General features: G+C 62.7%; 50 protein-coding genes (2 of these 50 running past the window's edge). 21 read left to right on the top strand and 29 right to left on the bottom strand.

Going from position 1 to position 57,487, the window contains the following annotated elements; translation table 11 throughout:
• Positions 1-705 carry the 3' portion of a phenylacetate--CoA ligase PaaK gene (gene paaK, locus WLQ66_RS16080; protein ID WP_340547347.1) on the top strand. It extends 606 nt beyond the left edge of the window, so only the last 705 of its 1,311 coding nucleotides appear in the window; its start codon lies beyond the left edge, outside the window; it ends in the stop codon at positions 703-705.
• A 6-nt stretch (positions 706-711) separates the two neighbouring features.
• Positions 712-1,308, top strand: a complete 597-nt coding sequence (locus WLQ66_RS16075; RefSeq protein WP_340547346.1) for a TetR/AcrR family transcriptional regulator — start codon at positions 712-714, stop codon at positions 1,306-1,308.
• Positions 1,309-1,501: 193 nt separating this feature from the next.
• Here WLQ66_RS16075 and WLQ66_RS16070 read toward each other — a convergent pair whose 3' ends face one another.
• A complete protein-coding gene (locus WLQ66_RS16070) occupies positions 1,502-1,708 on the bottom strand; it encodes a cold-shock protein (RefSeq protein ID WP_014875579.1) in 207 nt (68 codons plus the stop codon).
• Positions 1,709-1,762: 54 nt separating this feature from the next.
• The gene (gene trpS / locus WLQ66_RS16065) at positions 1,763-2,791 is read right to left on the bottom strand and encodes a tryptophan--tRNA ligase (RefSeq protein WP_340547345.1); all 1,029 of its coding nucleotides are present in this window, start codon (positions 2,789-2,791) and stop codon (positions 1,763-1,765) included.
• A 128-nt stretch (positions 2,792-2,919) separates the two neighbouring features.
• Here trpS and WLQ66_RS16060 point away from each other — a divergent pair, with 128 nt between their 5' ends.
• Positions 2,920-3,606: a rhomboid family intramembrane serine protease gene (locus WLQ66_RS16060; RefSeq protein ID WP_340547344.1), complete on the top strand. Its 687-nt coding sequence runs from the start codon at positions 2,920-2,922 to the stop codon at positions 3,604-3,606.
• 96 nt (positions 3,607-3,702) lie between these two features.
• Here the strand turns inward: WLQ66_RS16060 and WLQ66_RS16055 are convergent, their stop codons facing one another.
• From WLQ66_RS16055 to bhcA, 6 genes are all read right to left on the bottom strand, one after another.
• Positions 3,703-5,769: a TRAP transporter large permease subunit gene (locus WLQ66_RS16055; protein ID WP_340547343.1), complete on the bottom strand. Its 2,067-nt coding sequence runs from the start codon at positions 5,767-5,769 to the stop codon at positions 3,703-3,705.
• A 78-nt stretch (positions 5,770-5,847) separates the two neighbouring features.
• Positions 5,848-6,894 carry a TRAP transporter substrate-binding protein gene (locus WLQ66_RS16050; RefSeq protein ID WP_340547342.1) on the bottom strand — a complete coding sequence of 349 codons (1,047 nt, stop codon included), beginning with the start codon at positions 6,892-6,894 and terminating at the stop codon, positions 5,848-5,850.
• A 352-nt stretch (positions 6,895-7,246) separates the two neighbouring features.
• Positions 7,247-8,239 (bottom strand): iminosuccinate reductase BhcD, encoded by a 993-nt coding sequence (gene bhcD, locus WLQ66_RS16045; protein ID WP_340547341.1) that lies wholly within the window; start codon positions 8,237-8,239, stop codon positions 7,247-7,249.
• 86 nt (positions 8,240-8,325) lie between these two features.
• Positions 8,326-9,489, bottom strand: coding sequence for a 3-hydroxy-D-aspartate aldolase BhcC (gene bhcC / locus WLQ66_RS16040; protein WP_340547340.1), 1,164 nt, complete (start codon positions 9,487-9,489; stop codon positions 8,326-8,328).
• 41 nt (positions 9,490-9,530) lie between these two features.
• Positions 9,531-10,505, bottom strand: coding sequence for a beta-hydroxyaspartate dehydratase BhcB (gene bhcB, locus WLQ66_RS16035; RefSeq protein ID WP_340547339.1), 975 nt, complete (start codon positions 10,503-10,505; stop codon positions 9,531-9,533).
• The gene (gene bhcA / locus WLQ66_RS16030; RefSeq protein WP_340547338.1) at positions 10,505-11,695 is read right to left on the bottom strand and encodes an L-aspartate--glyoxylate aminotransferase BhcA; all 1,191 of its coding nucleotides are present in this window, start codon (positions 11,693-11,695) and stop codon (positions 10,505-10,507) included. Before bhcA ends, bhcB begins: the two co-directional genes overlap by 1 nt.
• 204 nt (positions 11,696-11,899) lie before the next feature.
• Here bhcA and bhcR point away from each other — a divergent pair, with 204 nt between their 5' ends.
• Positions 11,900-12,730: an HTH-type transcriptional regulator BhcR gene (gene bhcR, locus WLQ66_RS16025; protein WP_340547337.1), complete on the top strand. Its 831-nt coding sequence runs from the start codon at positions 11,900-11,902 to the stop codon at positions 12,728-12,730.
• 155 nt (positions 12,731-12,885) lie between these two features.
• On the opposite strand, the gene murJ is transcribed toward bhcR, so the two are convergent.
• The 3 genes from murJ to WLQ66_RS16010 are packed head-to-tail and all read right to left on the bottom strand — an operon-like array spanning position 12,886 to position 18,396.
• The gene (murJ, locus tag WLQ66_RS16020; RefSeq protein ID WP_340547336.1) at positions 12,886-14,439 is read right to left on the bottom strand and encodes a murein biosynthesis integral membrane protein MurJ; all 1,554 of its coding nucleotides are present in this window, start codon (positions 14,437-14,439) and stop codon (positions 12,886-12,888) included.
• Positions 14,436-17,264 carry a [protein-PII] uridylyltransferase gene (locus tag WLQ66_RS16015; protein WP_340547335.1) on the bottom strand — a complete coding sequence of 943 codons (2,829 nt, stop codon included), beginning with the start codon at positions 17,262-17,264 and terminating at the stop codon, positions 14,436-14,438. The genes murJ and WLQ66_RS16015 overlap by 4 nt, the downstream gene beginning before the upstream one ends.
• Positions 17,224-18,396, bottom strand: a complete 1,173-nt coding sequence (locus tag WLQ66_RS16010; RefSeq protein ID WP_340547334.1) for a penicillin-binding protein activator — start codon at positions 18,394-18,396, stop codon at positions 17,224-17,226. The genes WLQ66_RS16015 and WLQ66_RS16010 overlap by 41 nt, the downstream gene beginning before the upstream one ends.
• A gap of 84 nt (positions 18,397-18,480) precedes the next feature.
• Here WLQ66_RS16010 and rsmI point away from each other — a divergent pair, with 84 nt between their 5' ends.
• The 3 genes from rsmI (at position 18,481) to gshB (ending at position 20,778) form a co-directional block, all read left to right on the top strand.
• Complete coding sequence (gene rsmI / locus WLQ66_RS16005; protein WP_340547333.1) at positions 18,481-19,341, top strand: 16S rRNA (cytidine(1402)-2'-O)-methyltransferase; 861 nt, start codon at positions 18,481-18,483, stop codon at positions 19,339-19,341.
• Between the two features lie 50 nt (positions 19,342-19,391).
• Positions 19,392-19,748 carry a YraN family protein gene (locus WLQ66_RS16000; RefSeq protein ID WP_340547531.1) on the top strand — a complete coding sequence of 119 codons (357 nt, stop codon included), beginning with the start codon at positions 19,392-19,394 and terminating at the stop codon, positions 19,746-19,748.
• A 97-nt stretch (positions 19,749-19,845) separates the two neighbouring features.
• Positions 19,846-20,778: a glutathione synthase gene (gene gshB, locus WLQ66_RS15995; RefSeq protein WP_340547332.1), complete on the top strand. Its 933-nt coding sequence runs from the start codon at positions 19,846-19,848 to the stop codon at positions 20,776-20,778.
• Positions 20,779-20,799: 21 nt separating this feature from the next.
• Here the strand turns inward: gshB and WLQ66_RS15990 are convergent, their stop codons facing one another.
• From WLQ66_RS15990 to cobU, 4 genes are all read right to left on the bottom strand, one after another.
• Positions 20,800-22,302, bottom strand: a complete 1,503-nt coding sequence (locus WLQ66_RS15990; protein ID WP_340547331.1) for a YifB family Mg chelatase-like AAA ATPase — start codon at positions 22,300-22,302, stop codon at positions 20,800-20,802.
• A gap of 144 nt (positions 22,303-22,446) precedes the next feature.
• Entirely contained in the window at positions 22,447-23,130 is a 684-nt protein-coding gene (locus WLQ66_RS15985; RefSeq protein WP_340547330.1) for a glutathione S-transferase, read from the bottom strand.
• Between the two features lie 58 nt (positions 23,131-23,188).
• The gene (locus WLQ66_RS15980) at positions 23,189-23,794 is read right to left on the bottom strand and encodes a histidine phosphatase family protein (protein ID WP_340547329.1); all 606 of its coding nucleotides are present in this window, start codon (positions 23,792-23,794) and stop codon (positions 23,189-23,191) included.
• Positions 23,791-24,309, bottom strand: coding sequence for a bifunctional adenosylcobinamide kinase/adenosylcobinamide-phosphate guanylyltransferase (cobU, locus tag WLQ66_RS15975; RefSeq protein WP_340547328.1), 519 nt, complete (start codon positions 24,307-24,309; stop codon positions 23,791-23,793). The genes WLQ66_RS15980 and cobU overlap by 4 nt, the downstream gene beginning before the upstream one ends.
• A 292-nt stretch (positions 24,310-24,601) precedes the next feature.
• Here cobU and WLQ66_RS15970 point away from each other — a divergent pair, with 292 nt between their 5' ends.
• The 8 genes from WLQ66_RS15970 (at position 24,602) to WLQ66_RS15935 (ending at position 33,216) form a co-directional block, all read left to right on the top strand.
• Positions 24,602-25,480, top strand: a complete 879-nt coding sequence (locus WLQ66_RS15970; protein ID WP_340547327.1) for an RNA polymerase factor sigma-32 — start codon at positions 24,602-24,604, stop codon at positions 25,478-25,480.
• Complete coding sequence (locus tag WLQ66_RS15965; RefSeq protein ID WP_340547326.1) at positions 25,477-26,436, top strand: ChaN family lipoprotein; 960 nt, start codon at positions 25,477-25,479, stop codon at positions 26,434-26,436. Before WLQ66_RS15970 ends, WLQ66_RS15965 begins: the two co-directional genes overlap by 4 nt.
• A 100-nt stretch (positions 26,437-26,536) precedes the next feature.
• Positions 26,537-27,739, top strand: coding sequence for a bifunctional phosphopantothenoylcysteine decarboxylase/phosphopantothenate--cysteine ligase CoaBC (gene coaBC, locus WLQ66_RS15960; protein WP_340547325.1), 1,203 nt, complete (start codon positions 26,537-26,539; stop codon positions 27,737-27,739).
• 42 nt (positions 27,740-27,781) lie between these two features.
• Positions 27,782-28,237 (top strand): dUTP diphosphatase, encoded by a 456-nt coding sequence (gene dut / locus WLQ66_RS15955; RefSeq protein ID WP_340547324.1) that lies wholly within the window; start codon positions 27,782-27,784, stop codon positions 28,235-28,237.
• Positions 28,237-29,343 (top strand): HesA/MoeB/ThiF family protein, encoded by a 1,107-nt coding sequence (locus WLQ66_RS15950; protein WP_340547323.1) that lies wholly within the window; start codon positions 28,237-28,239, stop codon positions 29,341-29,343. Before dut ends, WLQ66_RS15950 begins: the two co-directional genes overlap by 1 nt.
• A 49-nt stretch (positions 29,344-29,392) precedes the next feature.
• On the top strand, positions 29,393-30,205 hold the full coding sequence (locus tag WLQ66_RS15945; RefSeq protein ID WP_340547322.1) for a transporter substrate-binding domain-containing protein: 813 nt from the start codon (positions 29,393-29,395) through the stop codon (positions 30,203-30,205).
• A gap of 65 nt (positions 30,206-30,270) precedes the next feature.
• Entirely contained in the window at positions 30,271-31,104 is an 834-nt protein-coding gene (locus WLQ66_RS15940; protein ID WP_340547321.1) for an amino acid ABC transporter permease, read from the top strand.
• Between the two features lie 96 nt (positions 31,105-31,200).
• Positions 31,201-33,216: a M3 family metallopeptidase gene (locus tag WLQ66_RS15935; protein WP_340547320.1), complete on the top strand. Its 2,016-nt coding sequence runs from the start codon at positions 31,201-31,203 to the stop codon at positions 33,214-33,216.
• Between the two features lie 110 nt (positions 33,217-33,326).
• Here the strand turns inward: WLQ66_RS15935 and WLQ66_RS15930 are convergent, their stop codons facing one another.
• The 3 genes from WLQ66_RS15930 to WLQ66_RS15920 all read right to left on the bottom strand — a co-directional run bounded on the left by WLQ66_RS15930 (position 33,327) and on the right by WLQ66_RS15920 (position 36,927).
• Positions 33,327-35,012 carry a tryptophan halogenase family protein gene (locus WLQ66_RS15930; protein WP_340547319.1) on the bottom strand — a complete coding sequence of 562 codons (1,686 nt, stop codon included), beginning with the start codon at positions 35,010-35,012 and terminating at the stop codon, positions 33,327-33,329.
• 581 nt (positions 35,013-35,593) lie between these two features.
• The gene (locus WLQ66_RS15925) at positions 35,594-36,520 is read right to left on the bottom strand and encodes a 2-hydroxyacid dehydrogenase (protein ID WP_340547318.1); all 927 of its coding nucleotides are present in this window, start codon (positions 36,518-36,520) and stop codon (positions 35,594-35,596) included.
• Positions 36,517-36,927 carry a VOC family protein gene (locus tag WLQ66_RS15920; RefSeq protein WP_340547317.1) on the bottom strand — a complete coding sequence of 137 codons (411 nt, stop codon included), beginning with the start codon at positions 36,925-36,927 and terminating at the stop codon, positions 36,517-36,519. Before WLQ66_RS15920 ends, WLQ66_RS15925 begins: the two co-directional genes overlap by 4 nt.
• Positions 36,928-37,019: 92 nt before the next feature.
• On the opposite strand from WLQ66_RS15920, the gene WLQ66_RS15915 reads away from it, so the two are divergent.
• Positions 37,020-37,844 (top strand): LysR family transcriptional regulator, encoded by an 825-nt coding sequence (locus tag WLQ66_RS15915; protein ID WP_340547316.1) that lies wholly within the window; start codon positions 37,020-37,022, stop codon positions 37,842-37,844.
• A 7-nt stretch (positions 37,845-37,851) separates the two neighbouring features.
• Here WLQ66_RS15915 and rodA read toward each other — a convergent pair whose 3' ends face one another.
• Genes rodA through WLQ66_RS15890 form a run of 5 tightly spaced genes read right to left on the bottom strand, consistent with a single transcriptional unit; the run spans position 37,852 to position 43,546 of the window.
• The gene (rodA, locus tag WLQ66_RS15910) at positions 37,852-38,991 is read right to left on the bottom strand and encodes a rod shape-determining protein RodA (RefSeq protein ID WP_340547315.1); all 1,140 of its coding nucleotides are present in this window, start codon (positions 38,989-38,991) and stop codon (positions 37,852-37,854) included.
• 45 nt (positions 38,992-39,036) lie between these two features.
• Positions 39,037-40,986, bottom strand: a complete 1,950-nt coding sequence (gene mrdA / locus WLQ66_RS15905) for a penicillin-binding protein 2 (RefSeq protein WP_340547314.1) — start codon at positions 40,984-40,986, stop codon at positions 39,037-39,039.
• Positions 40,986-41,522, bottom strand: a complete 537-nt coding sequence (locus WLQ66_RS15900) for a rod shape-determining protein MreD (protein WP_340547313.1) — start codon at positions 41,520-41,522, stop codon at positions 40,986-40,988. The genes mrdA and WLQ66_RS15900 overlap by 1 nt, the downstream gene beginning before the upstream one ends.
• Positions 41,512-42,447, bottom strand: coding sequence for a rod shape-determining protein MreC (gene mreC / locus WLQ66_RS15895; RefSeq protein WP_340547312.1), 936 nt, complete (start codon positions 42,445-42,447; stop codon positions 41,512-41,514). Before mreC ends, WLQ66_RS15900 begins: the two co-directional genes overlap by 11 nt.
• A 52-nt stretch (positions 42,448-42,499) precedes the next feature.
• Positions 42,500-43,546, bottom strand: a complete 1,047-nt coding sequence (locus WLQ66_RS15890) for a rod shape-determining protein (RefSeq protein ID WP_061049901.1) — start codon at positions 43,544-43,546, stop codon at positions 42,500-42,502.
• A 336-nt stretch (positions 43,547-43,882) separates the two neighbouring features.
• On the opposite strand from WLQ66_RS15890, the gene WLQ66_RS15885 reads away from it, so the two are divergent.
• Both WLQ66_RS15885 and WLQ66_RS15880 read left to right on the top strand, forming a co-directional pair.
• A complete protein-coding gene (locus WLQ66_RS15885) occupies positions 43,883-44,953 on the top strand; it encodes an agmatine deiminase family protein (RefSeq protein ID WP_340547311.1) in 1,071 nt (356 codons plus the stop codon).
• 72 nt (positions 44,954-45,025) lie between these two features.
• Positions 45,026-45,826, top strand: coding sequence for a 23S rRNA (adenine(2030)-N(6))-methyltransferase RlmJ (locus WLQ66_RS15880; protein WP_340547310.1), 801 nt, complete (start codon positions 45,026-45,028; stop codon positions 45,824-45,826).
• Between the two features lie 88 nt (positions 45,827-45,914).
• On the opposite strand, the gene WLQ66_RS15875 is transcribed toward WLQ66_RS15880, so the two are convergent.
• Both WLQ66_RS15875 and WLQ66_RS15870 read right to left on the bottom strand, forming a co-directional pair.
• Positions 45,915-47,486, bottom strand: coding sequence for a 2-isopropylmalate synthase (locus WLQ66_RS15875; protein ID WP_340547309.1), 1,572 nt, complete (start codon positions 47,484-47,486; stop codon positions 45,915-45,917).
• Positions 47,487-47,862: 376 nt separating this feature from the next.
• Positions 47,863-49,350, bottom strand: coding sequence for an MORN repeat-containing protein (locus tag WLQ66_RS15870; RefSeq protein WP_340547308.1), 1,488 nt, complete (start codon positions 49,348-49,350; stop codon positions 47,863-47,865).
• Between the two features lie 170 nt (positions 49,351-49,520).
• Between WLQ66_RS15870 and WLQ66_RS15865 the strand changes: the two genes are divergently transcribed.
• A complete protein-coding gene (locus WLQ66_RS15865) occupies positions 49,521-51,179 on the top strand; it encodes an NAD+ synthase (RefSeq protein WP_340547307.1) in 1,659 nt (552 codons plus the stop codon).
• A gap of 110 nt (positions 51,180-51,289) precedes the next feature.
• On the opposite strand, the gene WLQ66_RS15860 is transcribed toward WLQ66_RS15865, so the two are convergent.
• A complete protein-coding gene (locus tag WLQ66_RS15860; RefSeq protein ID WP_340547306.1) occupies positions 51,290-52,807 on the bottom strand; it encodes a sensor domain-containing diguanylate cyclase in 1,518 nt (505 codons plus the stop codon).
• Positions 52,808-53,001: 194 nt separating this feature from the next.
• Between WLQ66_RS15860 and gltX the strand changes: the two genes are divergently transcribed.
• A complete protein-coding gene (gltX, locus tag WLQ66_RS15855) occupies positions 53,002-54,327 on the top strand; it encodes a glutamate--tRNA ligase (protein ID WP_340547305.1) in 1,326 nt (441 codons plus the stop codon).
• 264 nt (positions 54,328-54,591) lie between these two features.
• Here the strand turns inward: gltX and WLQ66_RS15850 are convergent, their stop codons facing one another.
• Together WLQ66_RS15850 and WLQ66_RS15845 are read right to left on the bottom strand one after the other, a co-directional pair.
• A complete protein-coding gene (locus WLQ66_RS15850; RefSeq protein ID WP_340547304.1) occupies positions 54,592-55,815 on the bottom strand; it encodes a DUF2254 domain-containing protein in 1,224 nt (407 codons plus the stop codon).
• Positions 55,812-56,399: a gamma-glutamylcyclotransferase family protein gene (locus WLQ66_RS15845; RefSeq protein ID WP_340547303.1), complete on the bottom strand. Its 588-nt coding sequence runs from the start codon at positions 56,397-56,399 to the stop codon at positions 55,812-55,814. The genes WLQ66_RS15850 and WLQ66_RS15845 overlap by 4 nt, the downstream gene beginning before the upstream one ends.
• Positions 56,400-56,624: 225 nt before the next feature.
• Here WLQ66_RS15845 and WLQ66_RS15840 point away from each other — a divergent pair, with 225 nt between their 5' ends.
• On the top strand, positions 56,625-57,089 hold the full coding sequence (locus tag WLQ66_RS15840; protein ID WP_340547302.1) for an RrF2 family transcriptional regulator: 465 nt from the start codon (positions 56,625-56,627) through the stop codon (positions 57,087-57,089).
• A gap of 92 nt (positions 57,090-57,181) precedes the next feature.
• On the opposite strand, the gene WLQ66_RS15835 is transcribed toward WLQ66_RS15840, so the two are convergent.
• Positions 57,182-57,487, bottom strand: the end of a protein-coding gene (locus WLQ66_RS15835) for an ABC transporter permease (RefSeq protein ID WP_340547301.1). Its footprint extends 2,214 nt past the window's final position; 306 of the gene's 2,520 nt are visible here — the last part of the coding sequence; its start codon lies beyond the right edge, outside the window — the gene reads right to left on this strand; the stop codon is at positions 57,182-57,184.

Genomic DNA, 57,487 nt, shown 5'->3' with positions numbered 1-57,487 from the left:
GGCATGGATCCGCGCGAGTGCTCGCTCAAGGTGGGGGTGTTCGGGGCCGAACCCTGGACCGACGCGATGCGCAAGGAGGTCGAGGCGGCGTTTGACATGCATGCGGTCGATATCTACGGGCTCAGCGAAATCATGGGGCCGGGTGTCGCCAATGAATGCGTCGAGACCAAGGATGGCCCGGTGATCTGGGAGGACCACTTCCTGCCGGAGATCATTGACCCGCAGACCGGCGAGGTGCTGCCGGATGGCGAGCTGGGTGAGCTGGTGTTCACCACGCTGACCAAGGAAGGCCTGCCGATGGTGCGCTACCGCACCCGCGACCTGACCCGCCTGCTGCCGGGCACCGCGCGCACGATGCGGCGCATGGAGAAGATCACCGGCCGCAGCGACGACATGATCATCCTGCGCGGTGTCAATGTGTTCCCCAGCCAGGTCGAAGAGCAGCTCTTGGCCACCGGCGGGCTGGCGCCTTACTACCAGATTGAGCTGTATAAATCCGGCCGCATGGACGCGATGCGGGTTTATGTGGAGGCCAACCCGGATGCCGCCGACGAACTCAGCAAGACCGCAGCCGCGCGGATGCTGACCAAGCGGATCAAGGATATGGTTGGCGTCTCAAGCGAGATCATTGTAGGCGAGCCGGGATCGGTGGAGCGCAGCCAGGGCAAGGCCAAGCGCGTCGTCGACAACCGCAGCAAGGAGTAACCCGGCTTGGCCCGCACCATCGCAAAAGACCACGACCACAAGCGCGCCCAGATCCTGAAATCCGCGGCGAAAGTCTTTGCCGAGGAGGGGTTCGACCGTGCGTCGATGACCCAGCTCGCGCGCGAATGCGGAATCTCCAAGGCGAATATCTACCATTACTACGACAGCAAGGATGCCGTGTTGTTCGGCCTCCTTGATACCTATCTCAGCGCGCTGCGCGACCGGGTCTGCACGGTCGATGTGACGGGCTTGTCGCCCGAGCAGCGTCTGCGGCGCATCGTGTCGGAAATCCTGCTGGCCTATCAGGGCGCCGATCATGAACATCAGGTCCAGATCAGCGCCATGGGCGCCCTGCCAGAAGCGCAGCAGAAACTCCTGCGCGCCTATCAGCGCGAACTGGTGCAGCTGGTCAGCGATGCCCTTGCCGGGGTGGCCGCGCCAACAATTGCCAGGGATCCGGCCAGGCTGCGCGCCGTGACCATGTCCGTCTTTGGCATGTTGAACTGGTACTATATGTGGAATTCCGGCGCAGGCCCGGAGGCACGCGAGGATTACGCGCAGATGGTGGCGGATCTGACGATGAACGGCATTCGCGCGCTCTAGCAGGCGACCATCGCCGCCGCTTGTCATCCAGAGTCACGACCAGAACAGGCCCTGAATAGGCCCCGGAACAGGCAAAAGACCCGAACACGCAAAAGGCCGCCTGAAACGGGCGGCCTTAGGTGATTCTATCCACAGGTCACTGTGGTCAGAATGTCTTTAGATGGATGGGCGCGGAAACTCCGCGCCGCGATCCTTACAGCAGTTCCAGCGAACCTGCGGACTGCTTGCCGTCACGACCAGTTTCCAGCTCGTAGGAAACTTTTTGGTTGTCGTTCAAACCATTAAGGCCCGAGCGTTCAACCGCAGAGATGTGTACAAACACGTCCTTGCCGCCAGACTCAGGCTCGATAAAGCCGTAGCCTTTTGTTGCGTTGAACCATTTCACGGTGCCATTGGCCATCCGAATTCTCCAGTATCTATCTCCCCGCAGGGTGCGGGATCGTAAGGCCTGATATCACAGAGTAACCGGCGCGACCATGCCCACAATGTCATAAGTTTGGCGAAGAATGGGGGCTGTGATTTCTCGGGCACGCTCTGATCCCCGGGCAAGGATCTTGTCGATTTCGTCCTGATGCTGCATCAGCCGGGCCATTTCTGTGGTGATCGGCGCCATTTTCGAAACCGACAGGTCGGCCAGCATCGGCTTGAACTCGGAAAACGGCTTGCCGCCGACTTCGGCCAGCACCTGTTCCACCGACAGTTCGGCCATGGCGGCATAGATATTGACCAGGTTGCGCGCCTCGGGCCGCCCATCAAGCCCCTCAACCTCGGAGGGCAGGGCGTCAGGGTCGGTCTTGGCCTTGCGGATCTTCTTGGCGATGGTGTCGGCATCATCCGTCAGATTGATGCGGCTGGCATCCGAGGGGTCGGACTTCGACATCTTTTTCGATCCGTCGCGCAGGGACATGACGCGGGTGGCCGCCCCTTCGATCACCGGCTCGGTCTCCGGGAAGAAGTTGACACCGTAGTCGTGATTGAACTTCATCGCGATGTCGCGGGTCAGCTCCAGATGCTGCTTCTGGTCCTCTCCCACCGGCACATGGGTGGCGTGATAGACCAGAATGTCCGCCGCCATCAACGCCGGATAGGCAAAGAGCCCGAGCGAGGCGTTCTGCGCATTTTTGCCGGCCTTGTCCTTCCACTGGGTCATCCGCTGCATCCAGCCCATGCGGGCGACGCAGTTGAAGATCCAGGCCAGCTGCGCATGTTCAGGCACCTGGCTCTGGTTGATCAGGATCGACTGTTCGGGGTCCAGACCCGCAGCAATGAAGCCCGCGCAAAGCTCACGCGTGGATTTCTTCAGATCCGCCGGATCCTGCCAGACGGTGATCGCGTGCAGATCCACCATGCAGTAGATGCTCTCCACGTCCTTGGCCTGCCAGTCCACGAACCGCTTCAGCGCGCCAAGATAGTTGCCAAGGTGCAGATTGCCCGATGGCTGGATGCCGGAAAACACGCGGGGCGTGAATGTGGTCTCGGTCATCAAGAAACTCCCGTCTGGAATTAGGATCCTCGCTGGCTTAACCATGGCGGCAACCCTCGTCAACCGCGCGCGGATCAACCGGGCGGCCGGGCAGAACAGCAGAGCAGGCAAGCAGGAGCAAGAACACGATGGAATATCAAAAAGAGCCGTCGCCGGTGAACCCGCTGCCGCCCGTGGTGGTGGCGCTGGTGTTGATCCTCTTTGCCATCGAGGCCGGATTTTCCCTCGGCGCGCGCGGCATCATCGGCGGCCCCGAGGCGATTGGCTGGCGGCTACAGGCGATCCAGACCTATTCGTTCTCTTCCGACATCTTCTGGTGGATGTGGGAGACCGGGCAATGGCCGGTGGAGCATCTGATCCGCTTTGTCTCCTATCCCTTTGTGCATGTGGCCTTTACCCAGACGCTGTTTGTCTGCGTTTTCGTGCTCGCCATGGGCAAGATGGTGGGCGAGATCTTTGGCGATCTGGCCATGGTACTGGTGTTTCTGATATCCGGCATTGGCGGCGCCTTTGGCTATGCGCTGCTCACTCAATCGCCGGTGCCGCTGATCGGTGGCTTTCCCGCCGTCTACGGGCTGATCGGAGCCTTTACCTATATCCTGTGGCGGCAATTGTCGCTTGTCGGCGCCCAGCAAAGCCGCGCCTTCACGCTGATTGCCTTTCTGATGGGGATCCAGCTGCTGTTTGGCCTGCTGTTTGGCGGCACGCTTGACTGGGTCGCCGATCTCTGCGGCTTTGCCACCGGCTTTGGTCTCTCCTTCTTTCTCGCCCCCGGCGGCTGGGCCCGCATCCGCAACCGCATCCGCCGGGAGTAGGGGGCGAAGGCCGCAGGATCGGACAGGGCGTTCTCAGTTCGATACTGGCAGCGGGAAAGGGCTGGTGGCGCCACTCTGGACGCCACCAGCCTGGCCTCAATAGGCCACCGATGGCAGCCAGGTCGCGATCGACGGGAACCAGATCACCAGGGCGAGTCCGGTCAATTGCAGCAGGATGAAGGGAACGACGCCCTTGTAGATATCCGTCAGCGTGACCTCGGGCGGGCAGACGCCCTTCAGGTAGAACAGCGAAAACCCCACCGGCGGTGTCAGGAAGCTCGTTTGCAGCGTTACAGCGACGAGGATCACGAACCAGACAAGCTCCGGGTTATCCAGCCCATAGCCAGGTACCGACAAACTCATTGCCGCAATGATCGGAGCGACAAGCGGCAGGATGATGAGCGTGATCTCGATCCAGTCCAACACAAAACCAAGCAGAAATACGATGAACAGAATGAACAGGATCGTGCCCATTTCTCCCAGGCCCATGCCTTCGATGGTGTGGGTGATCAACTCATCACCGCCCAATTCGCGCAGAACAAAGGCAAAGCAGGTGGCACCAAGGAAGATCGCAAAGATATAGGCCGTTGTCTTGAACGTGTTCCGTGTCACTTCGACCAGTTTCGCGATTGTCAGCTTGCGATAGCCTATTGCCAGCAGCGTGGCCCCGGCGGCGCCAACACCTGACGCTTCCGTCGGTGTCGCCAGACCGGCAAAGATCGACCCCAACACGGCAAAGATCAGCGCCACGGGCGGCAGAACCGCCTTGAACACATCCCAGATCGCCGCCCAGTCCACCTTCTTGGCACCCTCAGGCAGTGGCGCCACATCAGCGCGCAGGGTTGAAATCACCACGATGTAGAGGATGTAAAGGCCCCCGATGATCAGGCCGGGAAACAGCGCCGCCATAAACAGATCACCCACTGACAGCGCCATCTGGTCGGCCATGATGACCAGCATGATCGACGGCGGGATCAGAATGCCAAGCGTGCCGGACGAGGCAATCACGCCCGCTGCCAGTGTCTTGGAATATTTCTGTTCCATCATCGCGGGCATCGACAAAAGACCCAACAGCACGACGGATGCCCCGACGATACCGGTCGAGGCGGCCAAGATGATCCCGATCGCAGTCACGGTGATGGCCAGGCCCCCACGCATGGTGCCGAACAATCTCTGCATCGAGGTCATCAGCCGCTGTGCCACGCCGCTTTCGTCCAGCATCAGCCCCATGAAGATAAACATGGGAAGGGCAACAAGAACGGCGTTGGACATCGTCGCGTAAACACGGTTCACAACCGCGCCAAGTGTCAGGTAATCGAGCCCCGTAAACGTGGCCTCCATGCCCGTCCAGAGCAGCATGTCATTGTCACCGAGGTAAGCAATACCGCAGTAAAGAACGCCGATGCCCGACAGGACCCAGGCGACCGGAATGCCGGTGAACAGGACACCGACGAAGGACATGAACATTGCGATGACGAGCTTTTCCTCAGGCGCGTCCACCAGCTGCATCAGGGTGAACGTCACGATGGCGAAGCCAACCATCATCCACATGAGGGGTTTCAGACCAGCGCGATCCGACGATGGATCGGCGCGGGTCACCAGCATGTAGAGGTCATGAATCAAGCGTGCGACAGCAGCCATGGCAATCAGAACAAAGCTGGCCGGGATAACAGCCTTCAGCAGCCAGCGCGCCGGTAGGCCGGTGGGGCTGTCGGACCGTTCGTTGACCCGGTAACTGTCCTGAAAATAATCGAGACCCTGATCAATCATCAGGTAGCAGAACGGCAAGATCAGAACCACGATCCCGACAATTTCGATCACCCGCCGGGCGCGGAAGGAAAAGCCGGCACGCAAAACGTCGACGCGGACATGGGCGTCGGTGCTCAGCGCATATGACACGCCGACCATGGTTGTCAGCGCATAGAGATGCCACTGCAATTCATCCAGCTTTGGAAAATTCAGATCCAGCGTATAGCGCATCCCAACCTGCACTATGATAGCAAGGATCAGGAGCACATTTGCCCACATAACGACGTGTCCGACGCCCTTGACCAGCCGGTCCAGCGTGGCTGCGAATTTCGGGTCTTTCCGGTCGTCGTTTTCGATTTCTTCCCAAAGCGGGTCATAGTGGGCGTCTTGGTGATCGTGAGATGTCGATGCCATTTCTTTTCCTCCCCTGAACCGGGCCTCCCCCGATCAGATCAAAAACCCGGACCGCAAAGCCGGTCCGGGTTAGATGTGTTACTGGCGTGGCAGGAATGCGTGGGCTTTCCACAGGGCGTAGCCTTCGCTGAACTCATTCAGGTCGGCGTATACCTTTGCAAAGAACTCATCGTTTGCGGCTTCTTCCTCGGCCACCTCGGTCCAGGTCGCGCGGAAGACGTCCAGCATCTCGGGTGTCCAGTCGACAATGGTCACGCCGTTTTCATCGACGTTCTTCTGCATCGCTGCAAACTGGATCGCCTCACCTTCGGCAAAGCTCTCGGTCATCTGCGCACGGCAGGTCAGCTCAATCTGGGCCTGCAAGGTCGGGTTCAGCTCGTTCCATTCATCCTTGTTGATGATCAGTTCAAAGATGGTGGCCTGCTGATGCCAGCCCGGGAAGTAGTTGTACTTCGCCAGTTTGTGGAAACCGAGACGCTGGTCGATGGCGGGCATCGAGAACTCGGTGGCGTCGATTGCCCCTTTTTCCAGGGCCGGGAAGATCTCACCGCCGGGCAGCAGGGATGTGGCAACGCCCAGTTTCTGCATGACTTTGCCGCCCAGACCGAAGAAGCGCATCTTCAGGCCGTTCAGCTGTTCAACCGATGTGATTTCTTCAGCGAACCACCCCGAGGTTTCCGGTGCAATAATGGTGCAGGGAAGAACTTTGACGTTGAAACCGGCCTGATCGTACATCTCCTGATACAGATCCATGCCATTGCCGTAGTAGAGCCAGGCCATGTATTCGCCTGCTTCGGGGCCGAATGGGACAGCCGAGAACAACGGCGCTGCCGGAATCTTGCCGGCCCAGTAGCCAGCGGTGGCAAAGCCCGAGTTGATCTTGCCGGATGAAACCGCATCAAGAATCTCAAACGCCGGAACCAGCTTGCCGGGCTCGTAGACCTTCATCTTGATGGCCCCACCTGAGATAGCCGCAAGATCCTCCGACACGCGAACGATCGGTGTGCCAAGCCCAGGCAGTTCAGTTGAAAAGGCGACCGGCGTTTTCAGCAGAATTTTGTCTGAGGCAAAGGCCGGTGCCGCGGCCAGGGCCGCTGCGGCGAGAGCTGTTGCTACTTTCTTCATGTTGTTTTCCTCCTTGATGACATGTGTCCGGATCTTTTTGCAGACCCGGTTGGATAAGCCGGGGATCACGTCCCGGCCATGTGCGCCTCGCAAGGCATCTTGAAACCTGTCGAGATTGGGCGCGCACCCGACCGGGTGCGCGTGGTTTTGCGCGTGCTTCCAAAGGGAACACTCTGGTCAGGGACAGCAGCCAACGGCGATCAAACATATTTTGACCCGCATCTGACTTTCCCGGATTCTGCGGTCTGCCGACCCCGACATCCCCGGCGATTTCGACGGCGTGCCCCGGTTGGGCCGCACCCTCCGCACCCTCCGCGTCCGAGCCTCCGATCTCTTCACCGGAGGTCCGCTTTTACAAAGCGACGCGTGTCGCCAGATTTCTTTCATCAGCGATCCGCGCCGCGACCGAGGCGACGGCCAGATCCTGAAGGCCCACACCGGTTCCATCAAACACAGTGATTTCACTGTCACTGCTGCGGCCCGGATGGTCGCCGTTGATCACGGCACCGATGGGTGTGATGTCAGCTTCGTCGATCAGCCCGGATGCGATTGCATGTTGCGCCTCGCCAATGGTGATCGACTGGGCGATCTCATCCGCAAAGACGGTGGCCTTGCCAAAGAGCGCCGCGTCCACTTCCATCTTGCCCTTGGTGTCTGTGCCCATGCAGGCAATATGCGTGCCGGGCTTGATCCAGTCGGCCATCAACAGCGGTTCAAACGCCGATGTAATGGTGATGATCACATCCGCCTGCGCGCCCAGCTCTTCTTGCGTTACGGCTTCGAACTCCAGACCCAGCTCTTCAGCCACGGCGCCCAGACGCGGCAGCATGTCGGGATGCGGGTTCCAGGCGACGACCTTCTCGAAATCGCGCTGTTCGGCAGCGGCCCGAAGCTGAAAGGTGGATTGATGACCTGCGCCCACCATGCCAAGGACTCTGGCGTCCTGTCGCGCCAGATGAGCAATTGAGACGGATGACGAGGCAGCGGTACGGACTGCTGTCAGGTAGTTGCCGCCGACCAGCGCCTGAAGACGACCGGTATCTGGATCAAACAGAAAGATGGTGGACTGGTGGTTGGTCAGCCCCTTGTCCATGTTGCCGGGCCAGAAGCCACCGGATTTCACACCCAGAGATTTCCCCGCCCGGTCAAAACCAGATTTGAACCCATAGAGCGCATCGGCGTATCCGATCGCCTCGCGGATCACCGGGAAATTGTAAGCGTCTCCGCGCGCCATGGCGCCAAAAACAGCCTCTACCGCGTCAAAAGCATCAGCACGGCTGACGGTTTTTGCGCAGATCTCCTCGCTGACAATCAGCAATCCATCGGTGTCAGTTGGGTTGGTCATCGTCTTGTTCCTTTGTGAGTTCATTTTGCGGGGGCGGCGTCTAGCACCACGCCGCACCCCGCGCGCCAGTGGGAGGAGGGCTGGCGTTAATAGGCTTTGCCGCGGGCGGAGACGGGCCAGAGGGTTTCGACCTTGCCGCCCCGCACGCCGACATACCAATCATGGACGTTGCAGGTCGGGTCACAATGACCTGGCACGAGCCGGAGCTTGTCATTGACCTTCAGGGCTCCACCGGGATCTGCGACAACGCCATGCTCATCCGAACATTTGAGATATTCGACATCGTCGCGGCCGTAGATAAAGGGCAACCCACTGTCCACGGACTGGGTCTTGAGGCCTGCATCCACGATGGCCTTGTCGGCCTTGGAGTGGCTCATGACCGTGGTCAGGATGAACAAGGCGTTCTCCCATTCCCCAGCGTCGATGCGCTTGCCGTCCTTGTCGAGGATGCGGCCATAGTCGGCATCCATGAAGGCGTAGGAGCCACATTGCAATTCGTTGTAAACACCCGAGTTCGACTCGAAGTAATAAGATCCGGTGCCGCCGCCACCGACGATGTCACACTCCAGGCCTTCGGTTTTCAGCGTGTCGACCGCATCCCTGACCATGGCCACCGCAACGTCGATCTTCGCCTTGCGCTCGTTATAGTCGTCAAGATGCTGCATCGCGCCCTGATAGGCCTGGACGCCGGCAAATTTCAGACCTTCTGCGGCGTCGATGGCCTTGGCGATTTCCACGACATCGCGCGTGCTCGACACGCCACAGCGTCCTGCGCCACAGTCAATTTCGACGAGGCATTCGATCTGGGTCCCATGCGTCCTGGCCGCAGCCGAAAGGTCAGCCACATTGTCGATATCATCGACACAACAGATCGCGCGGGCGCCCAGCTTCGGCAGACGCGCAAGACGGTCGATCTTGGCGGCGTCGCGCACCTGGTTCGATACCAGAATATCCTTGATACCACCCCGGGCGAAGACCTCAGCTTCAGAGACCTTCTGACAGCAGACACCGCAGGCGCCGCCGAGCTCTTCCTGAAGCTTCTGCACGTCGACCGACTTGTGCATCTTGCCGTGGGTGCGGTGGCGCATACCGTGATCCTTGGCATAGTCGCCCATCTTCTTGATGTTGCGCTCCAGCGCGTCCAGATCCAGCACAAGGCATGGGGTCTGTATGTCAGCCTCATCCATGCCCGGTTTGGCCGGGATGTCGTAGCCCACTTCGAATGCGTCGAGATTGGTCATGTCCTTCATGTCCGTGCTCCTCTGTCGGGATTTCAGTAAGATGATTGAGATCAGGCGGCGGTCAGCCACGGCAGCTTGTCGAGGTCGACATTGCCACCGGTTATGATCAGGCCGACGCGCTTGCCCCTGAAAGCCTCCGGGTTCTTGAGAACCGTTGCGAGCGAAACCGCCGATGATGGCTCCATGACCACCCGCAGGTGCTTCCAGGCCAGCTTCATCGCATCAATGATGTCGTGCTCGGAGGCTGTGTAAATCTCGGACACATGGGTCGAAACGAAGTGCCAGGTCAGGTCCTTGAGCGGCACCAGCAGCCCGTCCGCAATGGTCTTGGGTGCGTCATCGGCAATGATATATCCGGCCTTGAAGCTGCGAAACGCATCGTCGGCCTGTTCGGGTTCGGCCGCGATCACCTTGGTTTCCGGCGCAAGTGTCGACAGGGTCAGGCAGGTTCCCGAAATCATGCCGCCGCCACCGATCGGGGCCACAACCATATCGAGACCACCGGTCTGTTCCATGAATTCTTTCGAGCAGGTCCCCTGGCCAGCGATGACGCGCGGGTCGTTATAGGGGTGCACGAAGTCACCGCCGGTTTCGCTTTGCACCTTGGCAAAGGTCTCCTCGCGCGAGGTGGTAGAGGGCTCACATTCGGTGATCTTGCCGCCGTAGCGGCGCACCGTGTCTTTCTTGGCCTGTGGCGCGGTGTGCGGCATGACCACATTGCACGGGATGCCCCGCAACATCGCCGCATAGCTCAGGCAGGAGGCATGGTTGCCCGAGGAATGCGTCGCAACACCCTTTGCCGCTTGGTCATCATCAAGGCCGAATACGGCGTTCGAGGCACCGCGCACTTTGAAAGCACCCGGCTCCTGAAAGTTCTCGCACTTGAAAAACAGGTCGCACCCGGCGATCTCGTTCAGGTAATCCGACGTCCGAACCGGTGTACGGCGGATATGTGGCTTGATCCGCTCATGCGCGGCCAGCATGTCCTCGAAGGTGGGGATATACATGGGTTGGATATCCTTCATCACGCGGCCGCTTTGGCTGCGGTTGCATGGGTGCTGCGGAAATACTCCTGTGCGGCAGTCACCCCGCTGCCGAGTTGGACCGGATAATCGAGATCGGCCATCGCCATCTCTATGGTGGCAAGACCGGACAGAACCATGACGTCGGTCAGGCTGCCCAGATGGCCGATGCGAAAGGCCTTGCCGTTCATCTCGCCGAGCCCAATCCCGAAGGACACGCCGTAGGCGTCAAAGGCGTGCTCGGTCAGCGCATTGCTGTCGAACCCCTCTGGCACATAGATCGCGCTCACCGTGTCCGAGTAGAGCTCGGGCGATTGGGCGACCAGCTTCAGCCCCCATGCCTGAACCGCGCGGCGCACGCCTTCCGCCAGCCGGAAGTGGCGGGCGTAAACATTCTCCAGCCCTTCTTCAAAAAGCATCTTCAGGCTTTCGCCCATGCCGTAAATCAGCTGCAACGGCGGCGTATAGGGAAATCCGCCTGAGGCGTTGGCCGCCATCATGTCGCGGAAATCAAAGAAGGTACGGGGCAATGTGGCGGTTGCCATTGCGTCCAGCGCTTTGGGGCTGACACACAGGATGGCCATGCCGGTGGCCAGCATGAAGCCCTTCTGCGACCCGGATACCGCGATATCCACGCCCCAATCGTCAAAGCGGAACTCCATAGACGCCAGCGAGCTGACGCAATCCACAAACAGCATCGCCGGGTGGCTGGCGGCATCCATCGCCTTGCGAACGCCCGCGATGTCCGACCGCACGCCGGTCGCTGTCTCGTTGTGGGTGACCAGAACGGCCTTGATCTTATGGTCCTTGTCTGCGCTCAGCACGGCTTCGAATTTCTCGGCGGGCGCACCGCTACCCCAGGCGCATTCGATGATCTGAACATCCAGACCATGACGCTGGCACAGGTCGATCCAGCGGTGGCTGAACATGCCGTAGCGCGCCACGAGAACCGTATCGCCGGGGCTGAGGGTATTTGTGACAGAGGCCTCCCAGCCACCGGTCCCGCTTGCGGGAAAGGTGATGATCTTGCCATTGGTCGAACCAAACACTTTCTTTGTGCCCTCCAGAACCGGTGCAAACGTGCTGACAAAATCCGGAGCGCGGTGGTCCCGCGTCTGAACATGCATCGCCGACAAGAGCCTCTCGGGAATGTTGGTGGGGCCTGGAATAAAGACTGGATTTTGATCTGACATCACTCGATTCTCCGCTTTGGTAAGTTATTATTACCAGTTCGAAGACGTGCTGCAATTTTCTTGAAAAAGATTTTCAGTATTGAAGAATATTCACTTAGTCACTGATATTGATGAATTTTACATTTTTCATATCCCGACCCCTGTTCTTCTTGAAAATATTTTTCACTTCGATACCTTTGAGGCATCGCGAGGTATGAGCCAGGAATGACGATGCAAAAACAGAAACGGTCCCGTGGCAGACCGAAGTCACAATTCACCGAAAGCAGTGCAGGCACGCTTCAGTCTTTGGATCGTGCCCTTGGTGTGCTGACAGCCATTGCACGCGCGGATCGTCTGACGCTGACGGATTTGTCGTTGACCGTCGGCGTTCCCACAGCCACGACCCATCGCATTCTGATGACCCTGCAAAAGCACAACTTCGTCACCTTCGATGAAGACCGCCAGGACTGGCTCATAGGGATCGAGGCCTTTCGCACCGGCTCGTCCTTTCTGAAACGTCGAAACCTTGCCGAGATCGGGCGCCCCGTCATGCAGCTGCTTATGGAGCAGACCGGGGAGACTGCGAATCTGGCGGTGCCCGCCGCCGCGGAGGTTGTCTTTATCGGGCAGGTCGAAACACATAATCCGATCCGCGCGTTCTTCCCGCCGAGCACGCGCACGGCCATGCATGCCTCCGGCGCCGGTAAGGCCATTCTGTCACAGCTGTCAGAAGAGAAAGTCACCCAGTTGCTGACAAAAGCGGGCCTGCAGCAGTTCACAGCCAATACCCATACCAGCCCGAAATCCCTGTTCGAGGATCTTTCGCAGATCCGCGCGCGTGGCTGGTCCTTTGACAGCGAAGAGCGCTACGAAGGCATGTCGTGCATCGGCAGCGCGATCTTTGATGAATTCGGCAAACCCTGTGCCGGTGTGTCAATTTCAGGCCCAAGCATCAGGTTTGATGACGCGCATGTTGCACAGTTCGGCGCAGCGGTGTCCAAGGCCGCCGCCGAAATTACCCTCAGGAGCGGTGGGGTTATCCCGGAGCAGATCTGATCCGGATGAGTGCAGCGCCGGTTGCGATGGGCTCTCTGCCCAGCTCTCTTGCCGCGCACCTCACCAATCAGCGCGATGCGCAGCAACACGAACCTCTGCCAGAACCCAACTTGGCGGGGGCTACCGACGCACCGGCCGCACCCCCGTCACCCCTGTCACCCCGTGTCGCCGCCCCGGCGGACGGAGCGTTTCAGGTCGCCGAGGCGCACCGCCCCGATGATCTGGCCGACGCCGAAATAGACCACCGCGCCCAGCACGATCAGGCCCAGCAGTGCGAGGTAGCGCCAGCTGGGCAGGTAGAACAGCCAGCCAAAGCTCTGTACCACGCCGAATAGCGCCAGCCCCATGATGGCGGAGGCCGCCAGGATGCGCAGGCTCCGGTCATAGAAGCGCTGATCGAACCGCGCGACCTCTCCCATGCGGCGGGCCCCCAGCCACAGGCAGGCGACCATCGCCCAGCCCGCCACCGTCGCCGCGATGGCGGGGGCGATCCAGCCCAGATAGGGTTTCAGACCAAAGGCAAGAGCGGCATTGATGACCATCGCCACCAGCGCATAGCGAAATGGCGAACGGGTGTCCTCGCGGGCAAAGAACAGCGGTTGCAGCACTTTTTGCAGCACAAATGCCGGCAGGCCCGCGCCGTAGATCGCCACCGCCAGCGCAATGGCGGCCACATCCTCGGCCCCGGTGGCGCCACGCTCATAAAGGACCGACACCAGCACAACAGGCACCGCCAGAAACGCCGCAGTCGAGGGCAGGGTCAGCAATAGCGAAAATTCCCCGGCACGGGAAAACGCATCGCGCCCGCCCGCATCGTCCCCCGCCCGCAGACGGCGCGACAGATCCGGCAGCAGCACGATGCCAATCGCAATCCCCACCACCCCCAGCGGCAGCTGATAGAGGCGATCTGCCACAAACAGCCAGCTCACCGCGTTTTCAATGTCAGAGGCCACCTGCTGGCCGACCACCAGATTGATCTGCGTGACCCCCATCGCCAGCGCTGCCGGCAGCGCCACACGGACGAGCTTCTTCATGCGCGGGGTCCAGTGCGGCAGGCCGGGGCGCAAGCGGATACCGGTCCGGCTGGCGGCGATCCACACCAGCGCCAGCTGTGCAACCCCTGCAACCGGAATGGTCCAGACCAGCCAGGTGATCACCTCGCCCCCCAGCACCGCGCCCGCCACCATGGCCGCGCAGGCAAAGATATTGAGCAAGACAGGCGCCGCCGCCGCCGCCGCAAAACGACCGGTGGCATTCAGCACGCCGGAAAACAGCGCCGCCAGCGACATGAACAGAATATAGGGAAAGACGATCTGCCCGTAGCCCACCGCCAGATCAAACCGCGCATCGCCAACAAAACCGCCCGCCGTGGCCCAGACCAGGGCCGGCATGAACACCATGCCAATCCCCACCAGCAGCAGCACGGTCACCGCCAGCAGGTTAAACGCCTCCTGCGCAAACCCCTGCGGATCCTCGCCGCTCTCCAGTCGCTTGGCAAACATCGGCACAAAAGCCGCGTTGAACGCGCCCTCGGCAAAGAAGCGGCGGAACATGTTCGGCAGCCGGAAAGCGGCCACAAAGGCATCCATCAACGGACCCGGCCCGATATAGGCGGTGATCAGGATTTCACGCAGAAACCCCAGGATGCGGCTTGCCAGCGTCCAGAATCCGACGGTGAGAAAGCCCGACAGCAGTTTGATCGGCTTCATGATCCGGCCCGCTTTGCCCCTTCGGCGATGGCGTTGCGCAGCTTGGCCTCCAGCGATTTCTGTTTGGATTCGGAGTAGTATTTCAACCCGAACATATCCTTCACATAAAACGCATCGACCACCTGCTCGCCATAGGTCGCGATGATCGCATTGGCGATATAGATATTGGCCCCCGCCAGTGTGCGCGCCAGATCATAGAGCAGACCGGGGCGGTCGCGGGTGTCGACCTCGATGATCGTGTAGATCTCCGAGCCATCATTATCAAAGGTGATATGCGTCGGCACGTTAAACGCCCGCTCGCGCTTCTTGATCTTGTCGCGCGATTTCAGCGCCTCGCCGGTGATCACCTCGCCCTTCAGGGTCTTGTGGATCATCTCGCGCAGACGCGGCAGCCGGGCGGCCTCATAGGGGTGACCTTCGGAATCCTGGATCCAGAAGGCATCCGTCACATAGCCGTCCTTGGTGGTATAGGACCGCGCATCCACCACATTCGCGCCCACCAGTGCCAGCGCGCCGGCAATCCGGGCAAAGATGCCGGGGTGATCGGCCATCGAGAAACAGGCGCGGGTGGCGTCGCGATCCTCATCGGGGTGCAGGCGGATGATCACCCCACCCGGGTCGTCCAGATCGGTCAGTTCGCGCAGCATCTCGGCAAAATCAATATGGGCCGTCACATGCAGCCCCTGCCAGTAGGGGTCATAGTGGCGGGCGGTCTCGATCTTCAGATCGGCCTTGGGCCAGTCGGGCAGGGCGGCGCGCAGGGCCTTCTTGGCCTCGGTGCCGCGATGGGCGCGGTTCAGCGCCTCCACGCCATTCTCCAGCGCCTCGCGGGTCTGGTTATAAAGCGCCCGCAGCAGCGCGGCCTTCCAGTTGTTCCAGGTATCCGGCCCGACGCCGCGAATGTCGCAGACCGTCAGCAGCAGCAGCAGGTCCAGCCGCTTGATCGTCTTTACCGCTTTGGCAAAGCCGCGCACCGTGCGCGGATCGGCAATATCGCGTTTCTGCGCCATATCCGACATCAGCAGGTGATAGCGCACCAGCCATTCAACGGTTTCGCTTTCGCTTTTGTTGAGACCAAGTCGGGGCGCCACACGCCGGGCAATCTGCGCCCCCAGGATCGAATGATCCTGCTCGCGCCCCTTGCCGATATCATGCAGCAGCATGGCGACCATCAGCACCTTGCGATTGACCCCCTTGCGGATCACGGTGGAGGACAGCGGCAGCTCGTCCTCCAGCTCGCCCCGCTCGATGGCGGCAAAGTTGGAGATCACCTGAATGGTGTGCTCATCCACCGTGTAGGAGTGATACATATTGAACTGCATCATCGCCACGATCGGCTCGAATTCGGGCACAAAGGCGCTGAGCACCCCCAGTTCGTTCATCCGCCGCAGCGCGCGTTCCGGGTTGCCGTGTTTCAGCAGCAGATCCAGAAAAATCCGCCGCGCTTCCTTGTCGTTGCGCATCTCGTCGTCGACCAGATGCAGGCTGGCCGTGACCAGCCGCATGGCATCCGGGTGGATCAGCATCCCCGTCCGCAGCGCCTCCTCAAAGATCCGCAACAGGTTCAGCTTATCCGCGCAGAAGGCTTCGGGATCAGAGACATCCAACCGGTTGTGCACCACCACATAGCCGGGTTTGACCCTCGGGCGACGGCGGAAAATCCGCTCCAGCAGCGGCTCGCTCTTCTGATGGGTGGCTTCCAGTTTGGTGAGAAAGATCCGGGTCACGTCACCCACCTTGGTGGCGTGGCGGAAATACTCCTGCATGAAGACCTCGACGGCGCGGCGACCAGCCCGATCCTCATAGCCCATACGGGCGGCGACCTCGACCTGTAGGTCGAAACTCAACTGCTCGGTGGCGCGTTTGGTCAGCAGATGCAGATGCGCCCGCACTGCCCAGAGGAAATTCTCCGCCTTGGCAAAGGAATCCAGCTCTTCCGGGCTGAACAGCCCCATCGGCACCAGTTCGGCGACATCCTGCACCTGGTACAGGTATTTGGCGATCCAATAGAGCGATTGCAGGTCGCGCAGCCCGCCTTTGCCTTCCTTGACGTTGGGTTCCACCACATAGCGTTCGCCCTGTTTCAGGTGGCGCGCATCGCGCTCGGCCAGCTTGGCCTCGACGAAATCGCGGGCGTCCTTGGAAAACAGCTCCGCATTGAGCCGCCTATCCAGATCAGCCGCCAGCCCGGCATCGCCATCCAGAAACCGCTGTTCCAGCATGGCGGTGCGAATGGTGAAATCCTCGCCCCCCAGACGGATGCAGTCACGGATGGTGCGGCTCGAATGGCCCACCTTCAGGCGCAGATCCCACAGGATATAGAGCATGGATTCAATCGCGCTCTCGGCCCAGGCGGTGATCTTGTAGGGGGTGAGGAACAGCAGATCCACATCGGACTGCGGTGCCATTTCACCGCGGCCATAGCCGCCAACGGCAATCACCGCGATCCGCTCGCCCTGGGTCGGGTTGGCCAGCGGATGCAGCAGACTGGTGGCTGTGAAATAGGCGGCAGTAACCAGCCCATCGGTCAGATAGACATAAGACCGGGTCAGCGCCCGCGCCGCAAAGGGCTCCTCGGCAAAGGCCTCGGCGATGGCGGCGCGCCCGGCCAGATTGGCCTCGCGCAGGATTTTCACAACGCCAGCGCGCAGCTCCGCCGCCGAGCAATCCCGCGACAGGGCGGTGATGGCGGCGCGCACGGCAACGGCGTCAAAAATTTTGCCGGGGTCGCAGATCAGCGGCCCCAGCAAGGGTGGCAGATGGACGGTGTCCGGCAGTGCTGGATCAGAATCCGGCACCGGCGAAGCTGCTGGGAGCTGGGTCAATAACCACAACCTTCTGTTCTTGGATTGTCGCAACCGCAAGGCCGCGTTCATTGGTGCCATCTGGGCGCAGGCGGAAGATGCCGCCGGTGCCCTGGAACCCATTGCCACGGGTCAGTGCCGCGCCGGTCAGCGCGTCGGATTTGCCGGCACTCACCAGCGCACCGATTGCGGCAATCCCATCATAGGCCAGACCACCGATCGGATGCGGCGCGGCGCCATAGCTGGCCTGATAGCGGCTGCGGAACTGCTGCGACCGGTTGGTGTCGGGCATTGCGAACCAGCCACCCTGCACACCCGGCAGGGCCAGCGTCTGCGCCGGAATATCCCAGCGGGTGAGGCCGATATACTGCGTCACCGCAGGATCGACACCGGCTTCGGGCATCAGCTGCGTCAGCAGGGGCAGGGCGCCTGCGGTATTTGCCGTCAGGAACACCGACTGCGCGCCGCTGCTGGCAACGGTTGACCGGATCGTCGGGATCGCGTTGATCACGCCCTGCTGCGACAGTTCATAGCTGACGGAGCCGTTGATATTTGCCCCGGTCCCGGCGGCGGCACGTTCGATTGCCACGCGGCCGGCCTGACCTGCGGGGTCACTGCCGCTGACGATCACCATATTGCCCTTGCCCTGACGGCTGGCATAGCTGGTCAGGCGTCGCGCGGTATTGTCAAAGGTCGGCCCGAGGATGAAGACATTGCCGCCGGCAATGGCGGTGTTGTTGGAAAACGCCAGCACATTGACGTTGCGTTGTGCGGCGACCAGACCTGCGGCATTTGCGGCCTCGGCATAGACTGGCCCCAGGATGATCCGCGCGCCATCGTTGATCGCGGTGGTTGCTGCGGTTGCGGCCTGCTGCGGCACGCCGGCGGTGTCATAGATCCGCAGGTCGATCTGCGCCCCGTTGAGATCGGCAATCGCCATGCGGGCAGCGTTTTCAAGGCTCTTGGCCAGCAGCGCGTCACCGGGCTGCGCCGAGCCACGCGGAACCAACAGGGCGACCGGAACGGGTTTGGTCGTGTTGATCGACGGCCCGCTGCCAGTCGGCAAGGTGTCACAGGCGGCCAGTGCCAGCGTCGAAACAACGGTTGCAGCGGCCAGTGCCGCCTTGCGGGCGTGTTGAAAAACAGCAAACATAATGGACTTGAAACTCCCTTGTCCGGCGGCGTACGCCGTGTTGGTACCTGAGGGATCATAAACGACCAACAAGGCGGGTCCAGCGTGAATCACAAGATCGTCCATTTGCCATGCGGGCTCTACTTCGTCGCGACGCCCATCGGCACCGCGCGCGACATCACTTTGCGGGCGCTTGACGTGCTGGCCTCCGCCGACATGATCGCCGCCGAGGACACCCGTTCTCTGCGTAAACTGATGGAAATCCACGGTGTTCCGCTCAATGGGCGGCAGATCGTGGCCTATCACGATCACAGCGGCGCTGGCGCGCGAGGACGGCTTCTGGCGGCGCTGGAGGCGGGGCAGTCCGTGGCCTATGCCTCCGAGGCGGGTATGCCGCTTATTGCCGATCCGGGCTATGATCTCAGCCGCGCCGCCGCCGAGGCCGGGCATCTGGTCACGGTTGCGCCCGGCGCCTCTGCGGCGCTGGCGGCGCTGACATTGGCCGGACTGCCAACGGATGCGTTTTTCTTTGCAGGCTTTCTGCCCAACGCCAGTGGCGCAAGATGCAAACGGCTGGAGGAGCTGGCCGCCGTTCCCGGCACGCTGGTGTTTTACGAATCGCCCAAGCGGATTGCCGCCTCGCTGCGCGACATGGCGGGCGTATTGGGCGATCGGCCGGCGGCGCTCTGCCGTGAAATCACCAAGAAATTCGAGGAGGTGCGCCGCGATACCCTGCTGACCCTCGCCGAAGGGCTGGAACAATCCCCGGTGAAAGGCGAAATTGTGGTTCTGGTGGACCGTGCGCGCGGCGCCAGTGTCAGCGATGGCGATCTCGACAGCGATCTGCGCGCCGCCCTAAAGGACAACTCCGTGAAAGACGCCGCCTCCATCGTTGCCGAAATGCACAATCTGCCGCGCCGCAAGATCTATCAATTGGCGCTCGACATGGCCAAGGACGCAGGCTGAGCATGGCCGGGCGGGCAGATACCCCGCCCGGACGGCCCTCTGCGCGCGGGCTGCGTGGATCTAGATCCCATCACGCCGGATACGCCGCGGAAGAGCTGGTCGCCCGGTTTTATGAACGCGGGGGATACACAGTCGCGGCGCGCCGCTGGCGCGGCGGTGGCGCCGAAATCGACCTGATCCTGCGGCTTGGGGCGATGGTGGTCTTTGTCGAGGTCAAGCACAGCGTCAGCCGCGATGAGGCGATCGCCCGCATCAACAGCACCCAGATGCAGCGCATGATGACCAGCGCCGCCGGGTTTCTGGCCGGCGAACCTGCCGGGCAGCTGACCGAGTCGCGGCTGGATGTGGCGGTGGTCGATGGCACCGGCAGGGTTGAGGTAATGGAAAACGCCTATGGTCAGGGTTGAGCGTCTCTGCCATTGAACCTGTCGCCAAGCTGGGTCATGTATTCGGCGTGGGCGGTTTGCCCATGTCATTTTGCCCATGTCATGAGGGACTGACATTATGAAAATCGCCTTTCAAATGGACCCGATCACCGACGTTGATATCAATGCCGACAGCAGTTTTCGCCTAGCTGAGGAAGCGCAGGCGCGCGGGCATAGCCTGTTTTTCTATGGCCCCGACCAGCTGGCCTATCAGGAGGGTCGCATCACCGCGCGCGGCCATGATATGACCGTTCAGCGCGTGGCCGGACACCCGGCGGAGCTGGGTCCGCGTCGCGAAGTCGACCTGAGCGACTTCGACGTGGTCTGGCTGCGGCAGGATCCGCCCTTTGACATGCACTATATCACCTCGACCCATCTGTTGGACCGGCTGAAGGGTCAGACGCTGGTGGTCAATGATCCCTTCTGGGTGCGTAACTACCCGGAGAAACTGCTGGTTCTGGATTTCCCGGAGCTGACGCCGCCCACCGCCATTGCCCGCGATCTTGAGACGATCAAGGCGTTCAAGGAAAAACATGGCGATATCATTCTGAAGCCGCTCTACGGCAACGGCGGTGCCGGCGTGTTCCGGCTGGACCGCGATGACCGCAACCTGACCTCGCTGCATGAGCTGTTCACCGGCTTCAGCCGAGAGCCGCTGATCGTACAGAAATTCCTGCCGGATGTGAGCAATGGCGACAAACGGGTGATCCTGGTCGATGGCGAAGCCGTCGGCGCAATCAACCGGGTGCCTGCGGCGGGGGAAACCCGTTCCAACATGCATGTCGGCGGCCGGCCGGAGAAAATCGGCCTGACCGACCGCGACCGCGAAATCTGCGCCGCCATCGGGCCATTGCTGCGCGAAAAAGGGCAGGTCTTTGTCGGTATCGACGTGATCGGCGACTACCTGACCGAGATCAACGTGACCTCGCCGACCGGCATTCAGGAGCTGGAACGCTTCGACGGCGTCAATATCGCCGAGAAGATCTGGCAGGCGATCGAAGCCAAGCTCTGAGCTCTCGCGTGAGAACACGCCTCAGGCGGCAATCCGAAAACTGATCGCTTCGGCGATATGGGGGCGGCGGACATCCGGCGCCCCATGCAGATCGGCGATGGTGCGGGCGATGCGCAGCACCCGGTGATAGCCACGCGCGGTCAGCCCGAACCGGTCCGCCGCCTGCAACAGCAGGGCCCGGCCTTCGCTGTCGGGCGTCGCCACCTCCTCCAGCAGCTGGCCCTCGGCATCGGCATTCTGCCGCAGCTGGGGATGTTGGCGGTAGCGGCTGGCCTGGACCTCCCGCGCGATGGCAACTCGCATGGCCACCTCCGCCGAGGTTTCGCCATCACCCGGCAGGTCCAGATCGGCAAAGCCGACCGGCGGCACATCCACCCGCAGATCGAACCGGTCCATCAGCGGCCCGGAGATACGGCCGAGATAATCCGCCGAACACTGCGGCGCCCTTGCACAGGCGCGATTGGCATCGCTGAGCGCGCCACATTTGCAGGGGTTGGCCGCCGCCACCAGCATGAACCGACTCGGGTAGCTGACATGGGCATTTGCACGTGCCACATTCACATGGCCGGTTTCCAACGGCTGGCGCAGCGTCTCCAGCACTGCCCGGCTGAATTCCGGCAGCTCATCAAGAAACAGCACACCATTATGCGCCAGGCTGATCTCGCCCGGCTGCGCCCTGCGCCCGCCCCCGACAATGGCCGCCATCGAGGCGGTGTGATGCGGCTCGCGGTAGGGGCGGCTGCGCCGAATGCCGCCTTCGTCGATCAACCCGCAAAGCGACTGGATCATTGAGGTCTCCAGTGCTTCGGCCGCGCTTAGCGGCGGCAGGATCGAGGGCAGCCGTGCCGCCAGCATGGATTTCCCCGATCCCGGCGCGCCGACCATATAGAGATGATGCCGACCGGCCGCGGCAATCTCCAGCGCGCGCTTGGCCCGTTCCTGCCCCTTCACATCGCGCAGATCCTTCCCCGCAGGGGGATCAATCACCTCGCCGGGGGCGGCGGGGGGGATCACCATCTGCCCGGTGAAATGCGCCACCACATCCGCCAGACCGCCCGCCGCGATCACCGTCGCATCGCTGACCCAGGCCGCCTCCGCACCCGAGGCCTTCGGGCAGAGCAGCCGCCGTCCTTCGCTCGCGGCGGCCATGGCGGCAGGCAGGGCACCCACCACCGGCACCAGATTGCCATCCAGCGACAGCTCGCCCAGGGCAATGGTCTCAGAGGCCGCCTCGGGCGGGATGATCCCAATCGCCGCCAGTAGCGCCAGCGCGATCGGCAGATCAAAATGGCTGCCCTCCTTGGGCAGATCGGCAGGCGACAGGTTTACGGTGATCCGGCGCGAGGGCAGGGCAATCGACATCGTCGCCAGCGCCGATCGGACCCGCTCGCGGGCCTCGCTGACCGCCTTATCCGGCAGACCGACGATGGAGAAGGCAGGCAAGCCGGGTGCGACCGCACATTGCACCTCGACCGGGCGGGCCTCGACGCCTTGAAACGCAACGGTATAGGCGCGCGAAATCATCTCTCCCCTTTCCGCTGTGGGTAGGGAGAGATGCTTGGCCAACGTGGTTTCGGAGTCGTTAACGCACCGGCGATGCCGCTGCGGTTTTACGTTTTATTCACCCTGATGCCGGGGGACGCCGGGGCGATGCCGGGGACAGTGAGGTCAGCTCAGCTGCCAAGGTTTGCGCGGCAGATCAATCGGGTAGGGATCGGTTGCATAGCTCACCTCGTCAATGCGGTCCTGCCAGCGGCGCAGCACCGGGTCGGACAGGGTGACGCGGCAATAGGCACGCATCTCGTCCGAAACAGGCAGATCAAAGCCGACGATGCGAGCCGCCACCGGCGCATAGAACGCATCCGCGATGGAATAGCTGCCAAACAGCCAGCCATCCTTGCTGCCGGACACATCGCTTGCATGGGCGAACAGTGTTTCAATCCGCTTGAGATCTGCCAGCACTGCGTCAGAGGGTTCAAACCCCTGATAGATATGTGCCAATTGCATCGGGCAGGCGCTGCGCAGCGCACCAAAGCCTGAGGCCATCTCGGCCACCAGCCAGCGTGCCGTTGCCCGCTGGCGCGGATCCTGCGGCCACATGCCAGCCTCCGGGTGCCGTTCCGCCAGCGTTTCGGCGATGGCGACGGTTTCACCAATCACCGTGCCATCCGGCAATTGCAGCGTCGGCAGCAGCCGTGCCGGGGCCAGTGCCGCCATCTTCTCCGCCATGGTGCCCGAGAACATCTCGACCAGCGAGACCTCATGAGGCAGGTTGAATTTTTCCAGCATCAGCCAGCCGCGCAACGACCAGCTGGAATACTTGCGATCACCGATATAGAGTTGATATGTCATGTCGCGAGGTTAGCGCGCCTCAAGTCATTCTCAAACGGAATATTTGTGCGCTAACCCATCACGGAATGTGATTTATTCTACCACGCCCCCAGCCGCGATCCCGGCTGCTGCCCTGATGGGTGATCTCGGTGACCGACAGGTTGTCGATCCGATGCGAAAAGGCCTCCTCGGCGGTCAGCTGCTCGGCGCGCTGGATCTGCGTCAGGATCTGGCCGAAATGGCCAACCACCACCAGATCCCGGCCGCGATGCGCCTCGATCAGACCATCGATGGCTGCGTTTACCCGCGCGCAGACCTGATTCCAGCTCTCGCCGCCGGGCGGGGTCACATCGCCGGGGGTTTCCCAATAGGCGCGGATACGCTCGGGGTCTTCGGCATCAATCTCGCGCCAGCTGCGCAGCTCCCAGGCGCCGAAATGGATTTCGCGCAGCGCCGACTGGTCCGCCAGCCGCTGCCGGTTGCGCCCGATGGCCGTCGCCGTATCGCGCGCCCGGCTGAGGTCGGAGGACACCACCAGCGCCTCGGGGGGCAGGTACCCGTGCAGCCGGTCCAGCGCGGCGGTATCGGACAGATCGGCGGGCAGATCGGACCAGCCAACCATGGATTTGGCATGGGTCGGGCCGTGACGGACCAGAAACAGTCTCGTGATCGCATCGTTGCTCATAGCGTTCCTTTCAGCACCTGCGGCAGCCCGGCGGTGACCAGCACAGCCCGGTCGGCCACCCCGGCCAATGCGATATTTAGCCGGCCCTGCGCCTCGCGGAACTGCCGGGCCAGCGCATTGTCGGGGACGATGCCATGGCCCACCTCGTTTGACACCACCACCACCTCGGCGGCGCAGCGCTGCAAGGCGGCCATCAGCGCTGCCTGCTCAGCAATCAGATCCGCCTCCGCCAGCATCTGATTGCTGAGCCACATGGTGGCGCAGTCCAGCAGGCAGATCTGGTCGGCGCGCAGCGAGTCGAGCACCGGCGCGAGGTCCCGTGGCGCCTCATGGGTGGTCCAGCCGGCGCCGCGCTGATGCAGATGGCGGTCCACCTTGGCCCGCATCTCCTCGTCAAACACTTGTGAAGTGGCCAGATAAACCCTGTCTTTCCCTGAGTTTAGGCAGATTTCCTCGGCATAGGCCGATTTGCCCGATGCCGCACCGCCCAGAATGAATGTGACTTTAGTCGGCACTTTTATTACCCTGAAGCTATCGAGTGTTGCGTGACTGGGTAGCCACGGGTGCGGCGCAACACAAGATGTGTTGACCACGGGCGCGCGTCAGGCCCGCAGAGATGACGCTGATTTCAGAGGTTGATTGCACCCGGACCGGCCCGCTGTGGCGGCGCATTTCGCGCCTGTCCAACTACGCTGGGGGCCGAGACGACAGTCCCGAGCCTGATTTTCGGGAATTTACCAAGACTGAAGTGATCCAAGAGGGCGCATCGCCCGTATTCAGATCAAAATTCATCTACGGGGAAGAAAAATGGCTCTTGATACCATGATCGAAAACCCGTTGCCCAAGCGGGCAATGAAGGCGGAATTGCTGGACGCTGAGACCGAATTGCGACTGGCCTACGCCTGGCGGGATGAGCGGGACGTGCAGGCGCTGCATCGGCTGATCAATGCCTATATGCGACTGGCGATCTCTATGGCCTCCAAATTCCGCCGCTACGGCGCGCCGATGAATGATCTCATTCAGGAGGCCGGGCTGGGCCTGATGAAGGCGGCCGATAAATTCGACCCTGACCGTGGGGTGCGCTTTTCGACCTATGCGGTCTGGTGGATCAAGGCGTCGATTCAGGACTATGTGATGCGCAACTGGTCGATGGTGCGGACCGGGTCGACCTCGGCGCAGAAGTCGCTGTTTTTCAATATGCGTCGGGTGCAGGCCCAGCTGGAGCGTCAGGCCCAGTCCGAGGGCACCCAGCTGGATCAGCACCAGCTGCATCAGAAGATCGCCACCGAAATCGGTGTGCCGCTGCGCGATGTGCAGATGATGGACGGGCGGCTGGCCGGGGCGGATTTCTCGCTGAATGCGGTGCAATCGGCCGAGGAAGAGGGCCGCGAATGGATCGAAGCGCTGGAGGACGACAGCGCCCAGGCCGCCGAGCTGGTCGAGGAAAGCCATGACACCAGGCAGCTCAGGATCTGGCTGGTGGAGGCGATGCAGGCGCTGAACGACCGCGAACGCTTCATCATCACCGAACGCAAGCTGCGGGACAAGCCGCGCACGTTGGAGAGCCTCGGCACGGAGCTGGGCCTGTCCAAGGAGCGTGTCCGCCAGCTCGAGGCGGGCGCCTTTCAGAAGATGCGCAAATCGCTTGAAACCTGCTCACGGGAAGTTCAGAACTTCCTCCTATGACATCTCACATACCTATCATGATCAAAGGCGTGTCCGACTTCGGGCGCGCCTTTTGCATCTGCGCGGCGGCATGGCGACCGATCGCCGTCGGCGTTCTTGTCGCGGCTGCCGTCATGACCGGCACGGCCCGCGCGGACGAACACAGTGGACAGGCCCGCCCGCCTGCGGTGCTGGCCAGCTCGGTGGCGGAGGTGCTGCCGGTTCTGGCCGGGGCTGACGTGGTGTTTCTGGGCGAGATCCACGACAACCCCGCCCATCACGCGGTGCAGGCAGAGATCATCACCGCGCTCCAGCCCGCCACTGTGGTCTGGGAGATGATCACGGCGACGCAGGCGGCAGCGCTGACACCGGATCTGTTGCAGGATGGTCAGGCACTGGCAGAGACGCTCGACTGGGCGCAGTCCGGCTGGCCTGAGTTCGCGCTTTATCAACCGGTCTTTGCCGCCAGTCACGGGGCGGCGCAGTTCGGCGCGCTGGTCCCGCGAACGGAAACCCGCCGCGCGATGGAACAGGGCGTGGCGGGGGTCTTTGGTCCTGATGCGGCGGCCTATGGGCTCTCCACCCCGCTGGATGAGGCAGAGCAGGCGGCGCGTGAAGCCGATCAGCTGGCCAGCCATTGCAATGCGATGCCGGACGAGATGCTGCCGGTTCTGGTTGAGCTTCAGCGGCTGCGCGATGCGGTGCTGGCCCGCGCTGTAGTTGCGGCGCTGGTTCACGTCGCCGCAGACCCGGTCAGGCAATCTGGCGGCCAGAATCCGGGGCCGGTCGTGGTGGTGACTGGCAATGGCCATGCCCGGCTGGATCGTGGCGCGCCGCTGGCCTTGCGGCAGGCGCGCCCGGCGCTGAAGATCACCGCTCTGGGCCAGTCCGAAGGCGGGCAGATCGAGGGGGCGTTTGATGTGGTGATGGAGGCAGATCCAGTCCCGCGCGCCGATCTCTGTCTGGCGTTCCAGTGAGGGGCACGCGCGCGCTGCGGCAGACGCCCTGCGGAAAACCGTTTCACACTGGCGACAGGGCGCAGTAGAGTTTGCCGGGATCTGCGGCAAGGATAGGCAAATGCTGGCGAACAAACGTATTCTCCTGATCATCGGTGGCGGGATTGCCGCCTATAAATCGCTGGAGCTGATCCGCCGCCTGCAGGATCAGGGCGCCGAGGTGGTGCCGGTCCTGACCAAGGCGGGCGAGGAATTTGTAACTCCGCTGTCCGTTTCGGCGCTGGCCGGGCAGGCGGTGCACCGCGATCTCTTTGACCTCACCGCCGAGGCGGAGATGGGTCATATCCAGCTGTCGCGCAGTGCGGATCTACTGGTGGTGGCCCCGGCCACGGCGGATCTGATGGCGAAGATGGCCCATGGTCACGCCAATGATCTGGCCTCGACCCTGCTGCTGGCCACAGATACTCCGGTGCTGCTGGCTCCTGCGATGAATGTGCGCATGTGGCAGCACCCCGCGACCCAGCGCAATCTGGCAAGCCTGATGGCGGATGGTGTGTCCTGCGTCGGCCCGGATGAGGGCGGCATGGCCTGCGGCGAATTTGGTCCCGGCCGTCTGGCGGAACCGGACGCCATTGTTGCCGCCATTGCCGCGAAACTGTCCGATGGGCCGCTCAAGGGGCGGCGCATCGTCGTGACCTCCGGCCCGACGCATGAGCCGATCGACCCGGTGCGCTACATCGCCAACCGATCGTCGGGCGCGCAGGGGACAGCGCTGGCCCGTGCTCTGCGCGATCTGGGCGCTGAAGTGGTCTTCATCACGGGCCCGGCCAGCGTTGCGCCGCCCGATGGCGTCGAAGTGGTGGCCGTTGAGACCGCGCGGGAGATGGCCGAGGCGGTGTCAGCGGCGCTACCCGCAGATGCCGGTGTCTTTGCCGCGGCGGTTGCCGACTGGCGTGTGACCAGCGCATCGGATCGCAAGCTGAAGAAATCCAAGGATGGGCTGCCGGTGATGGAATTTGCCGAGAACCCCGACATTCTCAAGACCGTGTCGCGGCTGGAGCAGGGGCGACCGGGACTTGTCGTCGGCTTTGCGGCGGAGACCAATGATGTGGTTGACAATGCCACCGCCAAACGCCTGCGCAAGGGCTGCGACTGGATTGTCGCCAATGACGTCTCCCCGGCAACCGGTATCATGGGCGGCCGTGAGAACGCGGTGATCCTGATCTCCGATGCAGGCGCCGAAAGCTGGCCGCGCATGGACAAGGACGCGGTTGCCCGCAAGCTGGCCGACCGCATTGCACAGGCGCTGGCGGAGACGGGCTGAACAGCGCCGCAGAGGACGAAACCAAGAGGGATCAGGCAGAGAATGGTCGATATCCGTATCACATATGACGAAGGCGCAGACCGGGAGGTGCCGCTGCCCGCCTATCAGACCAGCGGCGCGGCAGGCGCCGATCTGCGCGCCAATCTGCCGGATCGCGCCAGCCTGACGCTTGCCCCCGGTGCCCGCGCGCTGGTGCCCACGGGCCTGCGGCTGGCGATCCCCGAGGGCTATGAGGTGCAGATCCGCCCGCGCTCGGGTCTGGCGCTGAAACATGGCATCACCCTGCCCAATACCCCCGGAACCATCGACAGCGACTATCGTGGTCCGCTTGGGGTGATTGTGATGAATGCCGGTGAGGCCGCGTTTGACATCGCCCATGGGGACCGCATTGCGCAGATGGTGGTGGCACCGGTGCTGCGGGCGGAGTTCCAGCTGGTCGAAACGCTGGATGAGACGCCGCGCGGGTCTGGCGGTTTCGGCTCGACGGGGCAGGGCTGATGCTGTCGATCCTTGTCCTTGCAGCATTGATCTGGTGGGGCGGCCAATTCCTGGGGCTGGGACGCCGTTTGCGGTTCAGCCTGTTGGCATTGCTCTATGGTGCGATCCTGACGCTGCATCTGACCCTGCCTGCGACCGCGCCGCTGCGGCTGGCCACCGGGGAAACCGCCGCCCCCTGGCTGATGCTGGCGGGGGCCGTGGCGCTGGTGCTGGGCTACCGTCAGGGGCTGCGTGTCCTGCGCAATCGGGCGCAGCCGGAGGCGGCCGACAGTGAGGCGACCCCGCCCCGGTCGCAGAAATTCTCCGAGACAGAGCTGGAACGCTACGCCCGCCATATTGTCCTGCGCGAGCTGGGTGGCCCCGGGCAGAAAAAACTGCGCAACGCCCGCGTGCTGGTGATCGGAGCCGGTGGTCTGGGCGCGCCTGCGCTGCAATATCTGGCCGCCGCTGGCGTCGGCACCATCGGCGTCATCGACGATGATCTGGTGGAGAACGCCAATCTGCAACGGCAGGTCATTCACCGCGATGATGATATCGGGCGGCCCAAGGTGTTTTCGGCGCAGGCCGCGATGGTGGCGCAGAACCCCTATGTGGAGGTGCGCCCCTATCATCGCCGCCTGGATGCCGAGATCGCGGCGGATCTTTTTGCCGATTACGATCTGATTCTCGACGGCACCGACAACTTCGAAACCCGCTATCTGGCCAATCGCACGGCGGTGGCGCTGGGCAAGCCGTTGATTTCAGGCGCGCTGTCGCAGTGGGAGGGGCAGATCTCGCTGTTCCAGCCCTCGGTCAGCGGCCCCTGCTATCAGTGCATCTTTCCCGAAGCACCGGCGGCCGGGCTGGCGCCCAGCTGTTCCGAGGCCGGGGTGGTCGGGCCGCTGCCCGGTGTCATCGGCGCGATGATGGCGCTGGAGGCGGTGAAGGCGCTGACCGGTGCCGGTGCGGTGCTGCGTGGTGAGATGCTGATCTATGACGGCCTTTATGCCGAAAGCCGCAAGATCACCCTGCGCGGCCAGCCCGATTGCCCGATCTGTGCCGGTGGCGCCGATGCCGGCGTGGAGCCTGACGCGGCGCTCCTCGGCAGGCGCGCGGAGGGGGTCTGACGGAACCAGACGCAGCGATTGATCAATCAAAACCAAAGGGGAGGACAAAATGACATTCAACATGACCCAGGGCGCGGTGAAAACCATCGCCGCTGCCGCAGGCCTGGCCCTGCTGTCTACCGCTGCCACGGCGGCGGATCTGCCGGACCTTGAGGGGCGCGAAGTGGTGGTCTCGGTGGAGAACGCCTATCCGCCGCTGCAATTTGTCGACCCTGCCAGCGGCACAGCCATCGGCTGGGAATATGACGCCATCGCGGAGATCGCCGAGCGGATCAACATCACAGTCGTCTATGAAACCACCAGCTGGGACGCAATGATCCCGGCGGTGAGCGATGGTCAGTATGACATGGGCATGACCGGCATCACCATCCGCGACGACCGCAAGGAAAAAGTGGATTTCTCCGACAAATATCTGACCTCGCAGATGCGCATGATCGTGGCCGGGGATGAGAGCCGCTTTGACGATGCCGCCAGTTTTGCTGCCAATGCGGATCTTCTGGCCGGGGCCCAGCCCGGCACCACGCCGTTTTATGTGACCGTCTATGATATCCTTGACGGCGATGAGGCCAACCCGCGGATCAAGCTGTTTGAAACCTTTGGCGCGGCGATTCAGGCGCTGCGCACGGGCGATGTGGATCTGGCACTGTCGGACAGCACCGCCGCCAATGGCTATGTGCAGGCCTCGGACGGGGCGCTGAAGATCGTGGGCGAGCCGCTCGGGACCGAGGATTTCGGCTTCATCTTCCCCAAGGGCAGCGATCTGGTGGCGCCGATCAACGCCGCCATCGCCTCGATGGAGGCGGATGGCACGCTGGATGCGCTGAACACCAAGTGGTTCCTGGAGTATAAGCTGGGCGGCTGACCCGGCGGCAGACTATGACCAATCCCCGGCCCTAGCGCCGGGGATTTCCACATCATGGGGCAGAGATGAACGAGCAAGAGCCAAGACCGGGCAGGCAAAACCGTTGGGCGGACAGCAAAAAAGAAGATTTCCCATGGTGGCTGGCGGCGGTGATCCTGATCGGGGCGACGCTGATCTGGCGGGTGGTTTCGGATGATCTCTATCTCAATATCCTCAGCACCCTGATGCGTGGCGTCCAGCTGACGATCTTTGTCACGCTGGTGAGCTTTTTCCTGGCCTCTCTTCTGGGGCTTGGGCTGGCGCTGGCTGCGGGATCGCGCTGGCTGGTGATCCGGCAGGGTGCGCGGTTCTATATCGAGGTGGTGCGGGGCATCCCGATCATCGTACTGCTGCTTTACGTCGCCTTTGTGCTGGCGCCAGCGCTGGTGGAACTGCGCAACTGGATCGGCGCGCAGATCGGGTTGGATCCGATCCGTACCCGCAATTTCCCACTGCTGTGGCGGGCCGTTATCGCGCTGATGATCGCCTATTCCGCCTTTATTTCAGAGGTGTTCCGCGCCGGTCTGCAATCGGTGGATGCGGGCCAGATCGAGGCGGCCAAGGCGCTGGGTCTCAGCCGCTGGCACCGCTTTCGCTTTGTCGTGTTTCCGCAGGCGATCCGCACCATCCTGCCGCCGCTTGGCAATGATTTTGTGGCACTGGTAAAGGACAGTTCGCTGGTTTCTGTGCTGGGGGTCGCCGATGTCACCCAGCTGGGCAAGATCACGGCGGTGGGCAATTTCCGCTATTTCGAGACCTATAATGTGGTGGCGCTGATTTACCTCACGCTAACAATTGGCCTGTCGCTGGCGCTCAGGCGGTTTGAGAAACACCTGCGTCGCCGCGAGGAGCGCCGGTAGCGGGCAGGCTCCGGCGGCAATCGGTGAAATTCTCTCGACTGTGCCTCTGGACGGCGGGCAGGGGCGGGCATAGCTTCCTCACAAAGGAGATTTGCCATGACCAATCCGCTGCTGTCCAACTGGGACACGCCGTTTGAAATTGCCCCCTTCGACCAGATCAAGGACAGTGATTTTGCCCCTGCGCTGGATGAGGCGCTGGCTGCGCATAAGGCGCAGATTGACGCCATTGCCGCCTCGGATGAGGCGCCGACATTTGCCAATGTGATCGAGGCGCTGGAAACCCCCTGCCGCGAGCTGGAGCAGGTTTTGTCGGTGTTCTACAGCGTGGCTGGTGCGGACAGTAACTCCGAGCGCGAAGCGTTGCAGCGGGCGTTTTCCCCGAAGCTGGCGGCGCATTTTTCCGCCATCACCGCCAACAAGGCGCTTTATGCGCGCGTCAAATCGGTGTGGGATCAGCGCGATACGCTGGATCTGACCGAGGAACAGCAGCGCGTCCTGATGCTGACCCATCGCGGATTTGTACGCGGCGGTGCGGCGCTGGAAGGCGCGGATGACACCCGTATGCAGGAGATCAAATCCCGGCTCGCGACCCTTGGGACCGAGTTTACCCAGAACCTGCTGGCGGATGAACGCAGCTGGTATATGGAGCTCGGCGAAGAGGATCTGACCGGCCTGCCGCAATTTGTGGTCGATGCTGCCCGCGCGGCGGGCAAGGACAAGGGGCTGGAGGGGCCGGCGGTCACGCTGTCGCGCTCGCTCATCACTCCGTTTTTGCAATTCTCGCCCCGCCGCGACCTGCGCAAGACGGCGTTCGAGGCCTGGGCCGCGCGTGGTGCCAATGGCGGCGACAGCGACAACCGCAAGATTGCCGCCGAAATTCTGGCCCTGCGCGAAGAGCGGGCCAAGCTGCTTAGCTATGAGAATTTCGCGGCCTACAAGCTGGAGACCGAGATGGCCAAGACCCCGGCCGCGGTGCGCGATCTGCTGATGCAGGTCTGGGAACCGGCCAAGGCGCAGGCGGAAGCGGATGCCTGGGTGCTGACGAAGATGATGCAGGATGATGGCATCAACGGCGAGCTGGAGCCCTGGGACTGGCGCTATTACGCGGAGAAACGGCGCAAGGCAGAGCATGATCTGGATGAGGCGGAGCTGAAGCCATATTTCCAGCTGGATCGGATGATCGAGGCGTCGTTTGACTGCGCGACGCGGCTGTTCGGGCTGGAGTTCACGCCGCTTGATGTGCCGCTCTATCACGAGGATTGCCGCGCCTGGGAGGTGACCCGCAATGGCGCGCATGTGGCCGTGTTCATTGGTGACTATTTCGCCCGCTCCTCCAAACGCTCCGGTGCGTGGTGTTCGGCAATGCGCAGCCAGGCGAATTTCCCCAAGGTGCAGACACCGGTTGTGATCAACGTCTGCAACTTTGCCAAGGGGGATCCGGCGCTCTTGTCTTATGATGATGCGCGCACGTTGTTCCACGAGTTCGGCCATGCGCTGCACCAGATGTTGTCGGATGTGAGTTACGAGAGCATCTCCGGCACCTCGGTGGCGCGCGATTTTGTCGAACTGCCCTCGCAGCTCTATGAGCACTGGCTGGATGTGCCGGAGGTTCTGGGCAAATTCGCCACCCACGCCGAAACCGGCAAACCGATGCCGGTGGAGATGCGCGACCGGGTGCTGGCGGCCTCGACCTTTGATATGGGGTTCCAGACGGTGGAATATGTGGCCTCTGCACTGGTGGATCTGGCATTTCACGACGGGCCTGCGCCGAAGGATCCGATGGCCAGACAGGCCGAGGTTCTGGCCGAGATCGGGATGCCGTCGGCGATCATCATGCGCCACGCCACCCCGCATTTCGCCCATGTGTTCTCGGGCGACGGCTATTCCTCGGGGTATTACAGCTACATGTGGTCGGAGGTGATGGACGCCGATGCCTTTGCCGCATTTGAGGAGGCGGGCGGTGCTTTTGACCCCGAACGCGCCAAGGCGCTGGAGGCGCATATCCTGTCGACCGGCGGCTCGCGCGATCCGGCGGAGCTGTACACGGCGTTCCGGGGCCGACTGCCCGGTGTCGATGCGTTGCTGAAGGGGCGGGGGCTGGCGGCAAAATAATCCGCACACTGGTTTTTTCTGAAATGTGAGAGGGCAGGTGCGATGCGTCTGCCCTCTCTCGTTTGTGGTTGTGCCCCCGTGATCTGCGGTGAGGGGGGGCGCAGGCCTGCCTAGAACAGTTGCAGGTCTTTCTGACCGCTCTCAATCTCGCTGAAGCTCGGCATGTTCTGGATCGCCCAGGGCACCGGGGCGGCGCCGGGCATCGGCACTGTCGGTTTCATCGCCGCCGCCATGCCAAAGCTTGGCTGGTCCAGTTCGCCGCGGATGTCGCGCAGCAGGGTTTTGTGATCCGGCATTGACTTCAGGATGTTCGCCAGATCCACCTTCGCGCCCTTCCACCACTGGAACCAGATCGGTTTCTTCAATGGGCGCAGACGATCCCGGATGCCGGGGCCATAGCCGGTATCATAGACCTGTTTGCCCAGAAGCACGGTCTGGTAGACCCGGTAATCAAACAGGGTGGCAAATTCGATATCATGGGGCATCGGCAGGCGGTGCTGCCAGAGTTCAAGGTTCTCGGCTAGGCGATCCGGGATCTTCATCTCCGTGCGGGCGTCGATCCAGTATTGGTCATCGGTGCGGTTGCCGAGCCGGTAGTGCAGGCAGATGAATTCCAGCACCTCGTCATAGAGCTTGTCCATCTGCCGGTTGTATCGGCTGCGCAGGGAGGGGGCGATCTCGCGCGTTGGCAGATGTTCGGCAAACCAGCGCACGGCGTGGTCGATCATGTGGATAGCGGTGCTTTCCAGCGGTTCGATAAACCCGCCGGCCAGACCAATGGCCAGACAGTTCTTGACCCAGGCATTGCGCACGCGTCCGATCCGCATCGGGATCACCCGTGGCGTCGCCCCTTTGCCACTGTCCCCCAGCCATTCAAGGTATTCATCCGCCGCCTGATCATCGGTGCGATGGGCCGAGGAGAACACATAGCCGGTGCCCACACGGTTGTAGAGCGGCACCCGCCACGTCCAGCCGGCCCCAAGGGCGGTGGAACGGGTCAGGCTTTCGATTTTTTCCGGGTCGGGATGTTCAATCTGCAAGGCCATAGCGCGGTCATTGGGCAGGTAGTCGGAATAATCCATGAACGGCTCACCCAGCGCCTGATTGATGATCAGCCCGCGGAAACCGGTGCAGTCGATGACCATTTCGATATCGTGGCGGCCGCGCTGTTCCAGCATCAGGTGGCTGACATTGCCCTGTTCATCCAGTTCGACCGATGTCACCTCGTCCTGAATATGCTCAACACCGCGTTTGGTGCAGACCCTGGTGAGCATGCCTGCAAATTTCACCGCGTCCAGATGATAGGCATAGCCGAACCGCTGTTCGAACTCCGGTTGGCCCAAGGGGCGTGCGCCCTTGCACAGGCGGCCCAGATCATCATGTGGCGCGATGGACTGGGTGAAATCCCGGTCGCCGTTGCCAAAGCGCAGGAAATATTCAGCGGCCTCCAGCCCCTCCAGCAGCTGACCATGGGCAAAGGGGTTCACATAGTCGATGCGATTGCCCTTCGGGTCCTTGTTCCAGTTGCAGAATTTCACACCGAGCTTGAAGGAGGCGTTGGTTTCGCGGAAGAAATTGCGTTCGGATATGCCCGCCTGACGAAGCGTCTTCGGCATCCGTGGCACCGTTGCCTCTCCGACGCCGACCGTGGCGATATTTGGGCTTTCGATCAGGCAGATCCGCGGGCAGTCCTTTGGTGCCGAGGTGCGGGAGAATTCCGTCTCCAGGATCAGCGCCGTCATCCACCCCGCCGTGCCGCCGCCGACGATGGTGATCTTCCTTAAGCGATTGTTCATCTAGTTCCGTCCCTGTTTTTATGTTTTTTGAAGAACCGTAGCGCAAGTTTCTCGCATTTGGCCAGCCATTATGGCGCTCAGCCGGTCTGGACGGGGCTGAGCGGACCCGACGTCGCGCTGATCGTGGTTTTGCGGGGACATGGCCGGGGGCGGATTGGGGCTGCACTATTTGGAAATTTCGATGATGATCGGTGCTGTGAAAACGTGGCCCGGCATGGTGCGTCGGGGTGGCTGTTGTCCAAACACGGGTCATCACCGGCGCGACCTGTGGTCGTCCGGGGGGTGCTGCCGTGCTGATCTGCCAGTCTTGGAACTGGGGACTTGTTCTGCAACCGGGCGGTTGCGGCATAAAGTGGACGGCGCCGCCACGGGGGCGGAGAGGGGCGGGTTGATGGCCCGCGTGCTCAAATTCTCTGCACAGCCTCACACACTGAGGCCCGGTTCCTGGTCGGAGCCGGGGTGCCAGACCCGGATCCTGCAATCGCGATTGCCCGAGAGACTAGCGCAAGGGTCTGAAACGATTCTGAGCGGGGCGGGCGGCAGGTTTGCTGGATGTTAAGAACTGCCGCCCACCTGGGTGATCAATAGCCCAGATTGCGGTCCACCTGATGGCGCAAGGGCTGTCCGGCCTCGCCCAGGCGAATGTTTTCGGCAATCACCCGTGCGGCAGTGATGGCGCGGGTTTCGGCCGCGATATGGGGCGTCACGGTCACATTGGGATGGGCCCAATAGGGATGATCCAGCGGCAGCGGCTCCACCCGGAAAACATCCAGCGTGGCATGGCCGATCTGACCACTGTCGAGCGCGGCCAGCAGGGCATCATCCTCAACGAGCGGGCCGCGTCCGGGGTTGATGATCCGTGCGCCACGGGGCAGCAGGGCGAGCGTGTCACGGTTCAGCGTATTCTCGGTGGCGGGTGTATCGGGCAGCAGCAGGATCACGATTTCGGCGGCGCTGAGCGCTGCGCGCAGCCCGGGCTCGCCGTGGCGGCAGGTGATGCCGTCGATGGATTTTTCGGATCGCGACCAGCCGGTGACCGGGAAGCCCAGCTTTGCCAGCATCTGCGCGCAGGCCTGCCCCAATGCGCCAAGGCCCAGCACGGTGACCGGCCGTTCCTCGGCCAGCGGCGGCACCACGGGGTCCCATCTGTCCTGCGTGCGGATCGTGCGGTCGATGCCGAGGTGATAGCGCAGCACATGGCCGGAGACCCATTCCACCATGCCTGCGGTCAGCCCCGGATCCACCATCCGGCAGAGCGGCATCTTGAGGGTCTGGTTGCCGACGATCTTTTCCACCCCGGCCCAGAGGCTCAGCACCGCCTTGCAGCGGGTATAGGGGGTAAAGTCCTGAAGTTCGGAATTGGGGGCATAGACCACGTAATCGACCTCTCCCGGCGCGTGATCGAGGCGCAGATCAACCTCCAGCCCGGCCTCGGCAAAGGCGGCGCGCAAAGGTGCCTGATAGCTGGCCCAGCGTTCGGGCAGGGCGGCGAACTGGACGTTGATCATGTGGCAAACACCCCGTCCATATCGGCAAATCCCTTGATTTCGATCGGATTGCCCGCAGGATCGTGAAAGAACATCGTGCTTTGCTCTCCCGGCTCGCCCGCAAACCGGGTGGTGGGGGCGATGGTGAAGTCAACACCCACCGCCTCCAGCCGGTCAGCCAGCGCGCGCCAGTCACCCTGCGGCAGGATCACCCCGAGGTGGGGCATCGGCACCATGTGTTCGCCGACCCTGCCGGTCTTGGCGGTGGCAAAAACTGGCCCGAGGTGCAGCGAAATCTGATGGCCGAAGAAGTTGAAATCGACCCAGGTCTCGGTGCTGCGCCCTTCCTGACAGCCCAGCAGATCCCCGTAAAAGCCGCGCGCCCTGTCAAGATCATCCACGTGATAGGCGAGGTGAAAAATGCTCATCTCTGTGCTCCCTTAACTCTGTGCCTAAGGGGATAGGCGGTGAGGCGTGCAAAGGGTAGCTTGTTTTTCTATGTTCAGACATAAGGATATCTATGGACACACGATTTCTCACCAGCCTGATTGCCACGATTGAAGAAGGCTCCCTTGCGGCGGCGGCGCGGCGTGAGGGGATCACCGCCTCGGCCATCTCGCAGCGGATTGCCGCATTGGAGGCTGATGTGGGCGTGGCGCTGCTGTGCCGGGCGGGCCGGGTCATGCAGCCAACGGCGGAGTGTCGTCGGCTGCTGCCACGGATGCGTGACATGCTGCGGGCAGAGGCCGAGCTGCGGGGAGAGCTGCGCGGCGCCGCGCTGACCGGGCGGTTGCGGCTGGGCGCGGTATCGACGGCGATGGGAGATTACGCGGGCGCGATCCTGCGGCATCTGAGAGCCGCCGCGCCGGAGGTTGCGTTGCAGCTGGTGCCCGGCACCTCTGAGGGGCTTTATGCGGCGATGGAACAGGGGCAGGTCGATGCAGCCCTGTTGATCGAACCGCCCTTTCTGCTGCCAAAATCCTATGTGTTCACCGAGATCGCCCGGCAACCCATCGGGCTGTTGCAGGCTGAGAAGGCCGCTGAAGAGCCGCTGCCCTATCTGATCTACAGCCGGGACGCCTGGGGTGGCGCGCGCTGCTGGCATGCGCTGACGCAGAGGGTCGAGGCGCCGGAGATCCTGGCGGAACTGGATGCGCTGGAACTGATTGCCCAGATGGTGGCAGAGGGCACCGCGCAGGCGGTTGTGCCGCTTTGGGAAGGGGTGGGACGATATGGCGGGCTGCGGTTCACGCCCTTTGATGACGCGGAACGGCGGCTGGGCGTGCTTCTCCATCAGCGCGATGCGGACAGCGCGCTGACGCGGGTCTTGCTGGCAGCGCTCTAGCCGACGCCTATCGCGGGCGGTGGATATTGGCGCTTTGCACCAGACCAAAGGCGGCCAGCAGCACCAGCATCGCCGACCCCCCGTAGGAGACCATCGGCAGCGGCACGCCGACCACGGGTGCCAGCCCCATCACCATCGACATATTCACCGCAAAGAACAGGAAAAATGTGATGGCGACGCCCAGCGTGACCAAAGAGGAAAACCGGTCCCTGGTGGCAAGCGCCGTGGCAATGCAGAACAGGATCACCAGCATGTAGATGAACAGCAGGGTGAACCCGCCGATAAACCCGAATTCTTCGGCCAGGGTGGTGAAGATGAAATCGGTGTGTTTCTCGGGCAGAAAGTTCAGCCGTGACTGGGTACCCTGCATGAAACCGCGGCCGGACCAGCCGCCGGACCCCAGCGCAATCTTCGACTGGGTGATGTGGTAGCCGGCGCCGAGCGGATCCTGCGAGGGATCGAGAAAGGTGTCGATGCGGCGGAACTGATAGTCTTTCAGCAGCTGCCAGTCGGTGCCCCGGCTTTTGAACACGGCCGCGACAAGACCCACTGCGGCGCCGATGACGGCGGCAAAATAGGCCCAGTGCACACCGGCAAGGAACATCACGCCCCCTCCGGCGGCCATCAGCAGGATGGAGGTGCCAAGATCGGGCTGGCGCAGCACCAGAAAGGTGGGCAGCAGGATCAGGATCACCGGCAGGATCACCCATTGCGGCCGTGAACAGCGCTCCGGTGGCAGCCAGTCGTAATAAGCGGCCAGCAGCATCACCAGCGTGATCTTCATCAGCTCCGATGGCTGTAGCCGCATAAAGCCAATGTCGATCCAGCGCTGCGCCCCCATGCCAACGGTGCCGAAGAATTCCACCGCCACCAGCAAGAGCACCGAGACCAGATAGGCCAGTACCGAGATATTGCGCCAGAACCAGATCGGGATCATGGCCACCACCAGCATCACCGAAAGCCCAAGCAGGAAGCGTTTGACCTGCGGTTCCACCCAGGGGGAGAAACTGCCGCCCGCCACCGAATAGAGCATCAGGAAACCGACGCTGGCGACGCTGGCCAGAAGCAGGGTCAACGGCCAGTTGAGATAGAGGATCTTGCGCAGGCCGGTCGGCACCGATTGCGCGTTATTGGCAAGATAGCTCATGGCTGTCCTCTTGTCGCGGTCCGCCCCTGTTCACGCAGGCCCATCTCAGGCCTGACCACTGTCGCTGTTGCGGCTGGTGCGCTGGATGCGTTCACGTTCCAGACGGTCCTGCTGGGCTTCGATACGGCTGCGGTCCTTCTTGGGGTAGGCCTCAAGCGGTGGCGTGCCATTGTAGAGCGCCTGTAGCAGCACGTCGCGGGCGATCGGCGCCGCCGCCTTGGAGCCGCCACCGCCATGTTCCACCACCACCGCAACGGCGAATTTCGGGTTGTCATGGGGCGCGTAGCTGACAAACAGAGCATGGTCGCGCCGTTCCCAGGGCAGGTCCTCGTTGCGGATTACCCCGGCGGCGCGCTCTGCGGCGGTGATATTGCGGACCTGACTGGTGCCACTCTTGCCCGCCATGCGCATGCCCTCGGCGATGATCCGGGAGCCGTAGCCGGTGCCGCGCCGTTCGTTGCTGACCGAATACATGCCCCGGCGGATCGTGCGCAGATTGTTCTCGTTGACGCCAATCGGCTCCCCGGCACCGCTGGGCTGGTCCACCCCGTCGATGGATTTCAGCAGGCGCGGCGTCACCGAACGCCCGGTGGCCAGACGTGCGGTCATCACCGCCAGCTGCATGGGCGAAGCCAGAAGATAGCCCTGGCCGATAGAGGAGTTCACGGTGTCACCAACCAGCCAGTCCTGACCGTAGGTCTTTGATTTCCATTCCTTGTTGGGGGCGATCCCCTTGGCCACGGCGGACATTGGCAGATCGTGGCGCACGCCAAGGCCAAAGCGTTTTGCCATGGCGGAAATCTTGTCGATGCCGACCTTGATGGCGAGATCGTAGTAATAGACATCGCAGGAGCTTTTGAGCGATGTATTGAGATCGACATGGCCATGGCCTGCGCGTTTCCAGCAGTGGAAGCGGCGGCCCGAGACCTCCAGATGGCCGGGGCACCAGACGGTATCTTCGGTGCCGATCAGGCCTTCTTCCAGCGCGGCAAGGGCGGTGATCATCTTGAAGGTCGATCCGGGCGGATAGGTGCCCTGAACGGATTTATTGGCCAGCGGGCGATAGGGGTCTTCGGTCAGCATCCGGTAGTCGGCTACCGAGATACCCCGCACAAAGAGGTTGGGATCAAAGCTGGGCGAAGAGGCAATGGCGCGCACATCACCGTTTTCGCAGTCGATGACCACGGCGCTGGCGCTCTCGAGGCCAAGCCGCGCCTGGGTGTAGTTTTGCAGATCGGCATCGACGGTCAGCTGCATGTCGGCGCCGGCCTCGCCTTCGCGGCGATCCAGCTCGCGCATGACGCGACCGGTGGCGTTGACCTCGACACGTTTGGCGCCGGCCTTGCCGCGCAGCACATCCTCGCGCTTGGCCTCAAACCCGACCTTGCCGATCTGAAAGCGCGGGATCATCAGCACCGGTTCTGGGTCTTCCATCTTGCTGAGGTCATAATCCGAGACCGGCCCGACGTAGCCGATCACATGGGCAAAATCCTCATGCTGCGGATAGACCCGCGTGAGGCCGACCTCGGGCGTGATGCCGGGCAGGGCGGGGGCGTTGACCGCAACCTTGGAGATGTCGTCCCAGCTGATCTGATCGGCCAGGGTGATTGGCAGGAACGGTGGCGAGCGGCGCATTTCAGCCATGGCGCGTTCGATGTCTTCGGGGTCCAGCGTCAGCAGTCGCGACAGTTTGTCGATGACGTCGCCCACATCGCCGGCATCCTCGGGCACCACGGTGATCCGGTAGGATTGCGCGTTCTGCGCCAGAATTGTGCCGTTGCGGTCGTAGATCTGCCCCCGTGCCGGGGGGATCAGGCGCAGGTTGATGCGGTTTTCCTCGGCCAAGAGGCGGAACTGGTCAGCCTGATCGACCTGAAGGTGACGCATCCGCATCGCCAGACCACCGGCAAAGGCCAGCTGCAACCCGCCCAAGAGCAGGGCGCGACGGCTGAGTTTGCGATGTGAGGCCTCGACATCCTTGACGTTGCGTTTCATCAGCGGCTTCCCAGGGCTTCTGCCTCGGCGGGGGAGAGTTTGCGCACCCCCAGCAGGCTTTGGCTGGCCAGCGCGACCAGCGGATAGATCAGCAATGTTGCCACCATCTGGATCAGAATCAACCCCAGCGACGGCTGCACCACCCCCAGAATCGCCAGGATCAGCCGGTTGAGCAGGGTCACGGCGGTGACGGTCACCGCCACCGTGAACCATTCGCCGAGAAAGGCGGTTTCACGGTGCGGCTGAACCTGTGATTTCAGAAAGCTGGAGGCCAGAACCACCAATAGCGCCATCAGCCCCGGTGGCCGCTGGAACAGCAGATCGGCCAGCAGGAAGGTGAGGGCAATCAGCAGCGTCGGCACATAGTCGGGACGCCGGAGCGACCAGGCCAGGACCAGCGCCAGCATCAGATCCGGCGGCGCCCAGCGAGAGGGCAGCGTATCCAGCGGCAGCAGGTGAAAGAACATGATCACGAGGGCCAGCGCCGGAAAGGCCGCGCGCATGAGCCAGATCCGCGCCGGGGCGTTATTGGCCATCTCCGGCCTCCGCCGCCGCCCCATCGCCCAGCCCCTCGGGCCGGGGTTGCGGAATATTGATGCCCGGTGCCGGAACCACCAGCCCGCCGGGATCCTTGATCACCTCAGATCCGTGATGGCGCAGCACCCGCAGGAATTCCAGCCGCTCGTAATCGGCCGAAAGGCGCACCCGCAGGCGGCCAAAACGGTCCTGCGTGACCTGCCCGATCAGCAGACCTGCCGGGAACACCTTGCCATCGCCCGAGGTGACCACCCGGTCGCCGGGGCGGACCAGATCGGGGTTTTCGAGAAAGTCGATCACCGGCGCCGGGCTGTTGTCGCCAGCCACCAGCGTGCTTTGCCCGGAGGGCTGGATCAGCGCGGGGACGGAGCTGGCAGCATCGGTGAGGAGGATCACCCGCGCGGTATCCTGCCCGGTGCCGGAGATCCGCCCGACAAGGCCGATGCCATCCATCGCCGCCCAGCCGTCGCGCACCCCGTCACGCGCGCCGACGTTCAGGATCACCGACTGGCGAAAGGGCGAGCCGCTGTCGGCCATGACCACACCGGTGACAAAGGTCAGGCGGGGGTCGAGCCGCACATTGTTGAGATCCAGCAGGCGGGCGTTTTCCTGTTCCAGCTGTAGCGCCGCCTCTTTCCAGGCGCTCATCTGGCGCAATTCGCTGCGCAGTTCGCGGTTCTGTTCGGCAAGCCGCTGATAGCTCTGAAAATCGCGCAGCAGGTTGATGGCGCCCTCAACCGGGACCATGGCCCAGTCCATGCTGGGAACAACGGCATCGACGATTTGGGCGCGAAACCGTTCGACCCTTGGGCTGTCGATCCGCCAGATCAGGAAAATCGCCAGCAGGCATAGGCAGATAACCCCGGTCAGCAGGCGGCGCAGCGGGGCGGTATAGTCATCACGCTGGGACCGGTCTTTGGCCAAGGTATTCCTTCCCGGCGCCGGGCGTCGGCCATCCTAGCGATGGCCGGACCGCTCAGCTGTCGTAATCAATGGCATGTGCCAGCTGTTTTTCGTATTCCAGCGCCTTGCCGGTGCCAAGCGCCACGCAGTTCAGGCTTTCATCGGCGATGGAGACCGCCAGACCGGTCTGTTCGCGCAGGGCCAGATCCAGATCGCCCAGCAGCGCGCCGCCGCCGGTCAGCATCACGCCGCGATCCACGATATCCGCCGCCAGATCCGGCGGTGTGGTTTCCAGCGCGGTCATCACCGCTTCGCAGATCTGCTGCACGGGTTCCGCCAGCGCTTCGGCGACCTGGGCCTGCGAAATCTCGATTTCCTTCGGCACGCCGTTCAGCAGGTCGCGGCCGCGGATCTGCATCGACTGGCCGCGGCCGTCGTCGGGCATCCGGGCGGTGCCGATGGAGGTCTTGATGCGTTCGGCCGTGGCCTCGCCCACCAGAAGGTTCTGCTGACGGCGCAGGTAGTTGATGATCGCCTCATCCATCCGGTCGCCACCAACGCGAACCGAGCGCGCATAGACGATGTCGCCCAGCGACAGAACCGCAACCTCGGTGGTGCCGCCGCCGATGTCCACGACCATGTTGCCGGTGGGATCGGTGATCGGCATCCCGGCACCAATGGCGGCGGCGATCGGCTCGGCGATCAGCCCGGCGCGGCGGGCGCCTGCGGAGAGCACCGACTGGCGGATCGCGCGTTTTTCAACCGGGGTGGCGCCATGCGGGACGCAGACGATGATCTTGGGCTTGGAGAAGGTGGAGCGTTTGTGCACCTTGCGGATGAAATGCTTGATCATCTCTTCGGCGGTGTCAAAATCGGCAATCACCCCTTCGCGCATCGGGCGGATCGCCTCGATGGAGCCGGGGGTGCGGCCCAGCATCAGCTTGGCATCCTCGCCAACTGCGAGCACTTTTTTCACGCCGTCCTTCACATGATAGGCGACAACGGAGGGTTCCGACAGGATGACACCGCGACCCTTGACATAGACGAGCGTGTTCGCCGTGCCGAGGTCAATTGCCATATCAGACGTGAACAACCCGCCAAGACTTCCAAAGATCGACATGTATTAGGACCCTGTAAAACTGCCACCTGTCCCGCGACTCTGCTGAGCGCGGGCTTTATGTCTTATAAGCAGCGCCGGGAGGTGGCGAAAGGGCGGATTCCGATCAAAAGGCGCCTTTTCGCCGCCACTGCGGGGTGCCCCATGGGAAAGGCAGACAACCGATCCGATTGGCAGTGTGGGCAGGTGTGGCGCGGATCTGATAAGCGCGCCCCGCAAAACCGCACGCCTCCGGCAACTATCGGAGGCGGTACAGGGCCGCGCGATGTTGCTTCTCTTGTTTGCGCAGCGTTGTTAAGCTTGATCCTTGCGGATGTTTGGTCGGCGAAGGGAACGGCGATGAAGCGGCGAAATTTCTTACTGGCTGGCGGGGCCTTCGGCATGGCAAATCTGATCACAGGACAAACTGCCGTTGCCGGGTCCGGATTTTTTGTCCCACCGGAGGAAGCGCCGCATCAGCGGACCTTCATGCAATGGCCGGTCAGCAGGAAGGTGCATCCCGATCCTGTGTTCCGCGACATGGCGCAGCAGTCGATTGCAGATATCGCCAATGCGATTGCGGCGTTTGAACCTGTCACAGTGCTCGCGGCGGCAGCGGATCACAGCGGCGCGCGCGCCAAGCTGTCTGCGGATGTTGAGTTGTGGGATATCCCGACCGAGGATCTGTGGTGCCGCGATTCAGGGCCTATCTTTGTGATCGATGGCGCAGGCGGCTTGGCGATCAGCCATATCCAGTTCAACGGCTGGGGCAAAAAGCAGGTCAACCGGCGGGACAGCCAGATCGCAGGACGGGTGGCCGAGCGTTTGGGGCTGCCGCTGTTGCCAACCGGTTTGCATGGCGAGGCAGGCGGCGTGGAGCAGGATGGGCACGGGCTGCTGATGGCACATGAGAGCAGCTGGGTGAACAAAAACCGGAACCCCGGGCTGTCACGCGATCAGATAGAACAACGGCTGCTGGAGGCTTATGGGGCGGATCGCATGATCTGGGCCGAGGGGGTCCGGGGGGAGGATATCACGGATTATCATATCGATAGCCTCGCACGTTTCACCGGGCCGGGGCGTGTTCTTATGAACCTGCCCGATACCCCTGATAGCGCCGATCCGTTCCATATGGCTGCGTTGGACACGCATGACCGGATGGTCGGGGCGGGGCTGGAGGTTGAGGTTATCCCCGAACCTCATATCCGTCGGATCAAAAGGTTCGATTTTGTCGCCTCTTACGCCAATTATTACGTCTGCAATGGCGCGGTGGTCGCGGCGGAATTCGGGGATGGTGCAACCGATGAGATCGCGCGGAACGCGCTGGCGCGTCACTATCCGGGACGGGAAATAGTCACGCTGAACGTAGACCCGCTGGGCGAATTGGGTGGCGGCATTCACTGTGCAACGCAGCAGATGCCAGCGGTCTGAGCCATCAGATCCAACGCCCTCCGCTGCGGCAAGGGGCTTTTGTCCGGGGCGGTTTGGCGGTAGAGGGCTGGGATGCTGTCATATCAACATATCTATCACGCCGGAAATCTGGCCGATGTTCAGAAACACGCGCTGCTGGCGCGGATGCTGGATTATCTCACGCGGAAGGACAAGCCGCTCAGCTATATCGAGACCCACGCCGGGCGCGGGCTCTATCAGCTGGATGCGGCAGAGGCGGTCAAGACCGGCGAGGCGGCGGCGGGGATCAGCCGCCTGCTGGATCAGGCCCTGCTGGCCGAGGATCACCCGCTGGCTGCTGCCATTGCCGCAACCCGCAGCGCCCATGGGGAGATGGCCTATCCGGGGTCGCCGCTGATTGCAGCGCATCTGCTGCGCGAGGCCGACAGTCTCAATTTTGCCGAGCTGCACCCGCAGGAAAACGCCGCCCTGCGGCAGGCGCTGTGGTCGCATGGGCTGGGGCGGCGGGTCCATGTGCATCAGCAGGACGGGTTTGAACTGGCGCAGTCGCTGGCGCCGCCGACGCCGCGTCGCGGGCTGCTGCTGATTGATCCTAGCTATGAGGTAAAGCGCGACTACGCCCAGATCCCCGGCCATATCGCCAAGCTGCACCGCAAGTGGAACGTTGGCGTCATTGCGCTGTGGTATCCGATCCTGACGGACGGGGCGCATAAGCCGATGCTGAGCGCGCTGGAGGCGCAGGGGCTGGCCGGCGCATTGCGTCATGAGGTGCGGTTTCCCCCGGCGCGGGAGGGGCACCGGATGGTCGGCTCGGGCATGTTCATCGTGAATGCGCCCTATGGCACCGAGGAAGAAGCCGCGCGGCTGACCAAACTGTTCAGCCGTCTGGGCTGAGATGCGGCCAACAGAGGCGGTTGGCCCTGGGCAGAACGAAAAAGGCCACCCGTCGGGTGGCCTTTGCTGTTTCAGATCAACGCATTGATCAGGTGATGTCCTTGTAGGAAATCTCGCGGGTGTCGGCGCCTTCGCCCATTTTGCTGCGGCGGATGATCAGGCGGTTGAGGGCGCTGATATAGGCGGCGGCAGAGGCGACAACCGTGTCGGTGTTCGCGCTCTCGCCCGTGGCGATCACGCCGTCTTCTTCCAGTCGGACAGACACAGTGGCCTGCGCGTCAGTGCCTTCGGTGACCGCATGGACCTGATAGAGCTGAAGATGGGCCGAGTTCGGGTGGATCTTGCGGATCGCCTTGAAGGCGGCATCGACAGGGCCGTCGCCTTCTGCGGTCTCGGTCACATCCTTGCCGTCGACTTCCATTTCGATGGTGGCCTCGGCGGGACCGCCGGTGCCACATACGACTTTCATCGACACCAGCTTGAGGTGGTCATCCTCATCGCCGCTGGTGCGCATCAGCGCGATGATGTCGTCGTCAAACACCTCTTTCTTGCGGTCGGCGAGTTCTTTGAACCGGACAAAGAGATCCTTCAGCTGGTTGTCGCCCACCTCAAACCCGAGCTGGCTGAGTTTGTCGCGCAGCGCCGCACGGCCGGAATGTTTGCCAAGCGGCAGCGAGGTGCCGGCAATGCCCACATCCTCGGGCCGCATGATTTCAAAGGTTTCCTTGTTCTTCAGCATGCCATCCTGATGGATACCGCTTTCATGGGCAAAGGCGTTCTTGCCGACGATGGCCTTGTTCGGCTGCACGACAAATCCCGACACGGTGGAGACCCGGCGCGAGATGTGCATGATCTTCTTGGTGTCGATGCCGGTGGTAAAGGGCATGATGTCACCGCGCACCTTGAGCGCCATCACCACCTCTTCCAGGGCGGTGTTGCCCGCGCGTTCGCCCAGACCGTTGATGGTACATTCGATCTGGCGCGCGCCTCCTGCAACGGCAGCCAGCGCGTTGGCGGTCGCCATGCCGAGGTCGTTGTGGCAATGGGTGGCAAAGATCACGTCATCTGCACCGGGCACGGTTTCGATCAGGCGCTTGATCAAATCGGCGCTCTCGACCGGGGCGGTATAGCCGACGGTATCGGGGATGTTGATGGTGGTGGCGCCCGCCTTGATGGCGATTTCGATCACCCGGCAGAGGTAATCCCATTCGGTGCGAGTGGCATCCATCGGCGACCACTGCACATTGTCCACCAGATTGCGGGCGTGGGTGACCGTCTCGTGGATCTTCTCGGCCATCTCATCCATGGTGAGGTTGGGAATGGCGCGGTGCAGCGGCGAGGTGCCGATAAAGGTGTGGATGCGCGGCTGTGCGGATTTGCGCACGGCTTCGGCGCAGCGGTCGATATCCTTGAAGTTGGCGCGCGCCAGACCACAGATCACGGCATTCTTGGAACGTTCGGCAATCTCGCTCACCGCTTTGAAGTCGCCTTCGGAGGCGATGGGGAAGCCCGCTTCGATGATGTCGACGCCCATGTCATCCAGCAGCTCGGCAATCTCGAGCTTTTCATCATGGGTCATGGTTGCGCCGGGGCTCTGCTCGCCATCGCGCAAAGTGGTGTCGAAGATCAAAACGCGATCTTTGTCAGCTGCAGTCGTCATGTCGGTATCTTTCTTGTCTGTCCTAAAATCCAATCCATGTGGCGCGCATGCCTTCCCCTCTGAGCGGGCGCGCCGGATGGCACGCTCAGAGGCGGATTAGGATCAGTAGGGCGCGCAGATCTGCATCGCGCGGGGCGGTGGCAAAGCAAGGGATATCTGCACGCATCATCATGACGCAGAGTTATACAGAGCCAAAGACGAATGGAAAGACAGAAATTGACCGGGCATGGGCAAAGCCTGCGACTGTAACCCGTTGGCCCGGATCAGACATGCTACGCCTTATGGCTGGGCGCGCGCTGTGCGGCGGCTCCGCTACGCCTTTTGGCGGTGGGGCGCGCCAGCCTATCCGGTCGGCCGTGCTGCGGGTCAGCGGTAATCAGTTGCTGGCGTTTGCATCGTCGGTGGCGGTGGCCGGGTCGGCTGTTGTGGCATCATCGCTGTCCTGTGCCGCCGCACCGGTGGTTTTGAGCGCGCCGTTCTCCCAGGTGCCTTCGGCTTGCTGACCGCTGGCATAACGCATCACACCCGGTCCCTGACGTTTGGAATTGAGAAAGCTGCCCTCGTAGACATCGCCATTGGCATAGGTCGCGACGCCCTGGCCGCTGATCTTGCCTTCGGTCCAGTCGCCCTCATAGCTGAAGCCATCTGTCATCACGATCTTGCCGGTGCCGTGGCGCTGGCTGTTGGCAAAGCTGCCGGTATAAACCGAACCGTCGGGGTAGGTGACAACCGCTTCGCCATGGCGCTGCCCCTCTTTCCAGCCGCCGTCATAGCGGTAGCCGTCAGGGTAGGTCATCACGCCCTGGCCGTGGTTCTTGGCGTTCTGGAACTCGCCTGTGTAGACCAGCCCGTTGGGATAGGTTGTGGTGCCGCTGCCCTCGATCACGCCGGCCACCCAGTCGCCTTCGTAGGTGGAGCCGTCGGGATAGGTGATCTTGCCCACGCCATCGGCGAGATCATCGCGGAATTGGCCCTCGTAGACCGAACCGTCGGGATAGGTGACGCGGCCCTTGCCCTCGATCTGACCGGCCAGCCATTCGCCGGTGTAGACATAGCCGTCGGTCTTGGTGAAGGTGCCTTCGCCGTGGCGCAGGTCATCCTCGAAATTGCCGATATAGACATCGCCATTGGCATGGATCTGCTTGCCTTCGCCCTGACGGCGGCCGGCCACCAGCGGGCCTTCGTAGATATCGCCATTGGGCTGGGTCAACACGCCGGTGCCATCCATCTGGTTTGCGGACCAATCGCCCTCGTAAACCAGACCATCGGGCATGATCAGCTTGCCTTTGCCCTCCAGCTGGCCGTCGCGGATGTCGCCCTCATAGGTGGCGCCGTCCGGGTAGGTGATCTTGCCGGTGCCTTCCTTGCGGCCATCGACCCAGTCGCCGTCATATTCATAGCCGCCGGGATTGCGCATGATGCCTTTGCCATGGTGCTTGGCATCGCGAAAGCCGCCCTCATAGCGCGCGCCATTGGCATAGACCGCAACCCCCTGGCCATTGATTACGCCGTTCGACCACTCGCCATCATAGGTGCCGCCATCGGCAAAGGTGATCTTGCCTGCGCCTTCGGGTTTGCCTTTGACGAACTCGCCCTCGTAGATGGATCCGTTGGGGAAGCGCGCAACGCCACGACCGCGGACTTCGCCATCGACCCAGTCGCCGGTATATTCATAGCCGTTGGGCAGCCGGTAGGTGCCGGTGCCATGTTGCAGGCCGCCGCGAAAGGTGCCCTCATAGATGCCGCCGATTTCATCCTGCGTGGTCAGCACCTTGCCATCCTGGGCCAGGGCCGGGCGTCCGACCCCGGCAGCGCCAAGCGCCAGAGCGGAGGTCAGAAGAGCGGCGGTGGTGAAACGGGTCATGGAATATCTGCTTGCCATAAGGGGAGCCGGGGTGCGGGCCTGTTGATCGGTTTGACAGGAAACTATGCCACAGCCGCCGCCGTCGCAATGTCTTTTGCCACTGCGGTCTTTCCCTCGCAGCGTGATCTGTTTAATGGCAGAAGGCAGGATTATCGAAGGACGCAAGCAGGATGGCTGATCGTTTTCGCGTGACACTGGCCCAGTTGAACCCCACCGTCGGGGATCTGGCTGGCAATGCAGATAAGGCCCGCGAGGCCTGGGCCGCAGGCCGCGAGGCAGGTGCTGATCTGGTCGCCCTGCCAGAGATGTTCATTACCGGTTACAACACGCAGGATCTGGTGATGAAGCCGGTTTTCCACCGTGCTGCCATTGCCGAGGTTGAGCGGTTGGCCGCCGATTGTGCCGATGGTCCGGCGCTGGCGATCGGCAGCCCCTGGGTCGAGGGCGATAGGTTGTACAACGCCTATCTGATCCTGAAGGGCGGCAAGATCACCACGCAGGTGCTGAAACATCACCTGCCAAATGCCACCGTCTTTGACGAGGTGCGGATCTTTGATGCGGGCCCGCTGGGCGGTCCTTACGCGGTTGGCGATACCCGGATCGGCAGCCCGATCTGCGAGGATAGCTGGTATGAGGATGTGGCCGAAACCTTGGCCGAAACCGGCGCGGAGTTCCTGCTGATCCCCAATGGATCGCCCAATTATCGCAACAAGATGGATGTGCGGCTCAACCATATTGTGGCCCGCTCGATCGAGACCGATCTGCCGGTGATCTACCTCAATATGGTGGGCGGCCAGGATGATCAGGTTTTTGATGGTGGTTCGTTTGTGCTGAATCCGGGCGGGGCGCTGGCCTTGCAGATGCCGGTCCTGCGCGAAGATATCTGCCATCTGGATCTGGAGCGGACCGCCGAGGGCTGGCGCGCCGTGGATGGCCCCAAGGCGGTGCTGCCGGATGAGTGGGAGCAGGATTACCACGTCATGACGCTTTCGCTGCGGGATTACATGCGCAAGACCGGCTTCAAGAAGGTGCTGCTGGGGCTCTCCGGTGGCGTCGATTCCGCCATTGTCGCCACGATCGCGGTCGATGCGCTTGGGGCTGAGAATGTGCGCTGCGTGATGCTGCCGTCCGAATATACCTCGCAAGCCTCGCTTGACGATGCCGAAGCGGTGGCAAAGGCGCTGGGCGTGCGCTACGACTACGTCCCGATTGCCGAGGGGCGCGCCGCGATCACCAACACGCTGGCGCCGCTCTTTGCCGGGATGGAGGAGGGGCTGACCGAGGAGAACATCCAGTCGCGCCTGCGCGGGCTTCTCCTGATGGCGATGTCCAACAAATTTGGCGAGATGCTGCTGACCACCGGCAATAAATCCGAGGTCGCCGTGGGCTATGCCACGATCTACGGCGATATGGCGGGGGGCTACAACCCGATCAAGGATCTCTACAAGACCCGCGTGTTCGAGACCTGCCGCTGGCGCAATGCCAATCACCGCGACTGGATGATGGGGCCGGAAGGGGAGGTCATCCGCCCCTCGGTCATCGACAAGCCACCGAGCGCCGAGCTGCGCGACGATCAGAAGGACAGCGACAGCCTGCCGGATTACCCCGAACTGGACGCGTTGCTGGAGATCCTGGTGGATCGGGACGGTTCGATTGCTGATTGCGTTGCGGCCGGGTTCTCGCGGGAGACGGCAAAACGCGTGGAACACCTGATTTATATCAGCGAATACAAACGCTTTCAGTCAGCCCCCGGTGCGCGGCTCACACCGCGCGCGTTCTGGCTGGATCGTCGGTATCCGATCGTGAACCGCTGGCGCGACCCCAGTTGACCGACCAGTAAGGCGCTGGTGATCCGCCAGTTGGTGCCAGCGATATCGGGCTGGTCCCTGCGGCCAAAGGTGCGGCCAAAGGCGGGAGCATCGCATACGTTCGGTCGGGGTCAGCTGCCGGAGAAGGGGCCGTTGGCGGGATCGGCTTCCTGGCAATCCACGACGCAGTTGCGGCCTGCATCCTTTGCCGCGTAAAGCGCGCGGTCAGCGGCGTGCATCAGATCCTGCGGCAGCAGGCCATCCTCGGGGAAGCTGGCAACGCCGATGGAGATGGTGACACGCGGCAGCGTGCCGGAGCCATAGCGCAGTGTGATTTCCTCAATCGCGACACGCAGCGCTTCGCCGACCTCCATCGTCTGTTCCTTGTCGGTATCCGGCAGGAAGACGGCAAATTCCTCGCCGCCCATCCGGCAGCAGATCTCGCCATTGCGGAACAGATCCTTCAGCGTGTCGCCAATGGCGCGCAGCACCATGTCGCCGGCATCGTGGCCATGGGTGTCGTTGAAGGTCTTGAACCGGTCCGCATCAAAGCTGAGCACTCCCAGCTGGCTGGCGCGCCGGTCGGCCAGCGCCACCGCATTGCGCAGCTCGCCGAGGAAATAGCGCCGATTGTAGACACCGGTCAGCGGATCGCGGGTGGACTGGTCGTGCAATTCGTCGCGCAGGCGGACATTGGCCACCGCCAGCGAGATATGTTCGCCGCAGCGCAGGGCAAGGCGATGCAGCGCCACCTTGCGCTTGGGGTCGGTTTCCGGTGCAAATTTCACATGCAGCAGACCGACGGTATTGCCATGGGCGACCACCGGAAAACAGACGTAATCGCCATGCTCATCGGTGGCAGGCTGCTCCTCGACATGGGCGCAGGGAAAGGCGATCTTATCCGCAGAATAGAGATACTGCCGCCCGCGCCGCAGCGCCCAGCAGGCATCGGCAAAGATGTGGTCATGGACCTCGGCCCCGCCCCAGTGGCATTTGCCATCCAGAACGTCCCGCGAGTTGGAGTAGATGTAGAGCTCGCCCTGGGATTGCGGAAACAGCTTCGCCATGAAGGCGCTGACAATGCGGAACAGCTCCTCCTGGGATTTGCAGGAATGCAGCCAGACGTCGAGCTGCGACAGCAGCTTGGCCTCTTCGCGCCAGGACTGTTCCGCCGCAAGCGTCTTCAGCGCGGTCAGCTCCGCCTCCTCGGCGGCCTGGCGCGCCAGTGTCAGGTCCCGCGCACTGCGCTCGATCTGGGTCACATCGGTGTAGCAGGAGACAAAGCCGCCGGTGGACAGCCTGCGGGTGTCGATCTGAAGGCGCCGTCCCGACGGCATCCTGCGGGTCGCCGAAAACCGCTCCTTGTCAGAGCTGAAATCCTGTTCGGCCTGTCTGGCGCTGTCTTCGGTCACATGGCCCAGCCTGACGGCGGTGGCAAAAAACGCCTCGCGCGAATAGCCCGGAAAGATGTCGCCATTCTGCAACTCCAGCAGGGTGAGCAGCCGTTCGTTGAAGACCTGGCAATGCCCGTCCTCGGTCCAGACCATCACGCCCTGATCCAGCTTGTTCAACACATCCATGAGCCGCGCATGGGAGGGTTCAGGCAAACTCTCCGCCTGCAACATGTCGCTCGGGATCACTTTGTTCACGGGAGACCCCATTCTTCGTACCAATAATCGTCAGTGCTGCGACAGGCTGACACAGGAAGTCTGAACGAAATCTAAGCCGCCCCCTGAAAAACGCGGACAGTTTGAGACGACTTGGGATCAACCGCCAACGACTGCGCCGCAACTGGACAAAACGTCGCCTATGTGACATGGGGCAGGGCAACAGGAGACTTGTGATGACAACCACCCGATTTGCCCCGTCGCCGACCGGCTATATCCACGTTGGCAATCTGCGCACCGCGCTGATGAACTATCTGATCGCCCGCAAGGCCGGCGGCAGCTTCATCCTGCGCATCGACGACACCGACCCGGAACGGTCGAAGGAAGAGTACGTCGATGCCATCAAGCAGGATCTGGAATGGCTGGGCCTGACCTGGGACCGTGTTGAACGCCAGTCCGAACGTCTTGACCGCTATGTCGCCGCTGCCGACAAGCTGCGCGAGATCGGCCGGTTCTATGAGGCGTTTGAAACGCCGGTTGAACTGGACCTGAAGCGCAAGAAGCAGCTGAATATGGGCAAGCCGCCGGTCTATGATCGCGCTGCGCTGAACCTGTCGGAGGACGACAAGGCCAAGCTGCGCGCCGAGCGCGGCGATGGTGTCTGGCGCTTCAAGCTGGATCAGGAGCGGATCGAGTGGACCGATGGTATCCTGGGCGATATCTCCATCGATGCCGCTTCGGTCTCCGACCCGGTCTTGATCCGTGGCGACGGCCAGTTCCTCTATACGCTGGCCTCGGTAGTGGACGACACGGAAATGGGCGTGACCCATGTTGTGCGCGGCTCTGACCATGTCACCAACACCGCCACCCAGATCCAGATCATCGAGGCGCTTGGCGGCACTGTCCCCTCCTTTGCGCATCACTCGCTCTTGACCGGCCCGCAGGGTGAGGCGCTGTCCAAACGCCTCGGCACGCTGGCCCTGCGCGATCTGCGTGAAGCGGGCGTGCAGCCGATGGCGCTGCTGAGCCTGATGGCGCGCCTTGGCTCCTCCGACCCGGTTGAGCTGCGCGCGGAACTGGCAGAGCTGATCGAGGGTTTCGACATCAACCGTTTTGGCGCTGCGCCGACCAAGTTCGATGTGCAGGATCTCTACCCGCTGACCGCCCGGTATTTGCAGTCCCTGCCGCTGGAGGCCGTGCAGTCCCATGTGGACGCGCTGGGGGTTCCGGCAGAGAAACAGGCCGCATTCTGGGATATGGCCAAGGAGAACATCACCACGCTGAAGGATCTGGCGGGCTGGTGGGACCTCTGCCGCGACGGCGCCGAGCCGCTGGTGGCTGATGAGGACAAGGACTTCATCGCCGAGGCGATGGCGCTGCTGCCCGAAGGCCCCTACGACAGCGAGAGCTGGGGCACATGGACCGCTGCTGTGAAAGAGGCGACGGGCCGCAAGGGCAAGGGCCTGTTCATGCCGCTGCGCAAAGCCGTGACCGGCATGGAGCGCGGCCCCGACATGTCCGCCCTGCTGGCGCTGATGGAAACGGTCCGCGCCCGCGGCTGAGCTTTAACGACTGTCTGATGCAAAGGCGGCACCATAGGGGGCCGCCTTTGTGCTGTCCTGTGCTGTCCGGGGTGCTCCCGCCCACATCGGTGGCATCACAGAAGCCACCTCTGCGGTTGGGCCGGGCGCCGCGCGCCGGCGCGGCGCCGCAGACCGCCTGTAGGCGGTCTGCCATGCCCAACTGCGCTCAGGGCAGGGCAGATCTGCCCTGTTGTGCGGGCGGGAGCCGCCTTGGCCGCCGCCCTTCGGACCCGCCTCCGGGTGTCACTTCGGCTCTCCCTCTTGGTGTCCCTCTTGGTCATCTCCCTTCCGCTTGCCATCGCGCAGGTCGGCGGCGGCCTCGGCCATGGCCGGGTTGGGATGATGCGCCAGCGCGGAGAGCGCCTTGTCCATCCAGTCGATCACCGCAGGGTCGTCGCCGCCGGCGCGGGCGATGGGCGGAAAGGCGCAGGACAGCAGGTGCCGGGCCGAGACCGCAGGCATCATCACCCGGTCAAAGGACACGTCGCGCGCGTCAGGCTCGGCCTCATCCGGGGTATTCTCCCACAGCAGCCGTTCCAGCCGCCCCATGACCTCCAGCGCGGTGCCGGGATCATTGACGCCGGGCGACAGGGCGCGCTGTGCGGTTTCCGCCAGCAGCGTCAGGCCAAAGGAGGGATCCTGATCGAAACTGCGCACATCACCGATTTCGATGCAGCGGCTGGCCGCCTCGCAGAGCGTCTCCTCGCCGGTCTCGGCATAGGCCACCGGCCGCCCGCGCAGCACGAATTCGCCGGGGGTGCGGTGGATGGCGATCCTGGTCTCGGCCTCTTCGGCCAGCGTCTGCAACCCTGCGACATCGACAAACCGCACAAAGCCCGAGGCCTGCGCCGGGATGGCCCGGCCCTGCTGCTGAAATCTGGTGTCATCCTCGGCGCAGGCGGCGCCCAGGCAGGGCGCTTCGGCCCGCTGGCGCAGGCTGGTGCGGCTGCGCTCTTCGATCAGGCGCAGCGTGTGATCCATGCTGCCAAGTCCCGACAGATGGTCAATCCAGCGCAAAATCGCCGCGACGATCAGCGCCACCACTCCCACGGTGATGGCAAAGATCACGATGGCGGCATCCTCGCTGTAGAACCCGGCGCGGAACAGGATCACCGCACTCAGGCTGAAGACAAACCCGCCGACAAAGGTGGCCAATACGCTCTGGGTGATCGTATCCTCCAGCAGCAGGCGATAGACCCGTGGCGTCGCCGTGGCAGCGGCCGTACGATAGGCCGAGACCATGACATTGAGCGAGAATGTGGTGACCGCCAGCATCCCGGAGGCAAGGATGGTCAGCACCGGCAGCGCCGCCTCGCGGCCAAAGCGCTCGCCCAGATCTTCGGGGATGAAGGGCGTGAGCCAGGGGGCGATGGCCAGCGCCAGCAGCGAACAGGCCGAGAGCAGCACAACCCGGAACCACAGTTGCCGGGTGATCCGCCGGACATAGAGCAGGGTGCGGGAAATCACTGATCTGCCCCAATAACGGTCGCGCCAAGCGCCAGCAGATGCTGATCGACCAGATCCAGCTCTTCAGCAGTCAGCCTCTGCGCTCTGGGATATCGCGGGGCGCTGCGGTCGTTCAGGATCGGCGCGTCCCAGCCATCGGTTGTGCGCACGAAGGCGGCGACACCATCGGCGCCGAAGACGTCCAGATAACCCTGAATAACCACGTCGAGATAGCTGAGCAGGATCGGATGGCGCAGGCTGGCCGCGCGCTGGCTGTGGCCGGGCACCGCATAGACCGCGATATCGGTCTCCGGGTTCAGATCATGCTGGACCGCGCCGCCGGCAGGCAGCCGCTCATAGGCAAATTCGCGGTCATCAAGCGCCGCCCAGTCGGCCCCTGGCACCTCGGCGATCAGCCCGTCGATGGTGGTTCTGTCACAGGGCACGGCGCTGAGAAAGGCAACCGGGCGCAGATCGGTATGCACCCAGGCCCGGCGCCAGCCGCTGAGCCGCGCGGGGCGGGCCTGACCGTAGCCATGGGTGCGCGTGTTCACCAGGCTGCCGTAGCCAAAGAAATAGGGGGCTGGGGAAACGGGGGCGGGCATTCAGATCTCCTGACTGGCGATGTCTGTCTCAGCGGCGCTGACCGCCACAGGCAGGCGGGGTCTGTCGCCCACCGTTTGCCCTGCGTCGGCGCTGCCTGCGGGCGGCGCAGCGGGACCCGGCAGGGGCAGGGTCAGGCGAAAGCGCGTGCGGCTTTGATACATGTCAAAGTGGCCTTTGTGCGGCCATGTCATGATCTTGCGACAAGGCACCTCGGAGGGGCGATCATGCGGATCACGAAACGGACAAATATTGCAGTGCGGCTGTTGATGTATTGTGCAGCCCATGCGGACCGCCTGGTTACCAAATCCGAAATTGCCGCGCGCTGCAATATCTCGGAGAACCATTTGGCGCAGGTGATCAACCAGTTGGCGCAGCTGGGCTATCTGCATACGCAGCGCGGGCGTAACGGGGGCATGTCGCTGGGCAGGCCCGCGACGGAAATCGGCATTGGCGATGTCTTTCGCGCGGTCGAGGGCACGGTGCCGATGGTTGAGTGTTTTGCCGATGCCGACAATACCTGTCCGCTGGTTTCGGCCTGTCGGCTGCGGATTGCCCTCGCCGATGCGGCGCAGGCCTTCTATCGATCGCTGGACGGGATCACCCTGGAGGCGCTGGTCTGCGACAATGATGCGCTGTTTGCCCTGTTCCAATCGCCGGTTTCGACCGGCTGCGCGCGCTACGCCAGCTGAGATGCTCTGGCGCCCGCCCGCCGTGGCTGACGTCGTGGCTGGTGTTGTGGCGGGCGGCCCCGCAAGCGCGGCGCCAGAGGCCGCGGTGTGGCCTAGTCGCGGGCCCGCAGGATCCGGGCCGGGCGCACCTGAAGGGGCCGCCAGGCAAAGGCCAGCCCGGCCAGCAGCGTGGTCAGGATGCCGCCGCTGATGATCGCCAGCGCATTGCTCCAGATCACCTGATAATCGCTTTCGAACACATAGGTGTTGATGGCCCAGGCCCCGGTCATTCCGGCCGTCAGCGCGACCAGGCCGGCCCCGGCGCCCAGAAACACCGATCTGAGCGCAAAGCTGATCAGGATCTGCCGTCGCGGCGCGCCCAGCGTCTTGAGCACAGCCGCCTCGTAGCGGCGGGCAGG

It is taken from the genome of Phaeobacter sp. A36a-5a (genome assembly GCF_037911135.1).
GTDB lineage: Bacteria > Pseudomonadota > Alphaproteobacteria > Rhodobacterales > Rhodobacteraceae > Phaeobacter > Phaeobacter bryozoorum.
The sequence above is the reverse complement of the archived record's forward strand: the minus strand, read 5'-3'. Positions and strand labels throughout refer to the sequence as shown.

Excerpts from the sequence above, each read along its gene's own strand:
- WLQ66_RS15935 (WP_340547320.1), top strand. The coding sequence starts at position 31,201 with ATGACCAATCCGCTGCTGTCCAACTGGGACACGCCGTTTGAAATTGCC.
- WLQ66_RS15980 (WP_340547329.1), bottom strand. The coding sequence starts at position 23,794 with ATGAGCAACGATGCGATCACGAGACTGTTTCTGGTCCGTCACGGCCCG.
- WLQ66_RS15870 (WP_340547308.1), bottom strand. The coding sequence starts at position 49,350 with ATGACCCGTTTCACCACCGCCGCTCTTCTGACCTCCGCTCTGGCGCTT.
- WLQ66_RS15880 (WP_340547310.1), top strand. The coding sequence starts at position 45,026 with ATGCTGTCATATCAACATATCTATCACGCCGGAAATCTGGCCGATGTT.
- murJ (WP_340547336.1), bottom strand. The coding sequence starts at position 14,439 with ATGAAGCCGATCAAACTGCTGTCGGGCTTTCTCACCGTCGGATTCTGG.
- mrdA (WP_340547314.1), bottom strand. The coding sequence starts at position 40,986 with ATGAAACGCAACGTCAAGGATGTCGAGGCCTCACATCGCAAACTCAGC.
- WLQ66_RS15920 (WP_340547317.1), bottom strand. The coding sequence starts at position 36,927 with ATGAGCATTTTTCACCTCGCCTATCACGTGGATGATCTTGACAGGGCG.
- WLQ66_RS15915 (WP_340547316.1), top strand. The coding sequence starts at position 37,020 with ATGGACACACGATTTCTCACCAGCCTGATTGCCACGATTGAAGAAGGC.
- WLQ66_RS15885 (WP_340547311.1), top strand. The coding sequence starts at position 43,883 with ATGAAGCGGCGAAATTTCTTACTGGCTGGCGGGGCCTTCGGCATGGCA.
- bhcD (WP_340547341.1), bottom strand. The coding sequence starts at position 8,239 with ATGACCAACCCAACTGACACCGATGGATTGCTGATTGTCAGCGAGGAG.
- WLQ66_RS15840 (WP_340547302.1), top strand. The coding sequence starts at position 56,625 with ATGCGGATCACGAAACGGACAAATATTGCAGTGCGGCTGTTGATGTAT.
- WLQ66_RS16070 (WP_014875579.1), bottom strand. The coding sequence starts at position 1,708 with ATGGCCAATGGCACCGTGAAATGGTTCAACGCAACAAAAGGCTACGGC.
- trpS (WP_340547345.1), bottom strand. The coding sequence starts at position 2,791 with ATGACCGAGACCACATTCACGCCCCGCGTGTTTTCCGGCATCCAGCCA.
- bhcC (WP_340547340.1), bottom strand. The coding sequence starts at position 9,489 with ATGAAGGACATGACCAATCTCGACGCATTCGAAGTGGGCTACGACATC.
- coaBC (WP_340547325.1), top strand. The coding sequence starts at position 26,537 with ATGCTGGCGAACAAACGTATTCTCCTGATCATCGGTGGCGGGATTGCC.
- WLQ66_RS15940 (WP_340547321.1), top strand. The coding sequence starts at position 30,271 with ATGAACGAGCAAGAGCCAAGACCGGGCAGGCAAAACCGTTGGGCGGAC.
- WLQ66_RS16055 (WP_340547343.1), bottom strand. The coding sequence starts at position 5,769 with ATGGCATCGACATCTCACGATCACCAAGACGCCCACTATGACCCGCTT.
- WLQ66_RS16060 (WP_340547344.1), top strand. The coding sequence starts at position 2,920 with ATGGAATATCAAAAAGAGCCGTCGCCGGTGAACCCGCTGCCGCCCGTG.
- gshB (WP_340547332.1), top strand. The coding sequence starts at position 19,846 with ATGAAAATCGCCTTTCAAATGGACCCGATCACCGACGTTGATATCAAT.
- bhcB (WP_340547339.1), bottom strand. The coding sequence starts at position 10,505 with ATGAAGGATATCCAACCCATGTATATCCCCACCTTCGAGGACATGCTG.
- WLQ66_RS16010 (WP_340547334.1), bottom strand. The coding sequence starts at position 18,396 with ATGTTTGCTGTTTTTCAACACGCCCGCAAGGCGGCACTGGCCGCTGCA.
- WLQ66_RS15930 (WP_340547319.1), bottom strand. The coding sequence starts at position 35,012 with ATGAACAATCGCTTAAGGAAGATCACCATCGTCGGCGGCGGCACGGCG.
- bhcA (WP_340547338.1), bottom strand. The coding sequence starts at position 11,695 with ATGTCAGATCAAAATCCAGTCTTTATTCCAGGCCCCACCAACATTCCC.
- WLQ66_RS15900 (WP_340547313.1), bottom strand. The coding sequence starts at position 41,522 with ATGGCCAATAACGCCCCGGCGCGGATCTGGCTCATGCGCGCGGCCTTT.
- WLQ66_RS16050 (WP_340547342.1), bottom strand. The coding sequence starts at position 6,894 with ATGAAGAAAGTAGCAACAGCTCTCGCCGCAGCGGCCCTGGCCGCGGCA.
- WLQ66_RS15970 (WP_340547327.1), top strand. The coding sequence starts at position 24,602 with ATGGCTCTTGATACCATGATCGAAAACCCGTTGCCCAAGCGGGCAATG.
- WLQ66_RS15925 (WP_340547318.1), bottom strand. The coding sequence starts at position 36,520 with ATGATCAACGTCCAGTTCGCCGCCCTGCCCGAACGCTGGGCCAGCTAT.
- WLQ66_RS15950 (WP_340547323.1), top strand. The coding sequence starts at position 28,237 with ATGCTGTCGATCCTTGTCCTTGCAGCATTGATCTGGTGGGGCGGCCAA.
- gltX (WP_340547305.1), top strand. The coding sequence starts at position 53,002 with ATGACAACCACCCGATTTGCCCCGTCGCCGACCGGCTATATCCACGTT.
- bhcR (WP_340547337.1), top strand. The coding sequence starts at position 11,900 with ATGACGATGCAAAAACAGAAACGGTCCCGTGGCAGACCGAAGTCACAA.
- WLQ66_RS15945 (WP_340547322.1), top strand. The coding sequence starts at position 29,393 with ATGACATTCAACATGACCCAGGGCGCGGTGAAAACCATCGCCGCTGCC.
- WLQ66_RS15865 (WP_340547307.1), top strand. The coding sequence starts at position 49,521 with ATGGCTGATCGTTTTCGCGTGACACTGGCCCAGTTGAACCCCACCGTC.
- WLQ66_RS15985 (WP_340547330.1), bottom strand. The coding sequence starts at position 23,130 with ATGACATATCAACTCTATATCGGTGATCGCAAGTATTCCAGCTGGTCG.
- WLQ66_RS15845 (WP_340547303.1), bottom strand. The coding sequence starts at position 56,399 with ATGCCCGCCCCCGTTTCCCCAGCCCCCTATTTCTTTGGCTACGGCAGC.
- dut (WP_340547324.1), top strand. The coding sequence starts at position 27,782 with ATGGTCGATATCCGTATCACATATGACGAAGGCGCAGACCGGGAGGTG.
- WLQ66_RS15890 (WP_061049901.1), bottom strand. The coding sequence starts at position 43,546 with ATGTCGATCTTTGGAAGTCTTGGCGGGTTGTTCACGTCTGATATGGCA.
- rodA (WP_340547315.1), bottom strand. The coding sequence starts at position 38,991 with ATGAGCTATCTTGCCAATAACGCGCAATCGGTGCCGACCGGCCTGCGC.
- WLQ66_RS15965 (WP_340547326.1), top strand. The coding sequence starts at position 25,477 with ATGACATCTCACATACCTATCATGATCAAAGGCGTGTCCGACTTCGGG.
- WLQ66_RS15875 (WP_340547309.1), bottom strand. The coding sequence starts at position 47,486 with ATGACGACTGCAGCTGACAAAGATCGCGTTTTGATCTTCGACACCACT.
- WLQ66_RS15990 (WP_340547331.1), bottom strand. The coding sequence starts at position 22,302 with ATGATTTCGCGCGCCTATACCGTTGCGTTTCAAGGCGTCGAGGCCCGC.